45 protein-coding genes and 1 tRNA gene are annotated in these 52,599 nt (G+C 73.1%); 34 read left to right on the top strand and 12 right to left on the bottom strand.

Annotated elements, in window-relative coordinates; translation table 11 throughout:
• Positions 1–96 precede the first annotated feature (96 nt).
• The 5 genes from pyk to ATM99_RS10200 all read left to right on the top strand — a co-directional run bounded on the left by pyk (position 97) and on the right by ATM99_RS10200 (position 5,194).
• Positions 97–1,533 carry a pyruvate kinase gene (gene pyk / locus ATM99_RS10220; protein WP_062102813.1) on the top strand — a complete coding sequence of 479 codons (1,437 nt, stop codon included), beginning with the start codon at positions 97–99 and terminating at the stop codon, positions 1,531–1,533.
• A gap of 103 nt (positions 1,534–1,636) precedes the next feature.
• Positions 1,637–2,647 (top strand): RDD family protein, encoded by a 1,011-nt coding sequence (locus ATM99_RS10215; protein ID WP_190278813.1) that lies wholly within the window; start codon positions 1,637–1,639, stop codon positions 2,645–2,647.
• 194 nt (positions 2,648–2,841) lie between these two features.
• Entirely contained in the window at positions 2,842–3,393 is a 552-nt protein-coding gene (locus ATM99_RS10210) for an isochorismatase family protein (protein WP_062102821.1), read from the top strand.
• Positions 3,394–3,480: 87 nt separating this feature from the next.
• Positions 3,481–4,203: a HEAT repeat domain-containing protein gene (locus ATM99_RS10205; protein ID WP_082659543.1), complete on the top strand. Its 723-nt coding sequence runs from the start codon at positions 3,481–3,483 to the stop codon at positions 4,201–4,203.
• The gene (locus tag ATM99_RS10200) at positions 4,190–5,194 is read left to right on the top strand and encodes a MerR family transcriptional regulator (RefSeq protein WP_062102811.1); all 1,005 of its coding nucleotides are present in this window, start codon (positions 4,190–4,192) and stop codon (positions 5,192–5,194) included. The genes ATM99_RS10205 and ATM99_RS10200 overlap by 14 nt, the downstream gene beginning before the upstream one ends.
• 360 nt (positions 5,195–5,554) lie before the next feature.
• Here ATM99_RS10200 and ATM99_RS10195 read toward each other — a convergent pair.
• Positions 5,555–5,628: transfer RNA gene (locus ATM99_RS10195), tRNA-Leu, on the bottom strand.
• 145 nt (positions 5,629–5,773) lie between these two features.
• Here ATM99_RS10195 and ATM99_RS10190 point away from each other — a divergent pair.
• Both ATM99_RS10190 and ATM99_RS10185 read left to right on the top strand, forming a co-directional pair.
• Entirely contained in the window at positions 5,774–6,460 is a 687-nt protein-coding gene (locus tag ATM99_RS10190) for an ANTAR domain-containing response regulator (RefSeq protein ID WP_046530561.1), read from the top strand.
• 203 nt (positions 6,461–6,663) lie between these two features.
• Positions 6,664–7,959: an ABC transporter substrate-binding protein gene (locus ATM99_RS10185; protein ID WP_062102810.1), complete on the top strand. Its 1,296-nt coding sequence runs from the start codon at positions 6,664–6,666 to the stop codon at positions 7,957–7,959.
• 377 nt (positions 7,960–8,336) lie between these two features.
• On the opposite strand, the gene ATM99_RS10180 is transcribed toward ATM99_RS10185, so the two are convergent.
• From ATM99_RS10180 to ATM99_RS10165, 4 genes are read right to left on the bottom strand one after another with little or no spacing between them, the layout of a single operon-like run.
• The gene (locus ATM99_RS10180) at positions 8,337–9,149 is read right to left on the bottom strand and encodes an ABC transporter ATP-binding protein (protein WP_062102809.1); all 813 of its coding nucleotides are present in this window, start codon (positions 9,147–9,149) and stop codon (positions 8,337–8,339) included.
• Entirely contained in the window at positions 9,146–10,099 is a 954-nt protein-coding gene (locus tag ATM99_RS10175; RefSeq protein ID WP_062102808.1) for an ABC transporter ATP-binding protein, read from the bottom strand. The genes ATM99_RS10180 and ATM99_RS10175 overlap by 4 nt, the downstream gene beginning before the upstream one ends.
• Positions 10,089–11,075, bottom strand: a complete 987-nt coding sequence (locus ATM99_RS10170) for a branched-chain amino acid ABC transporter permease (RefSeq protein ID WP_062102807.1) — start codon at positions 11,073–11,075, stop codon at positions 10,089–10,091. The genes ATM99_RS10175 and ATM99_RS10170 overlap by 11 nt, the downstream gene beginning before the upstream one ends.
• A 15-nt stretch (positions 11,076–11,090) precedes the next feature.
• Positions 11,091–12,527 (bottom strand): branched-chain amino acid ABC transporter permease, encoded by a 1,437-nt coding sequence (locus ATM99_RS10165; protein WP_223304971.1) that lies wholly within the window; start codon positions 12,525–12,527, stop codon positions 11,091–11,093.
• A gap of 323 nt (positions 12,528–12,850) precedes the next feature.
• Here ATM99_RS10165 and ATM99_RS10160 point away from each other — a divergent pair, with 323 nt between their 5' ends.
• Positions 12,851–13,516 carry a GNAT family N-acetyltransferase gene (locus tag ATM99_RS10160; RefSeq protein ID WP_223304969.1) on the top strand — a complete coding sequence of 222 codons (666 nt, stop codon included), beginning with the start codon at positions 12,851–12,853 and terminating at the stop codon, positions 13,514–13,516.
• On the opposite strand, the gene ATM99_RS10155 is transcribed toward ATM99_RS10160, so the two are convergent.
• The gene (locus ATM99_RS10155; protein ID WP_062102805.1) at positions 13,432–13,842 is read right to left on the bottom strand and encodes a PaaI family thioesterase; all 411 of its coding nucleotides are present in this window, start codon (positions 13,840–13,842) and stop codon (positions 13,432–13,434) included. The two genes, ATM99_RS10160 and ATM99_RS10155, sit on opposite strands and share 85 nt — an antisense overlap.
• Before the next feature lie 18 nt (positions 13,843–13,860).
• Between ATM99_RS10155 and polA the strand changes: the two genes are divergently transcribed.
• The 3 genes from polA to ATM99_RS10140 all read left to right on the top strand — a co-directional run bounded on the left by polA (position 13,861) and on the right by ATM99_RS10140 (position 18,866).
• The gene (polA, locus tag ATM99_RS10150) at positions 13,861–16,587 is read left to right on the top strand and encodes a DNA polymerase I (RefSeq protein ID WP_062102804.1); all 2,727 of its coding nucleotides are present in this window, start codon (positions 13,861–13,863) and stop codon (positions 16,585–16,587) included.
• A gap of 249 nt (positions 16,588–16,836) precedes the next feature.
• Positions 16,837–17,208, top strand: a complete 372-nt coding sequence (locus ATM99_RS10145) for a DUF485 domain-containing protein (RefSeq protein WP_062102818.1) — start codon at positions 16,837–16,839, stop codon at positions 17,206–17,208.
• A complete protein-coding gene (locus ATM99_RS10140; RefSeq protein ID WP_062102803.1) occupies positions 17,205–18,866 on the top strand; it encodes a cation acetate symporter in 1,662 nt (553 codons plus the stop codon). Before ATM99_RS10145 ends, ATM99_RS10140 begins: the two co-directional genes overlap by 4 nt.
• Positions 18,867–18,901: 35 nt before the next feature.
• Here the strand turns inward: ATM99_RS10140 and ATM99_RS10135 are convergent, their stop codons facing one another.
• On the bottom strand, positions 18,902–19,732 hold the full coding sequence (locus ATM99_RS10135; RefSeq protein WP_062102802.1) for a class I SAM-dependent methyltransferase: 831 nt from the start codon (positions 19,730–19,732) through the stop codon (positions 18,902–18,904).
• Positions 19,733–19,857: 125 nt separating this feature from the next.
• On the opposite strand from ATM99_RS10135, the gene ATM99_RS10130 reads away from it, so the two are divergent.
• From ATM99_RS10130 to ATM99_RS10075, 12 genes are all read left to right on the top strand, one after another.
• Positions 19,858–21,531, top strand: a complete 1,674-nt coding sequence (locus tag ATM99_RS10130; protein WP_062102801.1) for an ABC transporter substrate-binding protein — start codon at positions 19,858–19,860, stop codon at positions 21,529–21,531.
• A 17-nt stretch (positions 21,532–21,548) separates the two neighbouring features.
• The gene (locus ATM99_RS10125) at positions 21,549–22,553 is read left to right on the top strand and encodes an ABC transporter permease (RefSeq protein WP_062102800.1); all 1,005 of its coding nucleotides are present in this window, start codon (positions 21,549–21,551) and stop codon (positions 22,551–22,553) included.
• The gene (locus ATM99_RS10120) at positions 22,550–23,491 is read left to right on the top strand and encodes an ABC transporter permease (RefSeq protein WP_062102799.1); all 942 of its coding nucleotides are present in this window, start codon (positions 22,550–22,552) and stop codon (positions 23,489–23,491) included. The genes ATM99_RS10125 and ATM99_RS10120 overlap by 4 nt, the downstream gene beginning before the upstream one ends.
• Complete coding sequence (locus tag ATM99_RS10115) at positions 23,488–25,230, top strand: ABC transporter ATP-binding protein (protein WP_062102798.1); 1,743 nt, start codon at positions 23,488–23,490, stop codon at positions 25,228–25,230. Before ATM99_RS10120 ends, ATM99_RS10115 begins: the two co-directional genes overlap by 4 nt.
• Before the next feature lie 163 nt (positions 25,231–25,393).
• A complete protein-coding gene (locus ATM99_RS10110) occupies positions 25,394–26,419 on the top strand; it encodes a 6-phosphofructokinase (RefSeq protein ID WP_062102797.1) in 1,026 nt (341 codons plus the stop codon).
• A gap of 250 nt (positions 26,420–26,669) precedes the next feature.
• Entirely contained in the window at positions 26,670–28,160 is a 1,491-nt protein-coding gene (gene rpsA / locus ATM99_RS10105) for a 30S ribosomal protein S1 (protein WP_062102796.1), read from the top strand.
• Positions 28,161–28,299: 139 nt separating this feature from the next.
• Complete coding sequence (coaE, locus tag ATM99_RS10100; protein WP_062102795.1) at positions 28,300–28,929, top strand: dephospho-CoA kinase; 630 nt, start codon at positions 28,300–28,302, stop codon at positions 28,927–28,929.
• A 179-nt stretch (positions 28,930–29,108) separates the two neighbouring features.
• On the top strand, positions 29,109–29,558 hold the full coding sequence (locus tag ATM99_RS10095; protein WP_062102794.1) for a hypothetical protein: 450 nt from the start codon (positions 29,109–29,111) through the stop codon (positions 29,556–29,558).
• Positions 29,559–29,613: 55 nt separating this feature from the next.
• Positions 29,614–31,719: an excinuclease ABC subunit UvrB gene (gene uvrB, locus ATM99_RS10090; RefSeq protein ID WP_062102793.1), complete on the top strand. Its 2,106-nt coding sequence runs from the start codon at positions 29,614–29,616 to the stop codon at positions 31,717–31,719.
• Positions 31,720–31,776: 57 nt separating this feature from the next.
• Complete coding sequence (locus ATM99_RS10085; protein ID WP_062102792.1) at positions 31,777–32,211, top strand: VOC family protein; 435 nt, start codon at positions 31,777–31,779, stop codon at positions 32,209–32,211.
• A gap of 224 nt (positions 32,212–32,435) precedes the next feature.
• The gene (locus tag ATM99_RS10080) at positions 32,436–33,518 is read left to right on the top strand and encodes a TerC family protein (protein WP_082659541.1); all 1,083 of its coding nucleotides are present in this window, start codon (positions 32,436–32,438) and stop codon (positions 33,516–33,518) included.
• Positions 33,515–34,546, top strand: coding sequence for a TerC family protein (locus ATM99_RS10075; protein ID WP_062102791.1), 1,032 nt, complete (start codon positions 33,515–33,517; stop codon positions 34,544–34,546). Before ATM99_RS10080 ends, ATM99_RS10075 begins: the two co-directional genes overlap by 4 nt.
• A gap of 69 nt (positions 34,547–34,615) precedes the next feature.
• Here ATM99_RS10075 and ATM99_RS10070 read toward each other — a convergent pair whose 3' ends face one another.
• Entirely contained in the window at positions 34,616–34,906 is a 291-nt protein-coding gene (locus tag ATM99_RS10070; RefSeq protein ID WP_062102790.1) for a YciI family protein, read from the bottom strand.
• Positions 34,907–34,968: 62 nt separating this feature from the next.
• Between ATM99_RS10070 and ATM99_RS10065 the strand changes: the two genes are divergently transcribed.
• Positions 34,969–36,153, top strand: coding sequence for an acyl-CoA dehydrogenase family protein (locus tag ATM99_RS10065; protein WP_062102789.1), 1,185 nt, complete (start codon positions 34,969–34,971; stop codon positions 36,151–36,153).
• 3 nt (positions 36,154–36,156) lie between these two features.
• Here the strand turns inward: ATM99_RS10065 and ATM99_RS10060 are convergent, their stop codons facing one another.
• Both ATM99_RS10060 and ATM99_RS10055 read right to left on the bottom strand, forming a co-directional pair.
• Complete coding sequence (locus tag ATM99_RS10060) at positions 36,157–36,873, bottom strand: MBL fold metallo-hydrolase (protein ID WP_062102788.1); 717 nt, start codon at positions 36,871–36,873, stop codon at positions 36,157–36,159.
• Positions 36,870–38,756 (bottom strand): glycoside hydrolase family 15 protein, encoded by a 1,887-nt coding sequence (locus ATM99_RS10055; protein ID WP_150118238.1) that lies wholly within the window; start codon positions 38,754–38,756, stop codon positions 36,870–36,872. The genes ATM99_RS10060 and ATM99_RS10055 overlap by 4 nt, the downstream gene beginning before the upstream one ends.
• A 143-nt stretch (positions 38,757–38,899) precedes the next feature.
• Here ATM99_RS10055 and uvrA point away from each other — a divergent pair, with 143 nt between their 5' ends.
• The gene (gene uvrA / locus ATM99_RS10050; RefSeq protein WP_062102816.1) at positions 38,900–41,761 is read left to right on the top strand and encodes an excinuclease ABC subunit UvrA; all 2,862 of its coding nucleotides are present in this window, start codon (positions 38,900–38,902) and stop codon (positions 41,759–41,761) included.
• A gap of 65 nt (positions 41,762–41,826) precedes the next feature.
• Here uvrA and ATM99_RS10045 read toward each other — a convergent pair whose 3' ends face one another.
• Positions 41,827–42,327, bottom strand: a complete 501-nt coding sequence (locus ATM99_RS10045) for an OsmC family protein (RefSeq protein ID WP_062102787.1) — start codon at positions 42,325–42,327, stop codon at positions 41,827–41,829.
• Positions 42,328–42,417: 90 nt separating this feature from the next.
• On the opposite strand from ATM99_RS10045, the gene uvrC reads away from it, so the two are divergent.
• The 9 genes from uvrC to ATM99_RS10000 all read left to right on the top strand — a co-directional run bounded on the left by uvrC (position 42,418) and on the right by ATM99_RS10000 (position 51,815).
• Positions 42,418–44,490, top strand: a complete 2,073-nt coding sequence (gene uvrC / locus ATM99_RS10040) for an excinuclease ABC subunit UvrC (RefSeq protein WP_062102786.1) — start codon at positions 42,418–42,420, stop codon at positions 44,488–44,490.
• Between the two features lie 82 nt (positions 44,491–44,572).
• Complete coding sequence (rapZ, locus tag ATM99_RS10035; RefSeq protein WP_062102785.1) at positions 44,573–45,514, top strand: RNase adapter RapZ; 942 nt, start codon at positions 44,573–44,575, stop codon at positions 45,512–45,514.
• An 11-nt stretch (positions 45,515–45,525) separates the two neighbouring features.
• Complete coding sequence (gene yvcK / locus ATM99_RS10030; protein ID WP_062102815.1) at positions 45,526–46,503, top strand: uridine diphosphate-N-acetylglucosamine-binding protein YvcK; 978 nt, start codon at positions 45,526–45,528, stop codon at positions 46,501–46,503.
• Positions 46,504–46,582: 79 nt separating this feature from the next.
• Positions 46,583–47,563, top strand: coding sequence for a DNA-binding protein WhiA (gene whiA, locus ATM99_RS10025; RefSeq protein ID WP_046528469.1), 981 nt, complete (start codon positions 46,583–46,585; stop codon positions 47,561–47,563).
• A 267-nt stretch (positions 47,564–47,830) separates the two neighbouring features.
• A complete protein-coding gene (gene gap / locus ATM99_RS10020; protein WP_062102784.1) occupies positions 47,831–48,835 on the top strand; it encodes a type I glyceraldehyde-3-phosphate dehydrogenase in 1,005 nt (334 codons plus the stop codon).
• Positions 48,836–48,999: 164 nt separating this feature from the next.
• The gene (pgk, locus tag ATM99_RS10015; protein ID WP_062102783.1) at positions 49,000–50,187 is read left to right on the top strand and encodes a phosphoglycerate kinase; all 1,188 of its coding nucleotides are present in this window, start codon (positions 49,000–49,002) and stop codon (positions 50,185–50,187) included.
• A gap of 2 nt (positions 50,188–50,189) precedes the next feature.
• The gene (tpiA, locus tag ATM99_RS10010) at positions 50,190–50,984 is read left to right on the top strand and encodes a triose-phosphate isomerase (RefSeq protein WP_082659537.1); all 795 of its coding nucleotides are present in this window, start codon (positions 50,190–50,192) and stop codon (positions 50,982–50,984) included.
• 222 nt (positions 50,985–51,206) lie between these two features.
• Positions 51,207–51,452 carry a preprotein translocase subunit SecG gene (gene secG / locus ATM99_RS10005; protein ID WP_062102782.1) on the top strand — a complete coding sequence of 82 codons (246 nt, stop codon included), beginning with the start codon at positions 51,207–51,209 and terminating at the stop codon, positions 51,450–51,452.
• A 12-nt stretch (positions 51,453–51,464) separates the two neighbouring features.
• Positions 51,465–51,815: an RNA polymerase-binding protein RbpA gene (locus ATM99_RS10000; RefSeq protein ID WP_062102781.1), complete on the top strand. Its 351-nt coding sequence runs from the start codon at positions 51,465–51,467 to the stop codon at positions 51,813–51,815.
• Positions 51,816–51,906: 91 nt separating this feature from the next.
• Here ATM99_RS10000 and ATM99_RS09995 read toward each other — a convergent pair.
• A partial coding sequence (locus ATM99_RS09995) for an O-methyltransferase (protein WP_223304967.1) occupies positions 51,907–52,599 on the bottom strand: 693 nt, incomplete at its 5' end.

Below are 52,599 nucleotides of genomic sequence, written 5' to 3'. Positions count from 1 at the left end.
GACCCACCCTCCCCGGTCGGGCGTACCCGCAGGCCGGGTCCGTCGACCGGGACGTCCGGCCTGCGGCCGAAATCCAGGAAGGCATAGTCTCGAGCCATGCGTAGAGCCAAGATCGTCTGCACCATCGGTCCGGTGACCGAGTCCCCCGAGCAGGTCCAGGCCCTCGTCGACGCCGGTATGGACGTCGCGCGCCTGAACCGCAGCCACGGTGACACCGAGGTGCACAAGCGCGTGTACGACAACGTGCGCGCCGCGGCGAAGGCCTCCGGTCGCTCGGTGGCCGTCCTCGTCGACCTGCAGGGCCCCAAGATCCGTCTGGGCCGCTTCATCGACGGCAAGCACGACCTCGCGGTCGGCGACGTCTTCACCATCACGACGGACGACGTCGAGGGCACCAAGGAGCGCGTCTCGACGACGTTCAAGGGCCTGCCCGGCGACGTGAAGCCCGGCGACCCGATCCTCATCGACGACGGCAAGGTGCTCGTGCGCGTCACGGCCGTCGAGGGCAACGACGTCGTCACGCGGGTCGAGGTCCCCGGCCCCGTGTCGAACAACAAGGGCCTCAACCTGCCCGGCGTCGCGGTGTCCGTGCCGGCCATGAGCGACAAGGACGAGGAGGACCTGCGCTGGGCCCTCAACGTCGGCGCCGACCTCATCGCCCTGTCGTTCGTGCGCAGCGCGGCCGACTACGACGACGTGCGCCGGATCATGGAGGAGGAGGGCCGGGTCGTCCCGGTCATCGCCAAGATCGAGAAGCCGCAGGCCGTCGAGAACCTCGCCGAGATCGTCCAGGCGTTCGACGGCATCATGGTCGCCCGCGGCGACCTGGGCGTCGAGCTGCCGCTCGAGCAGGTCCCGCTCGTCCAGAAGCGCGCGGTCGAGCTGGCCCGCCGCAACGCCAAGCCCGTCATCGTGGCCACGCAGGTCCTCGAGTCCATGATCACGAGCCCGCGCCCGACGCGGGCCGAGGCCTCGGACTGCGCCAACGCGGTGCTCGACGGCGCGGACGCGGTCATGCTCTCGGGCGAGACCAGCGTCGGCGACTTCCCGATCGAGGCCGTGCGCACGATGGCGCGGATCATCGAGAGCACCGAGGAGCTCGGCCGTGAGCGCATCGCGCCGCTCGGCTCGGTGCCGTCGACGCGCGGTGGCGCGATCACGCGTGCCGCCGCCGAGATCGGCGAGCGCATCGGCGTGAAGTACCTCGTGACGTTCACGCAGTCGGGCGACTCGGCCCGCCGCATGTCGCGCCTGCGCTCGTCGATCCCGCTGCTCGCGTTCACGCCGGAGGAGTCGGTGCGCAGCCGGCTGTCGCTGTCGTGGGGTGTGCAGACCTACCAGGTGCCGTCGGTCGAGAGCACCGACTCGATGGTCAGCCAGGTGGACCAGACGCTGCGCGCCAACGGCCTCGCCGAGGTCGGCGACTACGTCGTCGTCGTCGCGGGCACCCCCGTGGGCGTGGTCGGCTCGACCAACACGGTCGTGGTCCACAAGATCGGTGACGAGGAGGCGGCGCGCACGCGCATCGCCTGAGTCGCTCGACCGCACGACGGCCGCCGCCCCGCACGGGGCGGCGGCCGTCGTCGTCCCCCGCGCGGACGGAGGTGCGCGCCTGCGTTCTGGCAGCATGGCCGGGGTGACCCTCCCCACGACGCCGCCGGCCCGCACCGACCTCGGCGGGCCGGCGTATGCGTCGTGGCTCGCTCGGGTGCTCGCCTTCGCGATGGACTCGGGCCTGCTGGCGCTCGCGGTGTGGCTCGCGGCACCCGGTGCGGCGGTACCCGCGCCGTGGCCCGGTCTGCCGTCCTGGGGCGCCGGTGACGACGCCGCGCGCGGACCTGCGGCGTGGACCGTCGCCGCCGTGCTGGTCGTGCAGCTGGCGCTGCAGGCGTGGACGGGTGCCACGATCGGCAAGCGCGCCGTCGGCGTCGTGGTCCTCGACGACCGGACCGGACGGCCGCTGGGGATGCTGCGCACGCTGTGGCGCCAGCTGCTGCACCTGCTCGACGCGATCCTCCTCGTCGGGTACCTCCGGCCCGTCTGGCACGCGCAGCGTCGGACGTTCGCCGACTCGCTCGCGCGCAGCGTCGCGGTCAGCGACCCGTGGCCGACCGCGTGGCGCCCGGTCGACCAGCGGTCCACCCGGGTGGCCCAGGCGGTGGCCGCGACGCTGGGCGTCGCGGGTCTGCTCGGTGGGCTCGTGCAGAGCGGTGGTGCGACGAACCGCACGGTCGCCCAGGTGCCGTGCGTGCTCGAGGACGGGTCGCCCGACGGCCTCGTGGCGCGGGTCGAGGTCGACGAGCCGCGCGTGTGGCAGATGCGGCTCGGGATCCGGCGGGACGTCACGAGCGCGCCCGGGACCGTCCGGGTGGTGTGGACCGCGCTGCCGGGCAGCGGGTGGAGCGAGGACGTGGACGTCACGGCCTCCCTCACGCCGAACGACGGGGAGGCCCGCGGTCTCACCCAGCAGGGCGAAGGCGTCGGCCGGCTCACGGCCGGGGTGGAGGCCGCCGTCGAGGTCGCCCGGCCCGTCGCCGGGCCCGGCAGCCTCGACGTCCGGAGCCGGGTCGACCTCGCGCAGGGCACGGTCGAGTGCTCCGCCGACCTCACGCTCACGGTCGCCGACCTCGCGGGGACGTCCGCCTGACGCAGGCCCGTCCGGCCCCTTCCGGCCCGCCGTGGCGTGGTCCGAGGCCGGCCGACGGTGGTCCGCGCGGATGTCGGTGGCGGGCCGTACCGTGAGCCTGTTCGACGACCTCGTGCCCGCCGTCGGTGGTCACGCCGCCCTCGACCCGGCTCCACGTCCTGCTCCGCCGCAGCCCGCCCACCCCGGAGGTCGTCATGACGACGCTCGAGAACCGCCCCGCCACCGCGCTGCTCGTGATCGACGTCCAGGTCGGCGTCGTGGCCGGTGCGCACGACCGTGACGGCGTCGTCGCCCGGATCGGGTCGCTGGTCGACCGTGCTCGCGACCAGGGCGTGCCCGTCGTGTGGGTGCAGCACTCGAGCGACGAGATCGAGCACGGCTCGGACGCGTGGCGCGTCGTGCCGGAGCTCCGGGTCGCCGACGACGAGGCGGTCGTCCACAAGCGCTACGGCGACGCGTTCGAGGCCACGGACCTCGAGGAGGTGCTGGCCGGCCGGGCCGTGGGACGGCTCGTGGTCACGGGCGCGCAGACGGACGCGTGCGTGCGTTCGACGCTGCACGGCGCGTTCACGCGCGGCTACGACGTCACGCTCGTGGGCGACGCGCACACGACCGAGGACCTGACGCAGTGGGGTGCGCCGTCGCCGGCCGAGGTCGTCGCCCACACCAACCTGTACTGGGACTTCCAGTCCGCGCCCGGGCGCACGGCGGGCACGGTGACGACCGCGGACGTCAGCTTCGACTGAGCGGACCGTGTCCAGGACGGTGTGGTCGCGGGCCGCTTGACCTTGTCACGGTGACAGGGCCTTCCATGGGCGGCGGAGGTGGTCGACATGAACCATGAGCAGGAGACGGGACCCGGCCCGACGCATGCCCGCGCCGCGGGGCCGACGGTGCAGGACGTCGTCAGCGGGCTCGCGGCACCGGCGTCCTCGACGCGCCTGCGGGCGGCTCTCGCCGCAGGCACGCGACCCGAGCCCGCGCTGGTCGGCCCGCTCGTGCGGCGGTGCGCCGTCGAGCCGGACTTCCAGGTGCGCGAGATGCTCACGTGGGCCCTGACGCGGCACGACGCCGACCTCACGGTCGCTCCGCTGGTCGACGAGCTCGCCTCGGCCACGCCGCAGGCGCGCAGCCAGGCGCTGCACACGCTGTCGAAGATCGGTGACGTGCGTGCCTGGCCCGCGGTCACCGCGGCCCTGCTGCGCGACCCGGACGACGAGGTCGCCCGCGCGGCCTGGCGGGCCGCCGTCGTGCTCGCGCCCCCGGAGCACCGCGAGCGGCTCGCGGCCCTCCTGGTCGCGCAGCTCGGGCGGGGGAGCCGCGACGTCCGGCTGAGCCTGAGCCGGGCGCTGGTCGGCCTGGGCGGTGCGGCGACGGCGGCGCTCGACCGCGCGGTCGAGCAGGGCGACGAGGAGGCCAGGGCGCACGCCGCGGCGACGCGCCGGCTCGTGGCCGATCCCGACGAGGCGTTCGACGCCGCGCTCGCCGAGGCGCGCCGCGTGGTCGCGCTGGCGGCCGCGCCCACGGGCGGGGGAGCGGCCGGTGCTGATCGGTGAGGTGGCGGCGCGCTCCGGCATCAGCGCGCGCATGCTGCGGCACTACGACCGTGTGGGCCTCGTGCGGCCCACGGGGCGCTCGGCCGCCGGCTACCGCGAGTACGCCGACGCCGACGTCCGGCGGCTGTTCCACGTCGAGGCGCTGCGGTCGCTGGGCCTGACGCTCCGGGACGTGGCCCGCGCGCTCGACGACCCCGCGTTCGATCCGGTGGCCGTCGTCGACGAGCTCACCGCGGCGGCACGCGAGCGCCGCGACCGGGAGCAGGAGCTCCTCGACCGGTTGGTGCGGGTCAGGGCCGGCGGGTCCACCGCCTGGTCGGACGTGCTGCGCACGGTGGGTCTCGTCCGTGCACTGGCGCCGGGACGCACGCCGTCGGGACGGCTCCGCGCCGCGCTGCGCGTGACCGACCCGCACGACAGCGACGGCGCGGCGCTCGCCGAGGCCGCGTTGGCCGAACCCGACCCGAACGCGGCCGGCGCCCTGCGCTGGGCCGCCGCACGCGCGGGGGCGTCCGCGGTCCCGGTGCTCGCCGGTGCGCTCGCCTCGTCCGACGCCGCGCGACGCCACCGCGCCGTCGTCGCGCTCGCCGGGATCGACGTGCCGGAGGCGGAGGCGGCCCTCCGGACCGCGCGGACCGACACCGACCCCGCCGTCGCCGCACGGGCCACGCTCGCGCTCGCGGCCCGGGGCGACGTCCGGACGGTAGCGGACCTCGTGACGCTCGTCGTCACCGGGCGCGCCGACGTCGAGGCGGCGGAGGCGCTCGGCTCCCTCGCCACCCGGCACGCGGTGCGCGACGAGGTCGGCGGTCGGGTCGCCGAGGCGCTGCCGACCGCCGACACGGCCTCTCGGCAGCGCCTCGCGGGCGCGCTCGCCGAGATCCCCGGGTCGACTGCCCGGGCGCTCCTCGAGCGCCTGGCGGCGGACCCGGAGCGTCCGGTGGCGCTGACGGCGACGGCGGTGCTGCGCACGCGTGCGCCCGACGAGTGAGGTGCGGCGCCGACCGCGCCCGAGGTGAGCCGCGTGCCTCGGGTGCGCGCCCCGGTGCGCACGCCGGTCGCGGACGGCGTCCCGACGGTCCCTCCGACCGGGTGAACTCTGCCCGCCGCGTCGTCGGGAGGGGGCGAGCTGTTCGCACCGCCGCCGGCAGCCCCGCTGGTGGGCCGAGGGCGCGTGCCGCGTCGGCCGCCCGTGTGGCCGGCGCGCCGGGTCTCGTCTCCGCGACCGTCGGCTCGACCCGTCCGGCCTCGGCCGCCGTCGCGACCCCACGGCCCGCGGACGCGACGTCACGTGCGCGCTCGCCCACGGCGTCGACGACGTCCGGGGTCCCGAGCGTCTCCGTCGTACGTGTGCCCCGAGTGGGATTCGAACCCACACTGGATCGGGTTTGAGCCGAACGCCTCTGCCGGTTGGGCTATCGGGGCCGCGCGCCAGCCTAGCGCCGACGGCCGACCCGCGGTGCGCGCTGGCCGTCTCCTCGCCGCGGCGGAGCAGGCCCGCGTACGCCGCGTGACGGTGACCACGTGGCGGACCGCGCGTCCACGGGTCGATGCGCACTACGCTGTGCACGTGACCACGGACGACAGCACCGAGCCCACGCAGGACGCGACGCAGGGTCTGGACCTGCCCGCCGCCGAGCCGGCGCCCCGCGCCGCCGCGCCGTCGTCCGGCCGGCCCGCGCGCCGTGCGGTCGTCGCCGAGGACGAGGCGCTCATCCGCATGGACGTCGTCGAGACGCTCACCGAGGCCGGGTTCGAGGTCGTCGGCGAGGCGGGCGACGGCGAGCGCGCCGTCGAGCTCGCGACCGAGCTCAAGCCGGACGTCGTCGTGATGGACGTCAAGATGCCCGTGCTCGACGGCATCTCGGCGGCCGAGCGCATCGGCAAGGCGCACCTCGCGCCCGTCGTGCTCCTCACGGCGTTCTCGCAGACCGAGCTGGTCGAGCGCGCGCGCGACGCGGGTGCGATGGCCTACGTCGTCAAGCCGTTCAGCCCGGCGGACCTGCTGCCCGCGGTCGAGATCGCGATCTCCCGCTACGCGCAGATCACCGCGCTCGAGTCCGAGGTCGCCGACCTCGCGGAGCGCTTCGAGACCCGCAAGCGCGTGGACCGGGCCAAGGGCCTGCTCATGACGAAGATGGGCCTGACCGAGCCCGAGTCCTTCCGCTGGATCCAGAAGACGTCGATGGACCGTCGTCTGACGATGCGCGAGGTCGCGGACGCCGTCATCGAGCAGGTCGGCGGCGCCGCGTCCTGACGCCTCTTCACCGCTTCACGAGCCCGGTCGACGCCCCGCGTCGACCGGGCTCGGTGCATTTCGCGGGTCACGAATGTGCAACGACATCTGTGAGACATTGCGATTCACATGTCGGACACAAACCATGAGTACGTTCGCGCCACATCGCCGTGGTCCGCGCCGGGCCCCGGCAGGTGCAGTGCTCACAGAGGGGTACCACACGCATGATTCGTTCGACACGTGCAGGACGTGCGCTCGCAGTCGCAGGAGTGGTCGCACTGGCGCTCACCGCTTGTGCCGGCGGTTCCGACGAGCCCGGGGGCGGTGGCGACGAGACGTCGTCCGGCGACGGTGGCGGCGGCGAGGCGCTCCACATCGGCACCATCCTCCCGGTGACGGGGTCGCTCGCTCAGCTGGGCCCCCCGGAGATCGCGGGCGTGGACCTCGCGGTCAAGGAGATCAACGAGGCGGGCGGTCTCTTCGGCTCCGACGTCAAGGTCACGCACACCGACTCCTCGGACGCGCAGAACGCCTCGGTCGCGACCGCCTCGGCCCAGGAGCTCATCTCCGCGGGCGTGTCCGCGATCATCGGCGCGGCGTCCTCGTCGGTCACCAAGAACATCGTCGACGACATCACGGGCGCCGGCATCGTGCAGGTGTCCCCGGCCAACACGGCGACGGACCTGTCGGGGTACTCCGACTTCTACTTCCGCACCGCACCGCCGGACACCGTCCAGGGCGACGTCCTGGGCAACCTGATCGTCGGTGACGGCGCGTCCAACGTCGGCATCCTGGTGTTCAACGACTCGTACGGCACGTCGCTGCGCGACGTCGTCGCCGGGGTCGTGGGCGACGCGGGCGGCACGGTCGTCTACGGCACGTCGGGCCAGGAGTTCGACCCCGCGGAGCAGAACTTCGCGACGATCGTCGCGGACGCGATCGCGGCGGGTCCGGACGCGATCGCGATCCTCGCGTTCACCGACCAGACCCCGGCGATCGTACGTGAGCTCGCCGCGCAGGGCTGGGACATGAGCAAGACGTACTTCGTGGACGGCAACCTGCAGAACTTCGGCACCTCGGGTGACACCGGGTTCCCCGCGGGCACGCTCGAGAACGCGCAGGGCACGCTGCCCGGCGCCTACCCGTCCGAGGAGTTCCAGGCCCGCATGCTCGAGGTCGACCCGGGGCTCAAGGACTACTCGTACGGCCCGGAGTCGTACGACGCGACCATGCTCGTGGCGCTCGCGGCCCTCAAGGGCGGCGCGTCCGACGGCGAGACGATCCAGGCCAACATGGCGGCCGTCTCGGGTGCGGACGGCGGCACGGAGTGCACCGGTTGGGAGGAGTGCTCGAAGCTCCTCGCGGACGGCGAGGACATCGCGTACCAGTCGGCGTCCGGCGTCGGCCCGTTCAACGAGGCCAACGACCCGTCGTCCGCGTTCATCGGGATCTACCAGTTCGGCCCCGAGAACACGTACACCTTCAGCCGCTCCGAGGAGGGCGAGGTCCCGCAGGGCTGACCCGCGGGACGCCGCACGGCACGCCTCGACCCCCGGAGCGCACGCTCCGGGGGTCGAGGCGTGCCCACGTGCGGCGCCGTGCGGCGCCGTGCGGCGTGGGCTCCCCCGGACGCGGTGCGGTCGGGCCCGGGGCGCGGCACGTCGCCGACGTGGTCTGCCCGGGCACGGGTGCGGGGTCGAGCCCCCCGCGGGGGGAGGTTCCCGACCGGCCGCCCCCGCGTGCCACGTCCGATCGCCGAGGCGGCGGCCGCGTGCGGCGCCCGCTCGCCGAGGCGGCGCGGAGTCGCCGCCGATCGAGAGCGGAGCCGTCGCCCTGCGCGACGAGGCCCCGACCACCGTGCGGCGGTCGAGGCCTCGTCGCGCGGAGCGGGTGGGGGTCAGGGGGTGGCGGCCCCGTCCCCGTCGGCGGCGCGTGCGGCGTCCACGTCGGTGGCGAGCGTGCCGAGGTACAGCTGGATGACCTTGGGGTCGTTCATCAGCTCGCGGCCCGGGCCGGAGTACGCGTTGCGCCCCTGGTCGAGCACGTAGGCGCGGTCGCAGATCTGCAGCGCCCGGCGCGCGTTCTGCTCGACGATGACGACCGACACGCCCGCCCTGTTGATGCGCCTGGTGCGCAGGAACGCCTCGTCCTGGCGCACGGGGGACAGGCCCGCCGACGGCTCGTCGAGCAGCAGCACCGACGGCTCGGGCATGAGTGCGCGCGCCATCGCGACCATCTGCCGCTCACCGCCGGACAGGGCGCCCGCCCGCTGCTTGCGGCGCTTCGTCAGCTCGGGGAACAGGTCGAGCACGGCCTCCAGGCGCGCGGAGAACTTCTCGGGCGTCTGGTAGACGCCCATCTGCAGGTTCTCCTCGATCGTCAGGCTGGGGAACACGTTGTTCGTCTGCGGGACGAACCCGACGCCGCGGCGCACGAGCGCGTCCGCACGCAGGTTGCTGATCTCCTCGCCGTTCAGCGTCAGGGAGCCCTCGCGGATGCCGACGAGCCCGAACAGGGCCTTGAGCAGCGTCGACTTGCCGGCCCCGTTCGGGCCGATGATCCCGACCAGCTCGCCGGGGTGGAGCACGAGCGAGCACTCGTTGAGGATGTTGACGCCCGGGAGGTAGCCGGCGACGAGGCCGTCGGCGTGCAGCAGGGGCTCTCCCTCGGGGGCGCCGCGGTGCAGGGCGGCTGCGGTGGTCTCGGTCACGGTGTGGTCCCCTCCGCCTTGTCGGCGACGTCCAGCTCGGCGTCGGCCTCCGCCTGCGCCTCGGCGTCGATCACGCCACCCTCGTCGAGGAGGGCGTCGTCGCCGAGGTCGGTGTCGTGGTGCGCGCCCAGGTACGCGTCGATGACGGCCTGGTCGGCCATCACCTCCGCCGGCGGGCCCTCGGCCACGACCTGTCCCTGGGCCATCACGACGACCCAGTCGGAGATGTGTCGCACCATGTGCATGTCGTGCTCGACGAACAGGACCGACGTCCCCGAGTCGCGCAGGTCGGTGATGTGCCCCAGCAGCGACTGCGTCAGCGCGGGGTTCACACCGGCCATCGGCTCGTCGAGCATGACGAGCGCGGGGTCGGACATGAGCGCGCGGGCCATCTCGAGGAGCTTGCGCTGCCCGCCCGACAACGACCCCGCGAAGTCGTCCTTCTTGGCGTCGAGCCTGAAGCGCTCCAGCAGGGTCATGGCCTTGTCGGTGATCTCCCGCTCGCGTGCCGCCCACAGCGGCTTGACCAGCGCCGAGAACAGACCCTCGCCGGGCTGGTCGCGCGCGCCCAGCCGCATGTTGTCCAGCACGGTCATGCGCGCGAGCGCCTTCGTGAGCTGGAACGTGCGGACCATGCCGGCCTTCGCGACCCGCGACGCCGCGACGCCGGCGAGCGGCGTCCCGTCGAACACCCACGTGCCCGCGTCGGGCTTGTCGAAGCCGGTCATGAGGTTGAAGAACGTGGTCTTCCCGGCGCCGTTCGGTCCGATCAGCGCGGTGATGACGTTCTTCTGGACCTCGACGTGCTCGACGTCGACCGCGTTGACGCCGCCGAAGCTGCGTCGGACGCCGTCGGCGACCAGCACGGCGTCCGGCTTGCGGGCCCCCGGGACGCGGGGGACGTGCGCGAGGTCGCGCCGGGCCTGCTCCACGACGTCCTTAGCGGGCATTGATCGCCAGCTCCTTCTTGTCGCCCAGGATGCCCTGGGGCCGGAACACGATGAGCAGCATGAGGGTCAGGCCGACGAGCACCCAGCCGATCTGCTCGATCTGCTGCACGGTCAGCGCGTCCGGCGGCACGACCCCGCGAAGGAACCCGCGCACGAAGATCAGCGCACCCCAGAACAGCAGCGACCCGAGGACGGGGCCGAGCACGGTGGCGGCGCCGCCCAGCAGCAGGATCGTCCAGGTGTTGAACGTGACGGGGCGCCCCAGGGAGTCGGCCTGCACCGAGCTCGCCAGGACGAACACGATGCCGCCGAGCGCGCCGAACACGCCGCCGAGGACCAGCGCCTGCAGCTTGTAGCCGTACACGTTCTTGCCCAGGGCGCGCACCGCGTCCTCGTCCTCCCGGATGCCCTTGAGCACGCGCCCCCACGGGCTGCGGATCAGGCGCCAGACGAGCAGGCACGCGAGCAGCACGAGGGTCCATCCGACGATCCGCAGCCACCACGAGTTCGAGGCGTTCGTCGCCAGCGTGATGGGCCCGAGGCTCCACCGGTCGTCCGGGAAGGGCGAGGCGTCCTGGAAGGTGTGCTTGAAGACGTTGCCCGTGAGCCCCTCGGAGCCGCCCGTGACGTCGGTGAGCGCGGTGGAGCGACCGACCATGCGGACGATCTCGGCCGCTGCGATCGTGACGATCGCGAGGTAGTCGCCGCGCAGCTTCAGCGTCGGCAGGCCGAGCAGGAGCGCGAACACGACCGCCGCTGCGACGGCGACCAGGAACGCGAGCCACAGCGGCGCGCCGTGCACGGTCGCGATCGCGAAGCCGTAGGCGCCGAGCAGCATGAACCCGGCCTGACCCATGTTGATCAGGCCCGTGAGCCCGAAGTGGAAGTTGAGGCCGATGGCGGCGAGCGCGTACGCGATCGCCGTCGGCCCCAGCATCTCGTTGAGGACGTTGGTGAAGAGCTGTCCGAAGTCCATGGCGACGACCTCCCGCTAGCCGATGCGCTCGGCGCGCCCGAGGATGCCCTGCGGCCGCAGCAGCAGGACGAGGATGAGGATGACGAGCGCGCTGGCGTACCGCATGTCGCTCGGCAGCACGAGGGTCGAGAGCTCGACGACCAGCCCGATGACGAGCGCGCCGAGCACCGCGCCGAGCGGCGACCCGAGCCCGCCCAGCGTGATCGCGGCGAACATCAGCAGCAGGAGCGTCGAGCCGAAGTTGAAGCGCGTCGTGTTGAGGTAGAGCGCCAGCAGGACGCCGCCGAGCGAGGCGAGCGCCGCGGACGCCACCCACACCCGGCTGATGACGGACTCGACCTTGATCCCGGTCGCGGCGGCCAGCGCGGGGTTGTCGGAGACCGCGCGCGTCGCGCGCCCCAGACGTGTCCGCGCGAGCGTGAACGCCACGGCCGCGAGCACGACGAGCGCGATCGCCACCGAGATCAGCGACTGGGCCGAGATCTGCACGGGTCCCAGCTGCATGCGCTGCGAGATCCCCGACACGATCGGTGCGGGCTGGGCGCCGAAGAAGAACAGGAACGCCGACAGCAGCGCGAGGGACAGGCCGATCGTCACGATCATCTGCTGCGTGATGCCGACGCCGCGCCGTCGCAGCGGCGCGAACAGGAGCGTGTTGAGCAGCCAGCCGGCCAGGCCACCGGCCGCGGTGGCCACGACGATCGCGAGCCACAGCGGCAGGTGCCACCACTGCACGGCCATGAACGCCGTCATGCCGCCCAGCGTCACGAGCTCGCCGTGCGCGAAGTTCGACAGCCCGGTGGTCCCGTAGATGAGGTTCGCCCCGAGCGACGCGAGCGCGAGCAGCACGCCGAAGACGGTGCCCGCGAGCAGCAGCTGGGCGTACCGGTTGGTGCCCGGGCCGGCGGACGCCTCGGCGCTGGCCTCGGCCTCCGCACCGGCGTCCGCGTCGGCCGACGCGCCGGGCGCGGGAGACGCCGTCGTCCCGCTCGTCGGTGCACCGGTCGTGGGCTCCGCACCGGCCTCACCGGCGGGCACCACCTGGACGATCCGGCCCGCCGAGCGTCCCAGCGCGACCGTGACGGTCGCGGGGTTCGCGGCCGGGTCCTTCAGGGCCGTGCCCGCCGGCAACGTCGACTCGTCCACGGTCACGGTGTACTCGCCCGCGACCGTGAGCGGCACGGCGGCCTTGCCGGCCGCGTCCGTGGTGGCCGCCACCGTCGTTCCCTCGCCCTCGACGGTCAGGGCCACCCCCGCGACGGGACCGGTGCCGGGCACCGTCGCGGTCAGGTTGAGGCACGCGGTGGCGTCGTCGGGGCTGCACGGTGTGGTCGCCGCCTGCGCGGACCCCGCGACGCCGAGCGTCGTCAGGGCCGTGAGGAGGGCCAGCACGACGGCCGCACCTCCGCGTCGCAGGGCGACGGTCCGGTCCCGGCTCGCGGCTGCTCGCACGGTGACCTCCGTCCTGGTGGTCGGGCACGGGCGCCGGGGCGCCGCACGTCGATGTGGTGGGCCCTCGCCCACCGGTCAGCAGACGATAGGGACGAATTGTGTCCTGTTCATTTCCGGGGCGCGAGCGTTCCGTGGCAGATGTTTCGCGTGAATGTCCGCGACGACTCGGCGCCCGGAGGTCGTGACCGGGTTCACCGGGACGGGGCACGCCGGGCCACTAGGCACGGCGGGCGCGGTGGGCCATGATCGTCCTGGCGCCGCCCGGGGGAGAACGGCGCCGTGACCGCCCCTTCGTCCCCGGGAGGCCCGCAGTGCGGCCAGGTGTGCACGTCCGACGCGCGACGGCGTCCGACCTCGAGGACCTCGTCGACCTCTGCCTGCAGGCGCGTGCCGAGTCCGGGGTGGGCCGTCAGCTCTGCACGGACGACCGCGACGAGCTGCGCGACCAGCTGGCGGTGCTCGGCTCGGTCGACGGCGGCACGGTGCTCGTGGCGACGTGCGACGACGAGCTGGCCGGTCTCGTGCTGTGCCGCGCGCTCGTCCCCGGCCTGCTGTCACGGTCGGTCGTCAGCCTCGACGCCGTGTACGTGCGCCCGCAGTGGCGGCGCCGGGGTCTCGGGCACGCGATGCTGCAGGCGGCCGCCGAGCTCGCCGACGAGGCGGGCGCCACCGACGTGTACGCGGCGCCGCTGCCCGGCTCGCGCGGCATGCAGCGGTTCCTCGCCCGGCTGGGCTTCGCGCCGGCCGGCGGTCACCGCGTCGTGAGCACGGCCGCCCTGCAGCGGCGGCTCGCGATGGACGTGCCCGCGCCGGCGCGTCGGTCCTCGGTCCGCGGGATCGAGGACCTCATCGAGCGGCGCCGACGGGCCCGTGAGCGCGCCGTGGGCGACGACGCTCCGGTGCGTCAGGCGGGGGCGTCGATGAGCATGCAGGTCAGGCGCGCGGTGCAGAGCCGTCGGCCGTCCTCGTCGGTGACCTCGACCTCGTAGGTCGCGAGCGAACGTCCCCGGTGCACCGCGCGTGCCGTGCCGGTCACGGTGCCGCCGCGCGCCGAGCGGTGGTGCGTGGCGTTGAGCTCGACGCCGACGGCGACGCGGCCCGGTCCGGCGTGCGCGGCCGCGGCGAGCGAGCCGAGCGTCTCGGCGAGCGTGGCGGACGCGCCGCCGTGCAGCAGCCCGTGGGGCTGGGTGTTGCCCGCGACGGGCATCGTGCCGACCGCACCGTCGGGGCGCACGTCCACGAGCTCGATGCCCATCCGCTCGATCAACGTGCCGGCGACGGAGGGTGGGGTGAGGGGCGCGGCGGTGTCGGACATGGCAGATAGGTTGGCACCGTGAGCGCCGACCAGCCAGCGACCAGCACCACGACGACCCCGCGACTGCTCCTGATCGACGGGCACTCGATGGCGTACCGCGCCTTCTACGCGCTGCCGGTCGAGAACTTCGCGACGTCCTCGGGTCAGCCCACCAACGCGGTCTTCGGCTTCGTGTCGATGCTCGCGAACCTGCTGCGCGACGAGGACCCGACGCACGTCGCGGTCGCGTTCGACGCCGGGCGCACGACGTTCCGCACCGAGCGCCTCGAGTCGTACAAGGGCAACCGCGCCGCGACCCCCGAGCCGTTCCGCGGCCAGGTGGACGTCATCAAGCAGCTGCTGGCGACCATGCACGTCCAGGTCCTCGACAAGCCCGGCTTCGAGGCCGACGACATCCTGGCGACGCTCACGACGCAGGCACGCGAGCAGGGCATGCACGTCGCGATCTGCTCGGGCGACCGCGACTCGTTCCAGCTCGTGTCCGAGACGGTGACCGTGCTGTACCCGGTGCGGGGCGTCTCGGAGATGGCCCGCATGACGCCCGAGGCGGTCGAGGCGAAGTACGGCGTCCCGCCCGAGCGGTACCCCGACCTCGCGGCGCTCGTGGGGGAGACCAGCGACAACCTGCCCGGCGTGCCCGGTGTCGGGCCCAAGACCGCCGCCAAGTGGATCGGCCAGCACGACGGCCTCGCCGGCGTCCTCGCGAACGCCGAGCACATCACCGGCAAGGCCGGTGAGTCGCTGCGTGCGCACGTCGAGCAGGTCGCGCTCAACCGCGAGCTCAACCGGCTGCTCGTCGACCTCGAGCTGCCCGTCGGCCCCGAGGACCTCGCCGTGCGGCCGTGGGACCGTGCCGCGCTCCACGCGCTGCTCGACGAGCTCGAGTTCCGGACCCTGCGCGACCGGCTGTTCGCGATGCTCCCCGACGAGGGCCGCGAGGAGCGCGTCGCGACCGCCGCCGCGCTCGACCTCGTCGAGGCAGGCGTCGGCGGGCTCGGAGCCTGGCTCGACGCGCGACGGGACGAGGTCCTGGGCCTGGACGTGCGCGGGTCGGGTGCGCCCGGCCGCGGGGACGCCTGGGGAGTCGCGGTCGCGGACGGCGCGGGCCAGGCCGTCGCGTACGACCTCGCGGCGATCGACCCGGCCGACGAGGCGGCGCTCGCGGCCTGGCTCGCGGACCCCGAGCGGGGCAAGGCGGTGCACGCGGCCAAGGAGGCGTGGCACGCGCTGGACGGCCGCGGGCTGCCCCTGCACGGGGTGGTGTACGACACCGAGCTCGCGGCGTACCTGTGCCAGCCCGACCGTCGTGCCTACGACCTGCCCGACCTCGCGATCGGCTACCTGCACCGTGAGCTCGGCGGCGACGACGACTCCTCGGCGGGGCAGGGCGCCCTCGACCTCGAAGTCGACGGCGCGGACGAGGGCCGACGTGCGGCGGTGCGTGCCGCTGCCGTGCGCGACCTCGTCGAGGTGCTCGGCGCCGAGGTGGCCGACCGCGGTGCGTCCGGCCTGCTCGTCGACCTCGAGCTGCCGCTGCAGGAGGTGCTCGCGCGCATGGAGCGCACGGGCATCGCGATCGACCACGACGACCTCGTGTCGCTCGAGCGCGAGTTCGACGGGCAGGTGCAGGCCGCGGCGGCGGACGCCTACGCGGTCATCGGGCGCGAGGTGAACCTCGGCTCGCCGAAGCAGCTCCAGGAGGTGCTGTTCGACCAGCTGGGGATGCCGAAGACCAAGCGCATCAAGACGGGGTACACGACCGACGCCGCCGCGCTGACCGACCTGTTCGCGCGCACCGGGCACCCGTTCCTCGAGCACCTGCTCGCGCACCGCGACACGATCCGGCTCCGGCAGACCGTCGAGGGGCTGCTGCGGTCGATCGGCGACGACGGGCGCATCCACACGACCTTCCAGCAGACCATCGCGGCGACCGGGCGGCTGTCGTCGGCCGACCCGAACCTGCAGAACATCCCGATCCGCACCGAGGCGGGCCGGCAGATCCGGCGGACGTTCGTGGTCGGCCCGGGCTACGCGACGCTGCTCACGGCCGACTACTCGCAGATCGAGATGCGGATCATGGCGCACCTGTCGGGCGACGAGGGCCTCATCGAGGCGTTCCGCTCGGGCGAGGACCTGCACAGCTACGTCGGGTCGCGCGTGTTCGGCGTGCCGACCGACGAGGTGACGTCGGCGATGCGCTCGAAGATCAAGGCGATGAGCTACGGGCTCGCGTACGGGCTCTCGTCGTACGGGCTGTCGCAGCAGCTGTCGATCGAGGTCGGCGAGGCGTCGGCGCTCATGGCGGACTACTTCGAGCGGTTCGGCGGCGTGCGGGACTACCTCACGGGGGTCGTCGACCAGGCGCGCGCGACGGGGTACACGGCGACGATCCTCGGTCGTCGGCGCTACCTGCCCGATCTCACGAGCGACAACCGGCAGCGCCGCGAGACGGCCGAGCGCATGGCGCTCAACGCGCCGATCCAGGGCAGCGCCGCCGACCTCATCAAGGTCGCGATGCTCGGGGTCGACCGTGAGCTCACGCGGCGGGGGCTCGCGTCGCGCATGCTGCTGCAGGTCCACGACGAGCTCGTGCTCGAGGTCGCGGACGGCGAGCAGGACGAGGTCGAGGCGCTCGTGCGCGAGAGCATGGCGCGCGCGGGCGACGGTCTGCCGGGCGGTCCGCTCGACGTGCCCCTGGACGTGTCGGTGGGCGTCGGCACGAGCTGGCACGCGGCGGGGCACTGACCTCGCACGGCGTCGCGACCGCCCGACCGGGCGGTACCGCGACCGGCTGACGGGGCGCTGGGGCTCGACCTCGGCAACCCGCTCCGGGCGCCGCCGAGCCCGCTGTCACCGGATCGCGTGACACGCGTGGGTCGCAGATACGACTCGTTCGGCGTTTCGCGCCGCCGAGTCTGGATTGTCGGGGTGATGTGCGCCACAGTGGGGCCCCTGCGGTCGGCGACGGAGCCGACCGGACCCGCGGAGGTGCACGTGTCCGAGAGTCCCCAGGAGACCGACTACCAGCGCGTCCAGCGCTCGGCCGAGTTCCAGGAGCTGCGACGTCGGTTCCGGCGGTTCGTCTTCCCGCTGACCGCGCTGTTCCTCGTCTGGTACTTCCTCTACGTCCTGCTCGCCAACTACGCGCACGGGTTCATGAGCACGCGGGTCGCGGGGAACGTCACCGTCGGCCTGCTGCTCGGGCTCGGGCAGTTCGTCTCGACGTTCGTCATCACCATGGCGTACGCGCGGTGGGCGAACCGGACCCAGGACCCGGTCGCCGAGCGCCTGCGCGAGCACATCGAGTCCGGCGCGATCCTGCGCGAGGGCACGCCCGGCCGCGCGGGTGAGGGGAGCCCCGCATGAGCGCGCCCACCGTCGCGGTCCTCGCCGCCACGGCACCCGCCGAGCAGGTCGGCGAGCCCGTCGTCAACATCGCGATCTTCGGCGCGTTCGTGCTCGTGACGATGGTCATCGTGTTCCGGGCGTCGCGGAACAACCGCAGCGCGGCCGACTACTACGCGGCCGGACGCTCGTTCACCGGCCCGCAGAACGGCACCGCGATCGCCGGCGACTACCTCTCGGCGGCGTCCTTCCTCGGGATCTGCGGCGCCATCGCGGTCTACGGGTACGACGGCTTCCTCTACTCGATCGGCTTCCTCGTCGCCTGGCTCGTCGCGCTGCTGCTCGTGGCCGAGCTGCTGCGCAACACGGGCCGGTTCACGATGGCCGACGTGCTGTCGTTCCGGCTGCGGCAGCGCCCCGTGCGCATGGCCGCGGCGCTCTCGACGCTCGCGGTCGTCTTCTTCTACCTGCTCGCGCAGATGGCGGGCGCCGGCGGGCTGGTCGCGCTGCTGCTCGGCATCGACAACGCGGCCGCGCAGGGGCTCGTCATCGCGGTCGTCGGTGCGCTCATGATCATGTACGTCCTGGTCGGCGGCATGAAGGGCACCACCTGGGTGCAGATCATCAAGGCGATCCTGCTCATCGCCGGCGCCGGGGTCATGACGGTCTGGGTGCTCGCGCGGTACGGGTTCGACCTGTCCGCGCTGCTGCAGGGCGCGATCGACACCGCGGGCGAGGGGGGCGAGACCCTCATCGAACCGGGCCGGCAGTACGGCGCGTCGGCGCTCACGCAGCTGAACTTCCTGTCGCTCGCGCTCGCGCTCGTCCTCGGCACCGCGGGCCTGCCGCACGTGCTGATGCGCTTCTACACCGTGCCGTCGGCCAAGGAGGCGCGTCGCTCGGTCGTGTGGGCGATCTGGCTGATCGGGATCTTCTACCTGTTCACGCTCGTGCTCGGCTACGGCGCCGGCGCGATCGTCGGCTCCGAGAGGATCCTCGGGGCCCCCGGCAAGGCGAACTCGGCGGCACCGCTGCTGGCCTACGAGCTCGGCGGGGTGTTCCTGCTCGGCATCATCTCGGCCGTCGCGTTCGCGACGATCCTCGCGGTGGTCGCCGGCCTGACCATCACCGCCGCCGCGTCGTTCGCGCACGACATCTACGCGTCGGTCATCAAGCGCGGCGAGGTCGCCCCCGACGGCGAGGTGCGCGTCGCGCGCATCACGGTCGTCGCGATCGGTGCGCTGGCGATCGTCGGCGGGATCTTCGCCAACGGTCAGAACGTCGCGTTCCTCGTCGCGCTGGCCTTCGCGGTCGCGGCGTCGGCGAACCTGCCGACGATCGTGTACTCGCTGTTCTGGAAGCGGTTCAACACCGCGGGTGCGCTGTGGAGCATGTACGGCGGCCTGGTGTCGTGCATCCTGCTCATCACGTTCTCGCCGGTCGTCTCCGGCAAGGTCGACCCGGCGACGGGCGAGAGCCTGTCGATGATCCGGGACACCGGCGTCGACTTCGCGGTCTTCCCGCTCGAGAACCCGGGCATCGTGTCGATCCCGCTGGCGTTCCTGCTCGGGATCGTCGGCACGCTGCTGTCGAAGGAGAAGCCGCACCCCGAGAAGTTCGCCGAGATGGAGGTCCGCTCCCTGACCGGTGCGGGCGCCGAGAAGGCGACGTCCCACTGACGGGGTCGGCCCGCCGCCGGGCCCGGACCTCGTGCTCAGGCGAGCGGTCGGTGCGTGCGCACGATCAGCGTCCCGGGCAGCCGGGCGCCGCGCACCGGCCCCCACCCGCCCCACACGCGCTCGTGGCCCGCCGGCCACTCGGGCTCGACCAGGCCGTCGAGCACGAGCCCGGCGCCCACGACGTCGGCGACGTGGTCGGCGACCGTGCGGTGGTACTCGGCGTACAGCACGCGGCCGTCGGCCGCGGTCTCGACGTACGGGCGGCGGTCGAAGTACGAGCGCGTCGCCGTCAGCCCGTGCTCGCTCGGGTCGTCGGGGAACGCCCAGCGCAGCGGGTGCGTCACCGAGAAGACCCAGCTCCCGCCCGGGCGCAGCACGCGCGCGACCTCGCGGTGCACACGCTCGGGGTCGGGCACGAACGGCAGCGCGCCGAACGCCGTGAACACCACGTCGAACGACGCGTCGGCGAACGGCAGCACCCGGGCGTCGGCCTGCACGACGGGCGTCCGGGTGCCGACCGCCGCGTCGAGGCGCGCGGCCGCCGCCAGCATCCCGGCGGACACGTCGGTCGCGACGGCCTGGGCGCCCGCGACCGTGCGCAGCCACCGCGAGCCCTGCGCGGCCCCGGCGCCGACCTCGAGGACACGCGCGCCGCGCACGTCGCCCAGCAGACGGGCCTGCGACTCGCGCAGGCCCTCGGGGCACCACAGCAGGTCGGCCGGCCCGAGGAAGTCGCCGTGCTCGTCGAGGTACTCCGCGGCGTTCGCGTCCCACCAGCCGCGGGCCGCCCGGCCCCCGGCCTCGGCGGGCACGTCGTGGTAGCCCGCGTCGGCGAGCGCGTCGTCGTCCTGGGGTCCGTGAGCCACGTGACCAGTGTGTCCGCATCACAACGCGTACCCAGCGGTAACACAGGTGTGACACAGCACACCTACCGTCGCGGGGGTTCCGCACGGCGCAGCGCACCGCTGCGTCCTGACGAAGGGTGGCACCAGTGAAGAGCAGGTGGCAGATCGTCGCGGTCGGCGTCGTGGCGGGGCTCGCGCTCACCGCGTGCGCCGCGAGCGACCGCGACTCCCAGGGCGGCACGACCGACGGTGCGACCGGGGGCGGACGTGACACGTTCATCTTCGCGGCGTCGTCCGACCCCGCCTCGCTCGACCCCGCGCTGGCCAACGACGGCGAGTCGTTCCGCGTCGCGCGGCAGATCTTCGAGGGGCTCGTCGGCGTCGAGCCCGGGACGGCCGACCCGGCGCCGCTGCTCGCCGAGTCGTGGGAGGTCAGCGACGACGGCCTGCAGTACACGTTCCAGCTCAAGGAGGGCGTGACCTTCCACGACGGCACCGACTTCGACGCCGACGCCGTCTGCTACAACTTCGAGCGCTGGAACGGCTTCACCGGCGTCCTGCAGTCCGAGTCGCTGTCGTACTACTGGCAGAAGGTCAACGGCGGCTTCGCGACGAGCGACGTCGAGAAGCTGAACGGCACCGGCAAGTACGAGTCGTGCGAGGCACCCGACGCGAGCACGGCGGTCGTGCACCTCAAGAGCCCGCTGCCCGAGCTCGTCTCGGCGCTCTCGCTCCCGGCGTTCTCCATGCAGTCGCCGACCGCGCTGCAGGAGTACGACGCCGACGGCGTCACGGGCGAGGGCGACGCCCCCGTGCTGCCCGCGTACGCGACGGGTCACCCGACGGGCACCGGTCCGTACACGTTCGAGTCGTGGAGCCCGGGCGAGCAGGTCGTCCTGACGGCCTACGACGACTACTGGGGCGAGCAGGGGCAGGTGCGCCGCATCGTCTTCCCGATCATCTCCGACGCGACCGCACGCCGGCAGGCGCTGCAGGCCGGTGACGTCGACGGGTACGACCTCGTCGGACCCGCCGACGTCGTCGCGCTCGAGGAGGCCGGGTTCCAGATCGTCAACCGCGAGCCCTTCAACATCCTCTACCTGGGCATGAACCAGGCGAACCCCGACCTCGCCGACCTGCGCGTGCGGCAGGCGATCGCGCACGCGATCAACAAGGAGGCGCTGGTCGCGCAGACGCTGCCCGAGGGCACCGAGGTCGCGACCAACTTCGTACCGCCGTCGGTCGCGGGCTGGAACCCCGACGTGACGACGTACGACTACGACCCCGAGAAGGCGAAGGCCCTGCTCGCGGAGGCCGGGAAGTCCGACCTGACGATCGACTTCAACTACCCGACCAACGTGTCGCGGCCCTACATGCCGACCCCCGAGCAGGTCTTCACAGCCGTGTCGGCGGACCTCGAGGCCGTCGGGATCACCGTCAACGCCGTGCCCGACCCGTGGAACCCGGAGTACCTCGACAAGATCCAGGGCGGCGCCGACCACGGCCTGCACCTGCTCGGGTGGACCGGCGACTACAACGACACCTACAACTTCATCGGGGTCTTCTTCGGAGGCGCGTCGAACGAGTGGGGCTTCGACGACCCCGCCCTGTTCTCGGCCGTGAACGACGCGCGCTACGTCGCCGACATCGACGACCAGAAGGCCGCGTACGAGAAGGCCAACGCCGCGATCATGGACTTCCTGCCCGGGGTCCCGCTCGCGCACCCGGTCCCGTCGCTCGCGTTCAAGGCCGACGTCCACGGCTACCCGGCCTCGCCGGTCCAGGACGAGGTCTACAACGTCGTCACGCTCGGCGACTGAGGGAGCGGCACCACCCGATGACCCGACTGATCATGCGGCGCCTCGCGCTGCTCGTCCCGACCCTGCTCGGGTTGTCGGTCCTGCTGTTCCTGTGGGTGCGTGCTCTCCCGGGAGGGCCGGCGACGGCCCTCCTGGGGGAGCGCGCGACCCCGGAGGCGGTGGAGCGGATCAACCAGCTGTACGGCTTCGACAGGCCGCTGCCGCAGCAGTACGTGCAGTGGCTCGGCCAGCTGCTGCAGGGCAACTTCGGCGTGTCGACCCGCACCGGACGTCCCGTGCTCGACGAGTTCCTCAACCGGTTCCCCGCGACCGTCGAGCTGTCGCTCGTGGCGCTCGTCGTGGCCGTCGGGCTGGGCATCCCGCTCGGCTACCTCGCCGCGCGGTACCAGGGGCGCGCGGTCGACCACGCCGCGGTCGTGATCTCGCTGCTCGGCGTGACGGTGCCCGTGTTCTTCCTCGCGTTCCTGCTCAAGTGGCTCTTCGCGGTGCAGCTGGGATGGTTCCCGTCCTCGGGGCGGCAGGACCCCGCGATGATCGCGACCCACCCCACGGGCTTCTACGTGCTCGACGGACTCATGACGCGCGAGTGGGACGCGAGCTGGGACGCGGTCGTGCACCTCGTGCTGCCCGCGCTCGCGCTCGGGTCGATCCCGCTCGCGATCATCGCGCGCATCACGCGGGCGTCGGTCATCGACGTGCAGCACGCCGACTACGTCCGCACCGCGCGCGCGAAGGGGCTGTCGGCGCCGCACGTGCGGCGCCGCGTGATCCTGCACAACGCGATGCTCCCGGTGTCCACGACGATCGGCCTCCAGGTCGGGCTCCTGCTGTCGGGAGCCGTGCTCACCGAGACCGTCTTCGCCTACCCCGGGATCGGCAAGTTCCTCGCCGACTCCGTGTTCAACCTCGACTACGCGGTGCTGCAGGGCTTCATCCTGCTCATCGCCGTGGTCTACGCCCTCGTGAACCTCGCGGTGGACGTGTCGTACGGCCTGATCGACCCGAGGATGAGGACGCGATGAGCGCACCCGAGGTGTACGAGGTCCCGCAGCCGCCCGTCGACGCCGGCGACGCGCTCGCGGAGGACCGCCGCGCCGGCGAGGCCCTGTGGCGGGTCGCGGCCCGCCGGCTGGTCCGCAACCCCGCGGCACTGCTCGGTGCGGCGATCGTCGTCGCGTTCGTCGTCGTCGCGCTGCTCGCGCCGGTCCTCGCGCAGTTCCCGGCGGGCGCCCTGCCGGGCCGGGCCGACGTGCGCCCCACGTTCATCCCGGGTCCGTCGGCCGCGCACCCGCTGGGCGTCGACCGCTACGGCGCCGACGTGCTCTCGCAGCTCGTGTGGGGCGCCCGGTCCTCGCTGCTGATCGGCGTGCTCGCCACGCTCCTGGGCCTGGCCGGCGGTGCCGTGATCGGGCTGCTGGCGGGAGCCTTCGGGGGCTGGGTCGACTCGGCCGCCATGCGGCTGGTCGACCTCATGCTCGCCGTGCCCAGCCTGCTGCTCGCGGTCTCCATCGCCGCCGTCGCCGGGCAGACGCCGTCGGCCGTCGTCATCGCGATCGGCGTCGTGCAGGTGCCCGTCTTCGCGCGGCTGCTGCGTGGGTCGATGCTCGCGCAGCGCGGGCAGGACTACGTGCTCGCGGCGCGCTCGCTGGGGCTGTCCCGGCGGACCGTGACGATGAGCCACGTGCTGCCCAACAGCGTCTCGCCCGTGATCGTGCAGGCGACGCTGCTGCTCGCGACCGCCGTCATCGAGGCCGCGGCGCTGTCCTTCCTGGGCCTCGGCGGAGGCTCGCCGACCACGGCCGAGTGGGGACGCATGCTCGTGGCCGCGCAGAACGAGCTCGAGATCGCCCCGCGGCTCGCCCTGTGGCCGGGCGTGTGCATCTCCGTCACGGCGCTCGGGTTCACGTTGTTCGGCGAGGCGCTGCGCGAGGCCCTCGACCCGCGATCGAGGAGGCGATGACCGTGACCGACGCACCCGGGGCAGCGGCGGGGCCGCTGCTGAGCATCCGCGACCTGGAGGTCACGTTCCGCACGGAGGCCGGGAGCTCGACGGCCGTGCGCGGCGTGTCCTTCGACGTCCGGGCCGGCGAGACCGTCGCGGTCGTGGGGGAGTCGGGGTCCGGCAAGTCCACGACCGCGGCGGCCGTCATCGGCCTGCTCGCCGGCAACGGCGCCGTCACCGGCGGGCAGATCCTGTTCGACGGCGAGGACCTCGTGGGCCACGACGACGCCGCGATGCACCGCCTGCGGGGATCGCGGATCGCGATGGTGCCGCAGGACCCGATGTCCAACCTCAACCCGGTGCGGCGGGTGGGTGCGCAGATCGACGAGGCGCTGGTCGACAACGGTGTCGTGCGTGGCCGCGGCGTGCGGGCGCGGACCGTAGAGCTGCTCGCCGAGGCCGGCCTGCCGGACGCCGCACGCCGGGCGCAGCAGTACCCGCACGAGTTCTCGGGCGGCATGCGGCAGCGTGCGCTCATCGCGATGGGGCTCGCGGCCCGGCCGCAGCTCCTCATCGCCGACGAGCCCACGTCCGCGCTCGACGTCACCGTGCAGCGCACGATCCTCGACGGGCTGACCGACCTCACGGACCGGCTCGGCGTGGCCGTGCTGCTCATCACGCACGACCTGGGCCTGGCGGCCGAGCGCGCCGACCGCGTCGTGGTCATGTACCGCGGCGAGGTCGTCGAGCAGGGCGACGCGCGCACGCTGCTCACCGACCCGCAGCACGCGTACACGCGGCGGCTGCTCGCGGCGGCCCCGTCGCTGGCCTCGCGGCGCATCGAGCTCGCGCGGCAGGGCGTCGAGGTCGTGCAGCCGGCGGGCGAGGACCTGCTCGCGCCCGCCGGTGTCGGTACCGCCGCGGACGCGGGGCGTGCGCCCGGGCAGGCGCCGCCGCTCGTCGAGGTCGAGCACGTCACCAAGGTGTTCCGGCTGCGCGGTCGTGGGCTGCTCGGGCGCGGCGCCGACCTCACGGCGGTCGACGACGTCAGCTTCGTCGTGCCGCGTGGCCGGACCCTCGCCGTGGTGGGGGAGTCGGGATCGGGCAAGTCGACCGTCGCGCGCATGATGCTCGACCTGCTGCCGCCGACGTCGGGGACGATCCGCTTCGACGGCGCCGACGTCGCGTCGCGCGACCGCGCGGCGGAGGTGGCGTTCCGACGTCGGGTGCAGCCGATCTTCCAGGACCCCTACGCGTCGCTCGACCCGTTGTTCACCGTCTACCGGACCGTCGAGGAGCCGCTGCGCGCGCACGGCCTGGGTGACCGCGCGCAGCGGCGGGCGCGCGTGCGCGAGCTCATGGACCAGGTCGCCCTGCCCGCCGACCTGCTGCGGCGCTACCCGGCGGAGCTCTCGGGCGGTCAGCGGCAACGGGTGGCGATCGCGCGGGCCCTGGCGCTCGAGCCCGAGCTCGTGGTGTGCGACGAGGCGGTGTCGGCGCTCGACGTCGTCGTGCAGTCGCAGATCCTGCACCTGCTGGCGGACCTGCAGTCCCGGCTCGGCCTGACCTACCTGTTCATCAGCCACGACCTCGCGGTGGTGCGGCAGATCGCCGACCGGGTGTGCGTCATGCAGGCGGGCCGCCTGGTCGAGGAGGGCACGGTCGACGACGTGTTCGGGTCGCCCCGCACCGACTACACGCGCACGCTCCTCGACGCGATCCCGGGTCGGGACCTCGACCTCGGGCGTACCGCGTGACGGTCCGCGCGCGCCGTCCGCGCTGGTCCGACGGCGCGTGCGGGACCGAAGGCTGATCGCGTGGCCCGCGTCACTCGCTAGGGTGGTCACGGCGCCGCGTCGGAGCGGGCCACCTCCCCCCGACTTCTCCCGGGGGTGACCCCTGCGAACGAGGAGCTGCAGCGTGCGAGTCGGTCTGCTGACCGGAGGCGGCGACGTCCCGGGCCTGAACGCCGCGATCCGAGCGGTCGTCAAGCGGGGGGAGGGGGAGCACGGCCACTCGATCATCGGGTTCCGCAACGGCTGGAAGGGCGTCGTCGACGGCGACGTCATGCCGATGGGGCGCCAGCACATCCGCAACGTGCTGCCGACCGGTGGCACGCTGCTCGGCACCGCGCGGTTCCACCCGCACGCGTCCGACGGCGGGCTCGACGCCGTGCTCGCGACCCTCGAGGCCGAGCGCATCGAGGCGCTGATCTGCATCGGCGGCGACGGCACGCTGCACGCGGCGAGCAAGGTGGCGGAGGCGGGCGTCAAGGTCGTCGGCATCCCCAAGACGATCGACAACGACGTGTGGGGCACCGACGCGTCGATCGGCTTCGACACCGCGGTGAGCATCGCGACCGAGGCGATCGACCGCATCCACACCACCGCCGAGTCGCACAACCGCGTGATGATCGTCGAGGTCATGGGGCGCACGGCCGGCTGGATCGCGGTGACGTCGGGCATCGCGGGCGGCGCCGAGCTCGTGCTCGCGCCCGAGGACCCGTTCGACATCGACAAGGTCGTGAAGTTCCTCAAGCACCGCCACCGCGCGCACGCGAGCTTCTCGATCCTCGTGGTCGCGGAGGGCGCGGTCCCCGCCGAGGGCACGTCGATGCACTACGAGACCCAGGTCGGCAAGTTCGGCGAGATCGTCGCCGGCGCGATCGGCGAGCGGCTCAAGGTCGAGATCGAGCAGCGCACGGGCTTCGACACGCGCGTCACCGTGCTCGGGCACACCCAGCGCGGCGGCATCCCCACGGCGGCGGACCGGATCCTCGCCTCGCGGTTCGGGGTCGCGGCCATCGACGCGGTCACCGCGGGCACGACCAACGTCATGACCGCCATCCGCGGCGAGGAGGTCGTGCTGGTGCCCATCGAGGAGATCGCGGGCAAGGTCAAGCACGTCCCGCAGGACATGCTGACGGTCGCGCGCGCGCTGGCGTGACGGGTCGGCGTCGACCGACCCTGCCAGGGCCGTGCGAGGCGCTCGACGACGGCTTTGCCTCTCCCGCCGTCCACCCGATAGGGTGGACGGCGGTGATACGCGCGCTCTCGCGTTCCCGACCTGCTCGTGGTCCGGCCGTCGGCCGACGTCGGGGGCGGTGTCCGGGAACACCCGGGCGATCGGCGCTGTTGCCGAGACCGCACCACTCCTGTCCGCACTACATCCTGTCCGCATCGGAGCCCACCCCTACATGAGCATCTCCACCCCCGCGAAGCCCGCCGCCCCGCAGGTCGCGGTGAACGACATCGGTTCGGCCGAGGACTTCCTCGCCGCGATCGACGCCACCATCAAGTACTTCAACGATGGCGACATCGTCGAGGGCACCATCGTCAAGGTCGACCGCGACGAGGTCCTGCTCGACATCGGTTACAAGACCGAGGGCGTCATCCCCTCCCGCGAGCTGTCCATCAAGCACGACGTGGACCCCGGTGAGGTCGTCAAGGTCGGCGACGCGGTCGAGGCCCTCGTCCTCCAGAAGGAGGACAAGGAAGGCCGGCTGATCCTGTCCAAGAAGCGCGCTCAGTACGAGCGGGCGTGGGGCACGATCGAGAAGATCAAGGAGGAGGACGGCGTCGTCACCGGCACCGTCATCGAGGTCGTCAAGGGTGGCCTCATCCTCGACATCGGCCTGCGCGGCTTCCTGCCCGCCTCCCTCGTCGAGATGCGTCGTGTCCGCGACCTCCAGCCGTACGTCGGCAAGGAGATCGAGGCGAAGATCATCGAGCTCGACAAGAACCGCAACAACGTGGTCCTGTCGCGCCGCGCGTGGCTCGAGCAGACGCAGTCCGAGGTGCGCTCGACCTTCCTGCAGACCCTGCAGAAGGGCCAGGTCCGCCCCGGTGTCGTGTCCTCGATCGTCAACTTCGGTGCGTTCGTCGACCTCGGCGGCGTGGACGGCCTCGTGCACGTCTCCGAGCTCTCCTGGAAGCACATCGACCACCCCTCCGAGGTCGTCGAGGTCGGCCAGGAGGTCACGGTCGAGGTCCTCGAGGTCGACTTCGACCGCGAGCGGGTCTCGCTGTCGCTGAAGGCGACGCAGGAGGACCCGTGGCAGGCGTTCGCCCGGACGCACGCCATCGGCCAGGTCGTCCCCGGCAAGGTCACCAAGCTCGTCCCGTTCGGCGCGTTCGTGCGCGTCGAGGACGGCATCGAGGGCCTCGTGCACATCTCGGAGCTGGCCGTGCGCCACGTCGAGATCCCCGAGCAGGTCGTGCAGGTCGGCGACGACGTCTTCGTCAAGGTCATCGACATCGACCTCGAGCGTCGCCGCATCTCGCTGTCGCTGAAGCAGGCGAACGAGGGCTTCGACCCCGAGTCGGACGACTTCGACCCCGCGCTGTACGGCATGGCGGCCGAGTACGACGAGCAGGGCAACTACAAGTACCCCGAGGGCTTCGACCCGACGACGAACGAGTGGCTCGAGGGCTTCGACGCCCAGCGCGAGACGTGGGAGGCGCAGTACGCGGCCGCCCACGAGCGCTGGGAGGCCCACCGCAAGCAGGTCGCCGCGGCGGCCCAGGCGGACCTCGACGCGCAGAACTCGGACAACGGCGCTGCGGCCACCAGCGGTGGCGGCGGGGCGGTCCCGTCGACGTACTCGTCCGCGACCGAGGAGGCCACCGGCACACTCGCGTCGGACGAGGCGCTCGCGGCGCTGCGCGAGAAGCTCACCGGCAACTGACGGGAGGCGGGCGGCAGCCCGCACCCGGCACACCACGACGGCCGGTCACCCTTCGGGGTGACCGGCCGTCTTCGTCGTGCTCGCCCCGTGGGCCGCCGCGCGACTCGCGCCGGGGCTCGTGCATCGGCACGATGGGGCGATGCAGAGGATCGGTCTGACGGGTGGCATCGCGGCGGGCAAGTCCGTCGCGGCGCGCAGGTTCGGTGAGCTCGGCGCCGTGGTCGTCGACGCGGACGTCCTCGCCCGCCTCGCGGTCGAGCCGGGGACTCCCGGTCTGGACGCCGTGGTCGAGGAGTTCGGCGCCGGTGTGCTCGACGCGCAGGGAGCGCTGGACCGGGCGGCGCTCGCGCGGGTCGTGTTCTCCGACGCGGCGGCCCGCGCGCGGCTCGACGCGATCGTGCACCCGGCGGTCCGGCGGCTGGCGGCCGAGCGCGAGGCGGCCGCCGCGACCCTCGACGCGGGCGCGGTCGTCGTGCACGACATCCCGCTGCTGGTCGAGACGGGTCAGGCCGCGGACTTCCACGTCGTCGTCGTGGTCCACGCCCCGGCGCTGCTGCGGGTCGAGCGGCTCGTGCGGCTGCGGGCCATGACGCGGGAGGACGCCGAGGCGCGCGTCGCCGCCCAGGCGCGCGACGAGGAGCGGCTGGCCGTGGCGGACGTCGTGCTCGACGGGTCCGGCGGGGACGTCGACCTCGAACGGCAGGTCGACGAGGTGTGGGAGCGCCTCGCGGCCGAGCGCGACGACGAGAGGGCCGCAGAGGCGCCCTGACGGCGCCGGTGCGACCTTGGTCCCGCCGATGCGATGAACGTGGGTCACCCGCACGAGTGAATTGAACGCGTGTCCACGCGAGGAGTACCGTTCGAGCGCCGATCACTCGGAACGGACGCGACGACGTGTCCGAGGGGCCGCCCCGGCGGTCCGTCAGGGGCAACGCAGCCGGAGGAACGATGGCGCTCCAGTCGGTCGGCACGAACGGGTGGGAGGCGCGCCCGCTGCAGTCGAAGGCGTCCATGTCGGTGGCCACGGCGACGCTGACGGCGTCGCAGGCGCTCGACCTGGCGGTCAAGGCGGCCGCCGCGGTCGAGGACCCGTCCGGGTGGCTGCGCACGGGGGACCGTGCGTCGAGCAAGGTGTCCTTCTCGGTCCGGGACATGACGCGTGACGGCACGGAGCCCGTGCTCTTCTTCGACGTCGAGCTCGACCGCGCCGTGGGACGCGTGACGGTGCGGACGATCATCACGAGCTACGTGACGAGGTCGTCCGGCATGAGCGCGCTCGTGCCGGTGTCCAAGCGCAAGATCTCGGGCTTCTCGACGTACCGCGCGTTCATGGACGGCTACGCGAAGCTGCTCAAGCAGGCGGACCCCGCCGCGTCGGTGTCGTTCAGCGGCACCTGACCGGGCGCCCCGGCCCCGCGGGGTCGTTGTCGGTGGGCGGACGTACGGTGGGCACATGCGCCCCGTCACCGACCTGCAGCGGACCGTCGCGCCGTTCGAGGTCGTGTCCGAGTACACGCCGAGCGGCGACCAGCCCACCGCGATCGCCCAGCTCGCCGAGCGCGTCCAGGCGGGCGAGAAGGACGTCGTCCTGCTCGGTGCCACGGGCACCGGCAAGTCGGCGACCACGGCCTGGCTGATCGAGAAGCTGCAGCGCCCGACGCTCGTCATGGCGCCGAACAAGACCCTCGCGGCGCAGCTCGCGACCGAGTTCCGCGAGCTGCTGCCGAACAACGCCGTCGAGTACTTCGTGTCGTACTACGACTACTACCAGCCCGAGGCGTACATCGCGCAGACGGACACGTACATCGAGAAGGACTCCTCGATCAACGAGGAGGTCGAGCGGCTGCGGCACTCGGCCACGAGCTCGCTCCTGACGCGGCGGGACGTCGTCGTGGTCGCGACCGTGTCGTGCATCTACGGCCTGGGCACGCCCCAGGAGTACGTCGACCGCATGGTGACCCTGTCGGTCGGGGACCGGATCGACCGCGACCAGCTCCTGCGGCAGTTCGTCACCATGCAGTACTCGCGCAACGACATGGCGTTCACGCGCGGCACGTTCCGCGTCCGCGGCGACACGATCGAGATCATCCCGGTGTACGAGGAGCTCGCCGTCCGGATCGAGATGTTCGGCGACGAGATCGAGGCGATCGCCACGCTCCACCCGCTGACCGGTGACATCGTGCGCGAGGAGCAGCAGGTCCACGTGTTCCCGGCCACCCACTACGTCGCCGGCCCCGAGCGCATGGAGCGCGCCATCACCGGGATCGAGGCCGAGCTCGAGGCCCGCCTGGCGGACCTGGAGCGGCAGAACAAGCTGCTCGAGGCGCAGCGGCTGCAGATGCGCACGACGTACGACATCGAGATGATGCGCCAGATCGGGTCGTGCTCGGGCATCGAGAACTACTCGCGGCACATCGACGGTCGTGCCCCGGGCTCGGCGCCGCACACGCTCATCGACTACTTCCCGGAGGACTTCCTCCTCGTCATCGACGAGTCGCACGTCACCGTCCCGCAGATCGGCGCGATGTACGAGGGCGACCGGTCGCGCAAGCGGGCGCTCGTCGACCACGGCTTCCGGCTGCCGAGCGCGATCGACAACCGCCCGCTGCGGTGGGAGGAGTTCGTCGAGCGCATCGGGCAGACCGTGTACCTGTCGGCGACGCCCGGGGACTACGAGCTCTCGATGTCCGACGGGGTCGTCGAGCAGATCATCCGCCCGACGGGCCTGATCGACCCGCAGGTGGTGGTCAAGCCCACCAAGGGGCAGATCGACGACCTGCTGGGCGAGATCCGCGAGCGGGTCGAGCGCAACGAGCGCGTCCTGGTGACGACGTTGACCAAGAAGATGTCCGAGGACCTCACCGACTACCTGCTCGAGAAGGACGTCAAGGTCCGGTACCTGCACTCCGAGGTCGACACGCTGCGCCGCGTCGAGCTGCTGCGCGAGCTGCGACTGGGCGAGTACGACGTGCTGGTCGGCATCAACCTGCTGCGTGAGGGCCTCGACCTGCCCGAGGTGTCGCTGGTCGCGATCCTCGACGCCGACAAGGAGGGGTTCCTGCGGTCCGGCAAGTCGCTGATCCAGACCATCGGGCGCGCCGCGCGCAACGTGTCCGGCCAGGTGCACATGTACGCGGACAAGATCACGCCCGCGATGCGGCAGGCCCTCGACGAGACCGAGCGTCGGCGCGAGCGGCAGATCGCCTACAACACCGAGCACGGCATCGACCCGCAGCCGCTGCGCAAGCGCATCGGCGACATCACCGACATGCTCGCGCGCGAGGACGCCGACACCGCCGAGCTGCTGGGCGGCGCCGGCCGGCAGGCGAGCCGCGGCAAGGCACCCGTGCCCGGCCTGGGTTCCCGCTCGGGCCCGCAGGACGACCGCACGCGCCTCACCGGGGCCGCCGCGCACGAGCTCGCGGACCTCATCCAGCAGCTGACCGAGCAGATGCACGCCGCCGCCGGCGAGCTGCAGTTCGAGCTCGCGGCGCGCCTGCGCGACGAGATCTCGGGCCTCAAGAAGGAGCTGCGGCAGATGCAGGCCGCGACCGCCTGACCGGTCCCACCCGGGCGCCGGAGCAGCACCGCCGAGCACACCACCCACGGAGGACGCATGGACCGCAGGCTGCAGATCGTCATCGACGCGCACGATCCCCGGGCGCTCGGCGGGTTCTGGGCGCAGGTGCTCGGCTACGTCGAGGACCCGCCGCCGCCCGGCTTCAGCACGTGGGACGAGGCGCTGCGCGGCTGGGGCCTGCCGGAGGACCGGTGGAACGACGCCTACGCGGTCGTCGACCCCGAGGGTGCCGGTCCGCGGCTCTACCTCCAGAAGGTGCCGGAGGACAAGGTCACCAAGAACCGGCTCCACCTCGACGTCGGGCAGCCCGGGCACGTGCGTGGCGAGGAGCCCGACCGTGCGGCGATCCGCGCGCGCGCCGACGAGCTCGTCGCGCTCGGGGGGCGTCACGTCCAGGAGTTCGACAGCCAGGAGCAGGGCTTCTGGATCGTCATGCAGGACCCCGAGGGCAACGAGTTCTGCCTCGTCTGACGCGTCGGCCGTCCCGGCGTCCGACGCGCGGACGCCGGGACGGCGCTCGTCGGGATCGTCACCTATAGTGACGACCTGGAGGGGAGTACTCCCCACGACGTCATCGTCATCACGGTCGCCATCGTTGCCGGCCCGGTGCCGTCGGCCGCGCGCCTGACCCGCATGGGGTCGCGTTGGCGGAAGAGACCTCCGGCCATCAGCCGTACCCTTCCGGAGGTCTTTTCGTGGATGTTCCTGTCTGGGCGTGGGCCGTCACCGTCGGCGCCATCCTGCTCATGCTCGTCGTCGACTACGTGGGGCACGTGCGCTCGCCGCACGAGCCGACCCTGCGCGAGTCGGCGTGGTGGTCCGCCGGGTACGTCGGCGTCGCGATCGCGTTCGGGTTCCTCGTGTGGGGGGTCTGGGGATCGACGTACGGGGCCGAGTACTTCGCCGGGTACGTGACCGAGAAGAGCCTGTCCGTCGACAACCTGTTCGTCTTCGTCCTCATCATGGCGAGCTTCCGGGTGCCGCGGCTCTACCAGCAGAAGGTGCTGCTCATCGGCATCACCATCGCGCTGGTGCTCCGGACGGTCTTCATCTTCGTCGGCGCGGCGATGATCGAGAACCTGTCGTGGATCTTCTACATCTTCGGCGCGTTCCTGCTCTACACCGCCTGGACGCAGATCCGGTCCGGCAGCGAGGAGGAGGGCGAATACCACGAGAACGCCGTCCTGCGCTGGACGCGCCGCGCGTTCCCGACCACCGACGACTACGTCGAGGACAAGATGGTCGTGCGCCGCGACGGCAAGCGGTTCATCACCCCGATGCTCATCGTCATGATCGCCATCGGCACCGCGGACATCATCTTCGCGGTCGACTCGATCCCGGCGATCTTCGGGCTCACGCAGGAGACGTTCCTGGTCTTCACCGCGAACGCGTTCTCGCTGCTCGGCCTGCGCCAGCTCTTCTTCCTCATCGACGGACTGCTCGACAAGCTGGTCTACCTCTCGTACGGCCTGGGCTTCATCCTCGGCTTCATCGGCGTCAAGCTGCTCATCCACGCCCTGCACACCAACGAGGTCGGGTTCATCAACGGCGGCGAGCACGTCACGGCGATCCCCGAGGTCAACACGTGGGTGTCGCTGGGCGTGATCGTGCTGACGCTGTTCCTGACGACCGTGCTCTCGCTGCGTCGCACGCGCAAGGACGCGGCCGCGTCGGCCGTGGCCGGGGCGTCGTCGCGCGAGGCGCGCCTCGGCATCCACGCCGACGCCCCCGAGGGCCCCGACGCCGGGCGCGACGAGATCCGCGGCGACCGTCCGTGACCCACGAGCTCCCGGCGGCCTTCCAGGTCGCGTCCCTGGTCGCGGTCGTCGCGATCCTCCTGGTCGACCTCGCGATCGTGCGGCGACGGCCCCACGTGCCCAGCGTGCGCGAGAGCGTCACGTGGGTGCTCGTCTACGTGGGCCTCGCGCTCGCGTTCGCCGGGCTGCTCTCGGTCGTCGGCGGCTCGGCGCCCGCGGGGGAGTTCGTCGCGGGCTGGCTGACCGAGTACAGCCTGTCGGTCGACAACCTGTTCGTGTTCCTGCTCATCATGTCGAGCTTCGCGGTCCCGCGGGAGCAGCAGCAGCGCGTGCTCATGGTCGGCATCGTGGTCGCGCTCGTGCTGCGCGGGGGGTTCATCCTGGCGGGCGCCGCGCTCATCGAGCGGTACACCTGGGTGTTCTACCTGTTCGGCGCGTTCCTGGTGTGGACGGCGGTCAAGGTCGCCCGCGAGGGCACCGGCGGCGACGACGAGGAGTACAGCGAGAACGCCGTCGTGCGCGTCGTGCGGCGCGTGCTCCCGCTGTCGGCGACCTACGACGGCGGGAACCTGCGCACCGAGCAGGACGGGCGGCGGGTGTTCACGCCGCTGCTCGTGGTGTTCCTCGCGATCGGCACCACCGACCTGCTGTTCGCGTTCGACTCGATCCCCGCCATCTTCGGCCTCACGCACGACCCCTTCATCGTGTTCACGGCGAACGTGTTCGCGCTCATGGGACTGCGCCAGCTCTACTTCCTGCTCGGCGGTCTGCTCGACAAGCTGGTCTACCTGCCGTACGGGCTCGCGGCCGTGCTCGCCTTCATCGGGGGCAAGCTCGTGCTCGAGGCGCTGGCGACCAACACGCTGGGGTTCGTGAACGGCGGCGAGCCCGTCGCGTGGGCGCCCGAGGTGCCCACGTGGCTCTCGCTCGTCGTGATCGCGGGCGCGCTCGGCGCGGCCACCGTCGCGAGCCTGGTGCTGGGGCCGCGGCGCTCGGTCGCGGCGCAGACCGGACCGACCGACGGCACGCCCGACGGCCCGGCCGACTGACGGACGGAGCACCGGCGCGCCGCGTCACGACGGGGCGTGCCGGTGCCTGCGCGTCCGGGGGTGCGGCTGTCAGACGCTCGCGGCCCAGGGGCCGAGCACCACGTCCCACGCGCGCACGTCGACCGCGGCGAGGAGCCCCTCGCGCGCGAACGGGTCCTGCGTCAGCAGCGCGCGCAGCGCGGGCTCGTCGTCGGCGCGCAGGACCAGCAGCGCGCCGGGATCGCCGTCGACGAACGGACCGGACCCGAGCAGCACCCCGGCCTCGGCCTGCTGCGCGAGCCACGCGCGGTGCTCCGGGCGCACCGTGTCGCGCACGTCGGCGCGCTCGTCGTAGGTGTAGCGGACGGCGAATGTGGTCATGGCGACATCCTGCCCGAGCCCCCGCCGACGGCGCGCGCGGCGGACGGTGGCAGAGTGACGTCATGACCTCGACGACCTCGTCCGCGCCCCGGCGGCCGCGGACCCTGCTGACCGACGAGCTGCTCGAGCGCATCCACGGGCGCGCCGACGCGCACGACCGGGACAACACGTTCCCGCACGACGACCTGGCCGACCTGGTCGCCGCGGGGTACCTGCGGGCGTTCGTGCCCGAGCACCTCGGTGGGGCCGGGCTCACGCTGGAGGAGGTCGCGCGCGAGCAGGTGCGACTCGCCGGCGCGGCGCCCGCGACGGCGCTCGCGGTCAACATGCACCTCGTGGTCACCGGGCTCGCGGCGCTGCTCGTGGGCCGCGGCGACGACTCGGTCGGGTTCGTGCTGCGCGACGCCGCCGCCGGTGAGGTGTTCGCGTTCGGGAACTCCGAGGCCGGCAACGACCTGGTGATGTTCGGCTCGCGCACGCGTGCCGAGCCGCAGCCCGACGGCGGCTACCGCTACCACGGCACCAAGATCTTCACGTCGCTGTCGCCCGTCTGGACGCGGCTCGCGACCTTCGGGCTCGACGACTCCGACCCCGCGGACCCGCGTCTCGTGCACGGGGTCGTGGCGCGCGAGGACGGCGGCGTGCGCGCCAAGGACGACTGGGACACGCTGGGCATGCGGGCCACGCAGTCCGCGACCACCGTGCTCGAGGGCGCGTACGCCCCGGCCGACCGCGTCTACCGACGGCTGCCTCCCGGCCCGAGCGCCGACCCGTTCGTGTTCGCGCTGTTCGCGGTCTTCGAGACGCTGCTCGCGGCCGTGTACACGGGCATCGGGCGTCGTGCGCTCGAGCTCGGCGTCGCGCACGCGCGGCGTCGCACGTCGATGAAGAACGGCGGGCGCAGCTACGCGCAGGACCCCGACATCCGGTGGCGCGTCGCCGACGCCGCGCTCGCGCAGGACGGCGCCGAGCTCCAGCTGTTCGCGCTCGCGCGCGACGTGGACGAGCAGGCCGACCACGGTGCGCGGTGGTTCGCGCAGCTCGTCGGGCTCAAGGTCCGCGCGACGGAGACCGCGCGCGTCGTGGTCGACCTCGCGCTGCGCGTCTCGGGCGGCGGTGCGTACTTCACGGGCAGCGAGCTCGCGCGGCTGTACCGCGACGTGCTCGCCGGCATCTACCACCCGTCCGACGACGAGTCGGCGCACGCGACCCTCGCGACGTCGGTGCTGGGGCCCGTCGAGGACTGAGCCTCACCAGCCGCGGGCCGCCCAGGCGGCGAGGTGGGGGCGCTCGGCGCCGAGGGTCGTGTCGTCACCGTGCCCGGGGTAGACCCACGTGTCGTCACGGAACCGCTCGAACACCCGGGTGGTGACGTCGCCCAGCAGCGCGGTGAACCGCGCGGCGTCCCCGCCCGTCGCGCCGACGCCGCCGGGGAACAGCGAGTCGCCGGTGAACAGGTGCACGCGGCCGGGCACCGCGCCCGGTGCGCGGACGTCCGACGGCTCGCTCAGCGCGAGGGCGACGGACCCGGGCGTGTGCCCGCGCAGCCCCACGACGTCGAGCACGAGGTCGCCGACGGTCACGGTGTCGCCGTGCCGCAGCCGGACGGCGACCGCGTGGTCGGTCGCCGAGGCGATCGCGTCGGCGTCGTCCGCGCCGGCGGCCACCTGCGCACCGGTCACCGCGACGACCGACGTGAGCGCCCCGACGTGGTCGTGGTGCCGGTGCGTGACGACGACCGTGTCGAGCCGAGCCGAGGACGACCCCTCGCGCACGAGCGCGAGCAGCCGGTCCGGCTCGGCGGGTGCGTCGACCAGCAGCTGCGCGCCCGTCCGCCGGCACGTCAGCAGGTACGCCGCGTTGTCCATCGGCCCGACGGCGACCTTGCGGATCTCCGCGCCGTCGAGCACGCGCACGTCGGTCGGGCCGCCGACGTGCACCCGCCCCGTGTAGCCCGGTCCTGTCATCGTGCCTCCACCGAGGTGCCGTCGTCCGCCGCGTCGGCTGCAGCGGCTGCCCGGCACGCGACGTCGTGGCTGTGGGCCGCGCGCACGAGCGCGAGGTGGGACAGCGCCTGCGGCACGTTGCCGACCATCCGCCGCGCCTGCGGGTCGTACTGCTCCGCCAGCAGCCCCACGTCGTTCGCGAGCGGCACCAGCGCGTCGAGCACCCGGGTCGACCCGGCGACGTCGCCCGCGCGCGCGAGCGCGTCCGCGAGCCAGAACGAGCACGCGAGGAACGGCGCCTCGTCGCCCTCCAGGCCGTCGTCCGTCCGCTCGGCGCGGTAGCGCAGCAGGAGCCCCGGCGCGACCTCGAGCTCGTCGCGCACCCGTGCGACCGTCGCGAGGACGCGTGGGTCGTCCGCGGGCAGGAAGCCGACCTGCACCATCTGCAGCAGGGACGCGTCGGTGTGCGTCGCGCCGTAGTGCTGCACGAAGCTGCCGACCTCGTCCGACCAGCCGTGCGCGAGGACGTCGGCGCGGATCTCGTCGCGCGCGGTGCGCCACCGGTCCAGCGGCGCGGGCAGGCCGTGGTCCTCGGCGCCGCGGATCGACCGGTCGAGCGCCGCCCAGGCCATGAACTTCGAGTGCGTGAAGTGGCGCGGCTCGCCGCGGACCTCCCAGATGCCGCGGTCCGGCTCGCGCCAGCCGCGCACGAGGTCGTCGACGAGCCGCCGCTGCAGCGACCACGAGTCCGCGGTCTCGGCCAGGCCCGCGTCGCGCGCCATCGCGAGCGCCGACATGACCTCGCCGAGCACGTCGTGCTGGACCTGGTCGACCGCGCCGTTGCCGAGCCGCACCGGCCGCGACCCGGCGTAGCCCGGCAGGTGGTCGAGGTGCGTCTCGGGGAGCCGGCGCCCGCCGTCCAGGCGGTACATGATCTGCAGGTCGCGCGGGTCCCCGGCCACGGCGCGCTCGAGCCAGTCCCGCCACTGCGTGGCCTCGTCGCGGAACCCCTGCTCCAGCAGCGCCTCGAGCGTGAGGGCCGCGTCGCGCAGCCAGCAGTACCGGTAGTCCCAGTTGCGCTCGCCGCCGAACGTCTCGGGCAGCGAGGTCGTCGGCGCGGCGACGATGCCGCCCGTCGTCACGTCGGTCAGCATCCGCAGGACCAGCAGCGAGCGGACGACGGCCTCGCCGTACGGGCCGTCGTACGTGCAGTCCCGCGCCCACAGGCCCCACGCGATCACTGTCGCGTCGAGCCGGTCGGGCACCGTGAGCCGCGGCGGGACGGGCTGCCACGAGTGCACCCACGTGAGCGACAGCTCGACGCTCTCACCCGCGCGCAGCGTGAAGCGGTCGCGGTGCCGGTGGTCGACGGCGCGCGGCAGCCGGTCGCCGCGCAGCACGAGCGAGTCGGGCCCCGCGATCGCCCGGATCGCGTCGTTGCCGTCGGCGTCGCGCTCGTGCCGGACCCACGGCTGGATGCCGCCGTAGCCGAACCGCACGACCCACTCGTGCTCGACCTCGACCTCGCCGTGCGTGCACTCGACGCGCCGCACGACGTCGCTGCGACCGTCGCCGAGCGGCATGGCGTCCGTCGCGACGGCGGTGCCGGTCGGCGTGACGTACGTCGTGTCGAGCACGAACGAGTCGCCGCGGTACGACCGCGTCACGGACGCCGCGTCGCGCACCGTGAGGAGCCAGCGCCCGTGGTCGGGCGTGCCGAGCAGCGCCGCGAAGCACGCGTCGGAGTCGAAGCGCGGCAGGCACAGCCAGTCGAGGGACCCCTCGCGCGAGACGAGGGCGGCGGTGTGGCCGTCACCGAGGACCGCGTAGTCCTCGATGGGCACCTGGCAGCCGAGCAGGTCGGGGTGCCGCTGGGACGCGTCGGGGCTGGTCGTGGGCTCCATCGCGACCAGCATGGACCGGACGGGCGTCGCTCGCGCGCGCTGCGCCGCGGGCGTGCGCGTGCGGCCGACGGGACGCGCGTCACGTCGAACACGTGTGCGATTGTCGGAGGGCGGTCGTAGACTGCACGGCTGTGACGCAACCTCTGTCCGACCGTCTCGTGGTCCGCGGCGCCCGGGAGCACAACCTCCGCAACGTCGACCTCGACCTGCCGCGCGACGCCATGATCGCGTTCACGGGCCTGTCCGGCTCCGGCAAGTCGTCGCTCGCGTTCGACACGATCTTCGCCGAGGGCCAGCGCCGCTACGTCGAGTCGCTGTCGGCGTACGCGCGGCAGTTCCTCGGGCAGATGGACAAGCCCGACGTCGACTTCATCGAGGGACTGTCGCCCGCGGTCTCGATCGACCAGAAGTCGACCAACCGCAACCCGCGGTCCACCGTCGGCACCATCACCGAGGTCTACGACTACCTGCGCCTGCTGTTCGCTCGTGCGGGGACGCAGCACTGCCCGGTCTGCGGCGAGCGCGTCCAGGCGCAGACGCCGCAGCAGATCGTCGACCGCCTGCTCGAGCTGCCCGACGGCACGCGCTACCAGGTGCTCGCGCCCGTGGTGCGGGGCCGCAAGGGCGAGTACGCCGACCTGTTCCGCGAGCTGCAGGGCAAGGGCTTCGCGCGTGCCCGCGTGGACGGCGAGGTCGTGCAGCTGACGTCCCCGCCGACGCTCGAGAAGAAGCTCAAGCACGACATCGAGGTCGTCGTCGACCGGCTCGTGTCGCGCGAGGGCGTGCAGCGCCGCCTCACCGACTCGGTCGAGACCGCCCTCGGGCTCGCGGGCGGCCTGCTGGTCGTCGAGCTCGTCGACGCCGACGCGGACGACCCCCAGCGCGAGCGCCGCTTCTCCGAGCACCGCTCGTGCCCGAACGACCACGTCCTCACGCTCGACGAGATCGAGCCGCGCACGTTCTCGTTCAACGCGCCCTACGGCGCGTGCCCCGAGTGCACCGGCATCGGCTCGCGGCTCGAGGTCGACCCGGAGCTCATCGTCCCCGACGACGAGCTGTCGCTGGCCCAGGGTGCGGTCGCGCCGTGGGCGCAGACGTCGTCGGAGTACTTCCAGCGCGTCCTGACGGCCCTCGCGGACGACCTGGGCTTCTCGATGGACACGCCCTGGCGTGCGCTGCCGAAGCGCGCCCGCGACGCCGTGCTCCACGGGCAGAACCACGAGGTGCACGTGCGCTACCGCAACCGGTGGGGGCGCGAGCGGCAGTACTCGACGGGGTTCGAGGGCGTCATCACGTTCCTCGAGCGGCGCCACTCCGAGACCGAGTCCGAGTGGAGCAAGGAGAAGTACGAGGCGTTCATGCGCGAGGTCCCGTGCCCCGCGTGCGACGGCGCCCGTCTCAAGCCCGAGGTGCTCGCGGTCAAGGTCGGCGGCCGCTCCATCGCCGACGTGTGCGCGCTCCCCATCGACGAGGCGCGCGACTTCATCGACGGCCTCGAGCTCGGCGAGCGCGAGCGCGCGATCGCCGCGCAGGTCGTCAAGGAGATCCAGGCGCGTCTCGGCTTCCTGCTCGACGTCGGCCTGGACTACCTGTCGCTCATGCGCCCGGCCGGCACGCTCTCGGGCGGCGAGGCGCAGCGCATCCGGCTCGCGACGCAGATCGGCTCGGGCCTGGTCGGCGTGCTGTACGTGCTCGACGAGCCGTCCATCGGGCTGCACCAGCGCGACAACCGCCGCCTCATCGAGACGCTCACGCGGCTGCGCGACCTCGGCAACACGCTCATCGTCGTCGAGCACGACGAGGACACCATCCGCACCGCGGACTGGATCGTCGACATCGGGCCCGGCGCGGGCGAGCACGGCGGTCGCGTCGTGCACTCGGGGGACCTCGAGGGCCTGCTCGCGTCGCAGGAGTCGGTCACGGGCGCCTACCTGTCGGGTCGGCGTGCGATCCCCATGCCGGCGACGCGGCGTCCCGTGGACCGCTCGCGGCAGGTCACGGTGGTCGGCGCGCGCGAGAACAACCTGCGCGGCATCGACGTGTCGTTCCCGCTCGGCGTGCTCACGGCCGTCACCGGCGTCTCGGGCTCAGGCAAGTCGACGCTCGTGAACTCGATCCTCTACACGGTGATGGCGAACGAGCTCAACGGCGCGCGCCAGGTCGCGGGACGGCACAAGCGGGTCACGGGGCTCGACCAGCTCGACAAGGTCGTGCACGTCGACCAGGGGCCCATCGGTCGCACGCCGCGCTCCAACCCCGCGACGTACACCGGCGTGTGGGACCACGTGCGACGGCTGTTCGCGGAGACCTCCGAGGCCAAGGTCCGCGGGTACACGCCGGGGCGGTTCTCGTTCAACGTCAAGGGCGGCCGCTGCGAGGCGTGCTCGGGCGACGGCACGCTCAAGATCGAGATGAACTTCCTGCCCGACGTGTACGTGCCGTGCGAGGTCTGCCACGGCGCGCGGTACAACCGCGAGACCCTCGAGGTGCACTTCAAGGGCAAGACGGTCGCCGACGTGCTCGCGATGCCCATCGAGGAGGCCGCGGAGTTCTTCGCCGCCGTCCCGGCGATCGCCCGCCACCTGCGCACGCTGGTCGACGTCGGCCTCGGGTACGTGCGGCTCGGGCAGCCCGCCCCCACGCTCTCCGGCGGCGAGGCGCAGCGCGTCAAGCTCGCCGCCGAGCTCCAGCGGCGCTCGACCGGGCGGACCATCTACGTGCTCGACGAGCCCACGACGGGTCTGCACTTCGAGGACATCCGCAAGCTGCTCGGCGTGCTGCAGTCGCTCGTCGACAAGGGCAACACCGTGCTCGTCATCGAGCACAACCTCGACGTCATCAAGAACGCGGACTGGGTCGTCGACATGGGCCCCGAGGGAGGCTCCGGCGGTGGCACGGTGGTCGCGCAGGGCACGCCCGAGCACGTCGCGTCGGTGCCGGAGAGCCACACCGGGCGCTTCCTCGCGGAGGTCCTCGAGCCCGAGCGCGTCGAGGTGAGCGCCTGACGCCCTGAACGCGTCGCTCGTGGCGGGTGCCGGGTCGCGCGACCCCGCCCCCGCCGCGAGGCGTCTCAGGCGGTGACGACCACGGGCGCCGGCTCGTGGCGCACCGTGAAGTTCACGGACCGCGCGATGAAGCAGTGCTCGTGCGCGCGCCGGTGCACGTCGGCCAGCACGGCGTCGTCCACCGGCTCGCCATCCGGCAGCGTGCCGCCCCGGACCGTGACGCGCGGGCGCAGCACGACCTCCGTGAACTGCCCCTGCCCCTGGCTCTCGATGCGCATCGTCCCCGAGGCGGCGTCCTCGTAGCCGACCACGACGACACCCGCGCTCGCCGCGAGATGCAGGAACCACAGCATGTGGCACTGCGCGAGCGCCCCGACCAGCAGGTCCTCGGGCGACCAGCGGTCGGGATCGCCGCGGAAGTGCGGGTCCGACGTGCCCGCCACGGCGGGCTTGCCACCCGCCGTCAGCGCGTGGTCGCGCCCGTACGACGTGTAGGTCGCGGTACCGGCCGTGCCCGCGCCGGTCCACGTGAGGTCCACCGAGTACTGGTGCAGCAGCTGTGCCATGCACCGACCCTAGTGGCGCGCATCACACGGGCGCCCGTCGGCGGTGCCCGGCGCACGGTGCTGTCGGTGGCGCCAACTACGCTCGGACGCATGGCCGATCCCGCGACGTACCGCCCCGCGCCGGGAGAGATCCCCGACGCCCCCGGCGTGTACCGGTTCCGCGACGAGCACGGCCGGGTCGTCTACGTCGGCAAGGCCAAGAGCCTGCGCAGCCGTCTCAACAGCTACTTCCAGGACCTCGCGGGCCTGCACCCGCGCACGCAGCAGATGGTGACCACGGCCGCCTCCGTCCAGTGGACCGTCGTCGGCACCGAGGTCGAGGCGCTCGCGCTCGAGTACTCCTGGATCAAGGAGTTCGACCCGCGGTTCAACGTCAAGTACCGCGACGACAAGTCGTACCCGTACCTCGCGGTGACGATGGCCGACGAGGTGCCGCGCGTGCAGGTCATGCGCGGCGCGAAGCGGCGCGGCACGCGGTACTTCGGTCCGTACGCGCACGCGTGGGCGATCCGGGAGACGGTCGACCTCCTGCTGCGCGTGTTCCCCGTGCGGACGTGCTCGGCGGGCGTCTTCAAGCGCGCCCAGCAGCAGGGGCGTCCGTGCCTGCTCGGCTACATCGACAAGTGCTCGGCGCCCTGCGTCGGGCGGATCGGCGTGGACGAGCACCACCGGCTCGCGCAGGACTTCTGCGACTTCATGGCCGGCGACACGGCGCGCTTCACGCGGCGGCTCACCGCGCGGATGAAGGAGGCGGCCGCGGAGCTCGACTACGAGCGTGCCGCGCGACTCCGGGACGACATCGCGACGCTCGAGAAGGCGACCGAGCGCAACGCCGTCGTGCTCTCCGACGGCACCGACGCGGACCTCTTCGCGATGGCGGGCGACGAGCTCGAGGCGGCCGTGCAGGTGTTCCACGTGCGCGACGGGCGCATCCGCGGGCAGCGTGGCTGGGTCGTCGAGAAGGTCGAGGACCTGGACGACGCCGCGCTCGTCGAGCACCTCCTGCAGCAGGTGTACGGCGGGGAGGACGCCTCGGGCGCCCCCGGTGCCGTGCCGCGCGAGGTGCTCGTGCCCGTGCTGCCGGCCAACCTCGACCAGGTGCAGGCGTGGCTCACGGGTCTGCGCGGCAGCCGCGTGCATGTGCGCGTGCCGCAGCGAGGGGACAAGCGCGAGCTCGCGGCGACGGTGCTGCGCAACGCCGAGCACGCGCTCGCGCTGCACCGCACGCGGCGTGCGGGTGACCTCACGACCCGCAGCCAGGCGCTGCGCGAGATCCAGGAGGCGCTCGACCTGCCCACCGCGCCGCTGCGGATCGAGTGCTACGACGTGTCGCACAACCAGGGCACCTACCAGTCGGCGTCGATGGTGGTGTTCGAGGATGGCCTCGCGCGCAAGAGCGAGTACCGGCTGTTCTCGGTGCGCGGACCCGAGGGCCAGGGGGCGCGGGACGACACGGCGGCGATGCACGAGGTCATCACGCGCCGGTTCCGCCGCTACCTCGCCGAGCGCGCCGAGTCGCACGACCTCGACCTGGGCGACGGGGACGACGAGGACGCGCCGCGCAGCGGGCCGATCGACGAGCGCACGGGACGTCCCGCGCGGTTCGCCTACCCGCCGAACCTGGTCGTCGTCGACGGCGGTCCGCCGCAGGTGGCCGCGGCGGCGGCCGCCCTGGCCGAGCTGGGCATCGACGACGTCGCGCTGTGCGGGCTCGCCAAGCGGCTCGAGGAGGTGTGGGTGCCGGGGGAGGAGTACCCGGTCATCCTGCAGCGCAGCTCCGAGGGGCTCTACCTGCTGCAGCGCGTGCGGGACGAGGCGCACCGGTTCGCGATCACCGCGCACCGCAAGCGCCGCAGCAAGGGCATGACCGCGTCCGCGCTCGACGACGTCCCGGGGCTGGGCCCCGCACGCAAGGCGGCGCTCCTGCGGCACTTCGGGTCGGTCAAGCGGCTGCGCGCCGCGACCGCCGAGGAGATCGCGACCGTGCCCGGCATGGGAGAGCGGACGGCCGAGGCCGTGGTCGCGGCGCTCGCGCCGGCCACCTCGCAGACCTCGGTGCCCGCGGGCGCCGTCATGACCCCGGAGTCCGCCACGGCACCGGAGGCCGCCACGGCACCGGAGGCCGCCGCGGCACCGGCGGACCCACCCGTCACCGACGCCTGACGCGCGGGGTCCGGCGGCGGCCGTCGCCCCCCCCCGGCGGGTCACCTCTGGCGTCGTCGCCGGTGCCTGGCACGATGGGGGCATGAGCGAGCCGTCGCCGATCACCGTGCCGGCGGGCATCCCCGCCCTCGAGGCCGCCACCGCGGCCCCCGTCCTCGAGCTGCCGCAGGTCCTGGTCATCACCGGGATGTCGGGCGCGGGACGGACGCGCGCCGCGGCGGTGCTGGAGGACCTGGGCTGGTACGTCGTCGACAACCTCCCGGCGCAGATGCTCACGCACCTGGTGGGCATGCTCACGAGCGGCCCCGTGGGTGGCGGCGCGCAGCGGCTCGCGGCGGTCATCGACGTGCGCGGGCGTGAGTACTTCGCGGCCCTCACGGGCGTGCTCGACGACCTGCAGAACCGCGGCGTCGAGGTGCGCCTGCTGTTCCTCGACGCGTCCGACGAGGTCCTCGTGCGTCGATTCGAGCAGGTCCGTCGCCCGCACCCGCTGCAGGGCGACGGCCGCATCCTCGACGGGATCGCGCACGAGCGGACGCTGCTGTCGGACCTGCGCGAGCGAGCCGACACGGTGATCGACACGTCCGACCTCAACGTGCACGACCTGGCGCGCATGGTGCGCTCCGGCGTCTCGGGCCCGGCGGAGGACGTGCTGCACGTGTCGGTCCTGTCGTTCGGCTTCAAGTACGGGATCCCGCTGGACGCCGACCACGTCGTGGACGTGCGGTTCCTGTCCAACCCGTACTGGATCACCGAGCTGCGGCACCTGTCGGGCCGCGACGCCCCGGTGCGCGACTACGTGCTGGGTCTCCCGGGCGCCGTGACGTTCGTCGACCGCTACGTCGACGCGCTCGAGCCCGTGCTCGACGGCTACCTGCACGAGGAGAAGCGGTACGCGACCATCGCCGTGGGCTGCACGGGCGGCAAGCACCGCTCGGTCGCGATCAGCGAGGCCATCGCCGCGCGCCTGCGCGAGCGGGGACACCGCGTGCAGGTCACGGCGCGCGACCTGGGCAAGGAGTGAGCACGCCGCTCGTGAGGCGTTCCGGCGACCCGTCGCGTCCCGCGGTCGTCGCGCTGGGCGGCGGCCACGGGCTGTCCGCGTCGTTGTCGGCGCTGCGGCTCATGACCGACCGCATCACCGCCGTGGTCACGGTCGCCGACGACGGCGGATCGTCCGGTCGGCTCCGTGAGGAGCTGGGCGTGCTGCCGCCGGGCGACCTGCGCATGGCGCTGTCGGCGCTGTGCGACGACTCGGAGTGGGGGCGCACCTGGCGCGACCTGCTGCAGCACCGCTTCTCGTCCGACGGGCCGCTCGACCGGCACTCGGTGGGCAACCTGCTGATCGTCGCGCTGTGGGAGCTGTTCGGCGACACCGTCGAGGGCCTGGACCTCGTGGGCCGGCTGCTCGGCGCGCGCGGCCGGGTGCTGCCGATGGCGTCCGTGCCGCTGCGGATCGAGGCCGACGTCGTCGGGCCGGCGGGGGAGCGCGACGTCGTCCGCGGCCAGACCCACGTGGCCACGACCGGGTGGCGCATCGCCCAGCTGCGGCTCGACCCCGTGGACCCGCCGGCGTGCCCCGAGGCGGTCGACGCGGTGCGTGAGGCCGACTGGGTCGTGCTGGGTCCCGGCTCCTGGTACACCTCGGTGCTGCCGCACCTGCTCGTGCCCGCGCTGCGCGCGGCCCTCCTCGAGACGACCGCGCGCGTCGTGGTGGTGCTCAACCTCACGCCCGACGACGAGACGGTCGGCATGCGCGCCGTGGACCACCTCGCGGTGCTGCGGGCGCACGCGCCGGACCTGCCCGTGCACGCCGTGGTGGCCGACCCGGCGTCGGTCGAGGACGTCGACGAGCTGGCCGACCTCTGCGCCACGATGGGGGCGCAGCTGCTGGTCCGGCAGGTGCGGCGCGGCGACCAGAGCGCCGTGCACGACCCGCTGCGCCTCGCGGCCGCGCTGCGCGACGTCGTCGAGGACTACCTGGGCGACGTCGGGACGCGCACCGGACGGTGACGCCCGGCTCGCGCGGACCGGCCGAGATCGGGTCACGAGACGGTCACGACCACGGCCCGCTCGGTGGCAGGATTGCGCCATGGCGCTCACGGCACAGGTGAAGGACGAGCTCGCCCGGCTCAAGGTGGACAAGACCTCGTGCCGCAAGGCGGAGATCTCGGCCACGCTGCGGTTCGCGGGCGGTCTGCACATCATCTCGGGTCGCATCGTCATCGAGGCCGAGCTCGACACGGGCATCGCCGCCCGCCGGCTGCGGCAGGCGATCGCCGAGGTCTACGGGCACGAGAGCGACATCATCGTCGTGTCGGGCGGGGGTCTGCGCCGCGGGAGCCGCTACGTCGTCCGCGTCGTGAAGGACGGCGAGTCGCTCGCACGGCAGACAGGTCTGCTGGACAACCGCGGTCGTCCGGTGCGTGGGCTGCCGCCGCAGGTCGTGTCCGCGGGCGTCGGCGAGGCCGAGGCGGCGTGGCGCGGCGCCTTCCTCGCGCACGGCTCGCTCACCGAGCCGGGTCGGTCGTCGTCGCTCGAGGTGACGTGCCCCGGTCCGGAGGCGGCGCTCGCGCTGGTCGGCGCGGCACGGCGGCTGGGCGTGGCCGCGAAGGCGCGGGACGTGCGCGGCGTCGACCGCGTCGTGATCCGCGACGGCGACGCGATCGGCGCGATGCTGACGCGGCTGGGCGCGCACGACACGATGCTGGTGTGGGAGGAGCGCCGCGTGCGGCGCGAGGTCCGCGGCACCGCGAACCGGCTCGCGAACTTCGACGACGCGAACCTGCGACGCTCGGCGCGGGCCGCGGTGGCCGCCGGCGCGCGCGTCGAGCGCGCGTTCGAGATCCTGGGGGAGGACCTGCCCGAGCACCTGCGGCAGGCCGGTGAGCTGCGGCTCGCGCACAAGGAGGCCTCGCTCGAGGAGCTCGGGAAGCTCGCGGAGCCCGCGCTGACCAAGGACGCGGTCGCCGGGCGGATCCGCCGGCTGCTGGCGACCGCCGACCGGCGCGCTGCCGAGCTCGGGATCCCCGACACCGAGGCCGGGCTGAGCCCGGACCTGCTCGACCTCTGACCCTCGCCGACCGGGCCGTCCGTGACGCCAGGGCGGCGCGGGCGGCGGATGGTCCAGCATGCGAACACGTGCGGGGGTGGACCTTCGTCTTGGGCGTGACCTGGGCCACCGGGTATAGGCTCGGGTCATCCGATCGCAACGAGGACGCAACACGCTGGGCAATGTCCGGCGGGAGCCGACCGTGGCGGTCGGGACGCACAGCGGCGTGCGTGACCGAACACCAACTGTGTGCGCCGGCATGAGCACGGCGCGTGCCGAGGAGGGCAAGTGACCATCAAGGTCGGCATCAACGGCTTCGGCCGCATCGGGCGCAACTTCTACCGCGCCATCGTGGCCTCGGGGGCCGACATCGAGATCGTCGGCGTCAACGACCTGACGGACAACCACACCCTGGCCCACCTGCTCAAGTACGACACGGTCCTGGGCCGCTTCCCGCTGAGCGTGGACTACGACGACGACAACATCATCGTCGACGGCAAGAAGATCCGCGCCCTCGCCGAGCGCAACCCGGCCGACCTGCCCTGGGCGGAGCTCGGCGCGGACATCGTCATCGAGTCGACCGGCTTCTTCACGGACGCCACCAAGGCGAAGGCGCACATCGACGCCGGCGCCAAGAAGGTCATCATCTCGGCCCCGGCCAAGAACGAGGACGGCACGTTCGTCGTCGGCGTGAACCACACCGACTACGACCCGGCCACGCAGCACATCATCTCGAACGCGTCCTGCACCACGAACTGCCTCGCCCCCGTGGCCAAGGCGCTCAACGACGCGATCGGCATCGAGCGTGGTCTCATGACCACGATCCACGCCTACACGGGCGACCAGAACCTGCAGGACGGCCCGCACCGCGACCTGCGTCGCGCCCGCGCCGCCGCGCAGAACATCGTCCCCACGACGACCGGTGCGGCCAAGGCCGTGGCGCTCGTCCTGCCCGAGCTCAAGGGCAAGCTCGACGGCTTCGCGCTCCGCGTGCCGACGATCACCGGCTCGGCCACCGACCTGACCTTCACCGCCTCGCGCGAGGTCACGGTCGAGGAGGTCAACGCCGCGGTCAAGGCCGCCGCCGAGGGTCCGCTCAAGGGCACGCTTGAGTACACCGAGGACGAGATCGTCTCCTCGGACATCGTGACGAACCCGCACCAGAGCATCTTCGACGCGAAGCTCACCAAGGTGATCGGCGACCAGGTCAAGATCATCGCCTGGTACGACAACGAGTGGGGCTACTCGAGCAGCCTCGTCAAGCTGACGGAGTACGTGGGCGCGCGTCTCTGACGCTCGCACCGTAGGCAGTCCATGCGTCCGCGTGCGCCGAGGCCACCCGGCCCGGTGCACGCGGACGCTGCCGTGTCCGGGGCGCGACGCCCCACGGCCGTGCCCCCGCACCGCGGGGGAGTCCGAGCCGCCGAGCACCGGCGGCAGCGAGGGAGACACCGACCATGAAGACCATCGAGGACCTGGGCGACCTGCGCGGCAAGCGCGTGCTCGTCCGCTCCGACTTCAACGTGCCGCTCGACGGCACGACCATCACCGACGACGGTCGCATCCGCGCCGCGCTGCCGACCCTGCAGGCGCTGACCTCGCAGGGCGCGCGCGTCGTCGTCGTCGCGCACCTCGGCCGCCCCAAGGGCGCGCCCGAGGCGAAGTACTCGCTCGCGCCCGTCGCGGCCCGCCTGGGCGAGCTGCTCGGTCAGCCCGTGGCGCTCGCCGAGGACCTCGTCGGCGAGTCGGCGAAGGCGACCGTCGCGGCGCTGCAGGACGGGCAGGTCGCCCTGCTCGAGAACGTGCGCTTCGACGCGCGCGAGACCTCCAAGGACGAGGCCGAGCGCGGCGCGCTGGCCGACGAGCTCGCGTCCCTCGCCGACGCGTTCGTGTCCGACGGCTTCGGCGTCGTGCACCGCAAGCAGGCGTCGGTCTACGACGTCGCGCTGCGGCTGCCGCACGCGGCCGGCACGCTCGTCCTCACCGAGGTCGAGGCGCTGCGCAAGGCCGTCGAGGACCCCGAGCGGCCCTACGTCGTCGTCCTCGGTGGCGCCAAGGTCTCCGACAAGCTCGGCGTCATCGGCAACCTCATCACCAAGGCCGACAAGCTGCTCATCGGCGGCGGCATGATGTTCACCTTCCTCAAGGCCCAGGGCCACGAGGTCGGCTCCTCGCTGCTCGAGGAGGACCAGGTCGAGACGGTCAAGGGCTACCTCGCGCAGGCGCAGGAGGCCGGCGTCGAGATCGTCCTGCCCGTCGACACGCTGGTCGCGCCCGAGTTCGGCTCGGACGACTACCAGGTCGTCGCGGTCGACGCGATCCCGGCCGGCACGATGGGCCTGGACATCGGCCCGAAGTCCGCCGCGCTGTTCCGTGAGGCGATCCTCGCGGCGAAGACCATCGCGTGGAACGGCCCGATGGGCGTGTTCGAGCGCGCCGCCTACGCCGAGGGCACCAAGGCCGTCGCGCAGGCGCTCGTCGACACCGAGGGCTTCTCGATCGTCGGCGGCGGTGACTCCGCCGCGGCCGTGCGCCTGCTCGGCTTCGACGAGGCCGGCTTCGGCCACATCTCCACCGGCGGCGGCGCGTCGCTGGAGCTTCTCGAGGGCAACACCCTCCCCGGCATCGCTGTCCTGGAGGACTGATCGTGGCGACCACCCGCACCCCGCTGATGGCGGGCAACTGGAAGATGAACCTGGACCACCACCAGGCGACGCACACCGTGCAGAAGCTCGCGTGGAGCCTGCGCGACGCCAAGCACGACTTCGCGGCCGTCGAGGTCGCGGTGCTCGTGCCGTTCACGGACCTGCGCAGCGTGCAGACCCTCGTGGACGCCGACAAGCTCGAGCTCGTCTACGGTGCGCAGGACGTGTCGGCGCACGAGTCCGGCGCGTACACCGGCGAGATCTCGCCGCTGTTCCTGTCGAAGCTCGGCTGCACCTACGTGGCCGTCGGCCACTCGGAGCGCCGGCAGTACCACCACGAGGACGAGGCCGTCGTCAACGCCAAGGTGAGGTCGGCGCTCGGTGCGGGCCTCGTCCCGATCGTGTGCGTCGGCGAGCCGCTCGAGGTGCGCAAGGCTGCCGAGCACGTGCCGCACACGCTGGCTCAGCTCGACGGCGCGCTCGAGGGCCTGACGGCCGAGCAGGTCGCCGGGCTCGTCGTCGCCTACGAGCCCGTGTGGGCCATCGGCACGGGCGAGACCGCGACGCCCGAGGACGCCCAGGAGCTGTGCGAGGCGATCCGCGTGCGCATCGCCGAGCTGTACGACCAGGCCACGGCCGACGCCGTGCGCGTGCTGTACGGCGGCTCGGTCAAGTCCTCGAACGTCGCGTCGATCATGGCCAAGCCCGACGTGGACGGTGCCCTGGTCGGCGGCGCGAGCCTCGACCCCGAGGAGTTCGCGAAGATCGCTCGGTTCCAGGCGCACACCGTCGCCTGACCGCACCGCCGTCCGGTCGGTGCGCAGCAGCGTGCCGACCGGACGGCGCACCGGGCGCGGCGTGGTGGTCCGGAGCACCTCGCGTCGCCTACCCTGTACCGGCGTCGTCCGCCACCGCACACCGGGGCGTCGACGTCGAGCACCACCCGCACGACCCGCACCGGCGCCGCGAGTGATCCGGCGCACCGCTGCACCGACCGCCCGAGTGAGGAACCCACCGACGTGACTGCCCTGCGTATCACCCTCCAGGTGCTGCTGGTCCTGACCAGCCTCCTGCTCGTCCCGCTGGTGCTGCTGCACAAGGGCAAGGGCGGTGGACTGTCGGACATGTTCGGTGGCGGCATCACGGCCGGCGCGGGCTCGTCGGGCGTCGCCGAGCGCAACCTCAACCGGATCACGATCGGCGTCGCGCTGACGTGGACGATGATGATCGTGCTGCTCGGGCTCATCGAGAAGTTCTCCGAGTAAGGGGGCACGGCCATGGCGAGCGGAAGTGCGATCAGGGGGTCGCGCGTCGGTGCCGGTCCGATGGGTGAGGCGGAGCGCGGCGACGCGGCACCGCGCATCTGGATCTCCTACTGGTGCGCGAACGGCCACGAGACGCGGCCGAGCTTCGCGGAGGAGGCTGCTGCCGAGGCGCCGGAGACGTGGGACTGCCCGCGATGCGGGTTCCCCGCCGGGCAGGACCCGGAGGCTCCGCCGTCGCCCACGCGCAACGAGCCGTACAAGACGCACCTCGCGTACGTGAAGGAGCGTCGCAGCGAGGAGGACGGCGCGGCGATCCTCGACGAGGCGCTCGCCGCGCTCCGGGCGCGGCGCGGACGTCGCTGACGACGCCCACCCCTCGACGTGCGGACGGCGTCGCACACCGCGGGGTGCGACGCCGTCCGCGTCCCCCGGCCCGTGACGACCGGGCCGGCGCTCACCGCACCAGCAGCAGCGCGAACCCGTCGTAGCCCTTCTCCCCGACGGTCTGCACGACGGTGCCGTCGACGCGGCCGTCGGCCGCCGCGCTCTCCATGAACTCGCGGACGCCCCGCACGCGGTCGTCGGGGTGGTCGGCGTCGACGACCGCGCCCCGGCGCACCACGTTGTCCACCACGACGAGCGTGCCGGGGCGGGACAGGGTCACCGCGCGGTCGAGGTAGGCCGCGAGCTGCTGCTTGTCGGCGTCGACGAACACGAGGTCGAACGGGGCGACGTGCGCCGCCACGAGACGGTCCAGCGACTCCAGGGCGGGCCCCACGACCACGTCGACGCGGTCCTGCAGACCGGCCGCCGCGAGGGACGTCCGGGCGACCGTCGCGTGCGCGTCGCTGACCTCCAGCGTCATGACCGAGCCGTCGGCCGGCAGCGCCTGCGCGAGCCACCACGTGCTGTAGCCGCCCAGCGTGCCGATCTCGAGCACGCGGCGCGCACCCACGGCGCGGGCCAGCAGGTCGAGCAGGCGGCCCTGCGCGGGGCTCACCGCGATGTCGGGCAGGCCCGCGTCGGCGGCAGCGGTGCGCACGGCGACGGCGTCGGCGCCCTCGGCGACGAGCGGTGCGACGTACGTCTCGACCGCCGTCCACGCGGGGTCGACCTCGGCGCGGGGGCGTCGGGGCCCGGGGCCCGC

The organism is Cellulomonas sp. B6 (assembly GCF_001462455.1).
Lineage (GTDB): Bacteria > Actinomycetota > Actinomycetes > Actinomycetales > Cellulomonadaceae > Cellulomonas.
The sequence above is the reverse complement of the archived record's forward strand: the minus strand, read 5'-3'. Positions and strand labels throughout refer to the sequence as shown.

Excerpts from the sequence above, each read along its gene's own strand:
- pyk (WP_062102813.1), top strand. The coding sequence starts at position 97 with ATGCGTAGAGCCAAGATCGTCTGCACCATCGGTCCGGTGACCGAGTCC.
- ATM99_RS10210 (WP_062102821.1), top strand. The coding sequence starts at position 2,842 with ATGACGACGCTCGAGAACCGCCCCGCCACCGCGCTGCTCGTGATCGAC.
- ATM99_RS10205 (WP_082659543.1), top strand. The coding sequence starts at position 3,481 with ATGAACCATGAGCAGGAGACGGGACCCGGCCCGACGCATGCCCGCGCC.
- ATM99_RS10185 (WP_062102810.1), top strand. The coding sequence starts at position 6,664 with ATGATTCGTTCGACACGTGCAGGACGTGCGCTCGCAGTCGCAGGAGTG.
- ATM99_RS10175 (WP_062102808.1), bottom strand. The coding sequence starts at position 10,099 with ATGCCCGCTAAGGACGTCGTGGAGCAGGCCCGGCGCGACCTCGCGCAC.
- ATM99_RS10170 (WP_062102807.1), bottom strand. The coding sequence starts at position 11,075 with ATGGACTTCGGACAGCTCTTCACCAACGTCCTCAACGAGATGCTGGGG.
- ATM99_RS10155 (WP_062102805.1), bottom strand. The coding sequence starts at position 13,842 with ATGTCCGACACCGCCGCGCCCCTCACCCCACCCTCCGTCGCCGGCACG.
- ATM99_RS10140 (WP_062102803.1), top strand. The coding sequence starts at position 17,205 with ATGAGCGCGCCCACCGTCGCGGTCCTCGCCGCCACGGCACCCGCCGAG.
- ATM99_RS10125 (WP_062102800.1), top strand. The coding sequence starts at position 21,549 with ATGACCCGACTGATCATGCGGCGCCTCGCGCTGCTCGTCCCGACCCTG.
- ATM99_RS10120 (WP_062102799.1), top strand. The coding sequence starts at position 22,550 with ATGAGCGCACCCGAGGTGTACGAGGTCCCGCAGCCGCCCGTCGACGCC.
- ATM99_RS10115 (WP_062102798.1), top strand. The coding sequence starts at position 23,488 with ATGACCGTGACCGACGCACCCGGGGCAGCGGCGGGGCCGCTGCTGAGC.
- rpsA (WP_062102796.1), top strand. The coding sequence starts at position 26,670 with ATGAGCATCTCCACCCCCGCGAAGCCCGCCGCCCCGCAGGTCGCGGTG.
- coaE (WP_062102795.1), top strand. The coding sequence starts at position 28,300 with ATGCAGAGGATCGGTCTGACGGGTGGCATCGCGGCGGGCAAGTCCGTC.
- ATM99_RS10095 (WP_062102794.1), top strand. The coding sequence starts at position 29,109 with ATGGCGCTCCAGTCGGTCGGCACGAACGGGTGGGAGGCGCGCCCGCTG.
- uvrB (WP_062102793.1), top strand. The coding sequence starts at position 29,614 with ATGCGCCCCGTCACCGACCTGCAGCGGACCGTCGCGCCGTTCGAGGTC.
- ATM99_RS10085 (WP_062102792.1), top strand. The coding sequence starts at position 31,777 with ATGGACCGCAGGCTGCAGATCGTCATCGACGCGCACGATCCCCGGGCG.
- ATM99_RS10070 (WP_062102790.1), bottom strand. The coding sequence starts at position 34,906 with ATGACCACATTCGCCGTCCGCTACACCTACGACGAGCGCGCCGACGTG.
- ATM99_RS10065 (WP_062102789.1), top strand. The coding sequence starts at position 34,969 with ATGACCTCGACGACCTCGTCCGCGCCCCGGCGGCCGCGGACCCTGCTG.
- ATM99_RS10060 (WP_062102788.1), bottom strand. The coding sequence starts at position 36,873 with ATGACAGGACCGGGCTACACGGGGCGGGTGCACGTCGGCGGCCCGACC.
- ATM99_RS10055 (WP_150118238.1), bottom strand. The coding sequence starts at position 38,756 with ATGGAGCCCACGACCAGCCCCGACGCGTCCCAGCGGCACCCCGACCTG.
- ATM99_RS10045 (WP_062102787.1), bottom strand. The coding sequence starts at position 42,327 with ATGGCACAGCTGCTGCACCAGTACTCGGTGGACCTCACGTGGACCGGC.
- uvrC (WP_062102786.1), top strand. The coding sequence starts at position 42,418 with ATGGCCGATCCCGCGACGTACCGCCCCGCGCCGGGAGAGATCCCCGAC.
- rapZ (WP_062102785.1), top strand. The coding sequence starts at position 44,573 with ATGAGCGAGCCGTCGCCGATCACCGTGCCGGCGGGCATCCCCGCCCTC.
- whiA (WP_046528469.1), top strand. The coding sequence starts at position 46,583 with ATGGCGCTCACGGCACAGGTGAAGGACGAGCTCGCCCGGCTCAAGGTG.
- pgk (WP_062102783.1), top strand. The coding sequence starts at position 49,000 with ATGAAGACCATCGAGGACCTGGGCGACCTGCGCGGCAAGCGCGTGCTC.
- ATM99_RS10000 (WP_062102781.1), top strand. The coding sequence starts at position 51,465 with ATGGCGAGCGGAAGTGCGATCAGGGGGTCGCGCGTCGGTGCCGGTCCG.